This is a genomic window from Pseudomonas sp. FBCC-B545 (assembly GCF_059134095.1).
In genome coordinates this window covers 398,011-454,596 of the sequence record NZ_CP101441.1, presented here as the reverse complement: position 1 = coordinate 454,596, position 56,586 = coordinate 398,011, and the positions used below count along the sequence as shown (strand labels likewise).

General features: G+C 60.9%; 53 protein-coding genes and 1 riboswitch (2 of these 54 cut by a window edge). Of the genes, 20 read left to right on the top strand and 33 right to left on the bottom strand.

The genetic code is table 11. The features are described 5' to 3' along the window. Together NMB39_RS02115 and NMB39_RS02110 are read left to right on the top strand one after the other, a co-directional pair. Positions 1–619, top strand: partial view of a polysaccharide lyase family 7 protein gene (locus tag NMB39_RS02115; protein WP_043046198.1) — the 3' portion only. The gene continues 47 nt to the left of window position 1, outside the view; the window shows 619 of its 666 coding nt (coding positions 48–666); the start codon falls outside the window, past its left edge; the stop codon is at positions 617–619. 430 nt (positions 620–1,049) lie between these two features. After that, positions 1,050–1,397, top strand: a complete 348-nt coding sequence (locus NMB39_RS02110) for a hypothetical protein (RefSeq protein ID WP_124356341.1) — start codon at positions 1,050–1,052, stop codon at positions 1,395–1,397. A 59-nt stretch (positions 1,398–1,456) separates the two neighbouring features. Here NMB39_RS02110 and fba read toward each other — a convergent pair whose 3' ends face one another. The 6 genes from fba to tkt all read right to left on the bottom strand — a co-directional run bounded on the left by fba (position 1,457) and on the right by tkt (position 7,812). After that, a complete protein-coding gene (gene fba / locus NMB39_RS02105; protein ID WP_003177554.1) occupies positions 1,457–2,521 on the bottom strand; it encodes a class II fructose-bisphosphate aldolase in 1,065 nt (354 codons plus the stop codon). A 263-nt stretch (positions 2,522–2,784) separates the two neighbouring features. Continuing rightward, positions 2,785–3,117 (bottom strand): MliC family protein, encoded by a 333-nt coding sequence (locus NMB39_RS02100; RefSeq protein WP_057022876.1) that lies wholly within the window; start codon positions 3,115–3,117, stop codon positions 2,785–2,787. Between the two features lie 63 nt (positions 3,118–3,180). Beyond that, on the bottom strand, positions 3,181–3,408 hold the full coding sequence (locus tag NMB39_RS02095) for a hypothetical protein (protein ID WP_046069886.1): 228 nt from the start codon (positions 3,406–3,408) through the stop codon (positions 3,181–3,183). A 31-nt stretch (positions 3,409–3,439) separates the two neighbouring features. Next, a complete protein-coding gene (locus NMB39_RS02090; RefSeq protein ID WP_043046203.1) occupies positions 3,440–4,603 on the bottom strand; it encodes a phosphoglycerate kinase in 1,164 nt (387 codons plus the stop codon). A 17-nt stretch (positions 4,604–4,620) separates the two neighbouring features. Then, on the bottom strand, positions 4,621–5,676 hold the full coding sequence (epd, locus tag NMB39_RS02085) for an erythrose-4-phosphate dehydrogenase (RefSeq protein WP_057022875.1): 1,056 nt from the start codon (positions 5,674–5,676) through the stop codon (positions 4,621–4,623). 138 nt (positions 5,677–5,814) lie between these two features. Continuing rightward, complete coding sequence (gene tkt / locus NMB39_RS02080; RefSeq protein WP_005792201.1) at positions 5,815–7,812, bottom strand: transketolase; 1,998 nt, start codon at positions 7,810–7,812, stop codon at positions 5,815–5,817. A gap of 259 nt (positions 7,813–8,071) precedes the next feature. Here tkt and NMB39_RS02075 point away from each other — a divergent pair, with 259 nt between their 5' ends. The 4 genes from NMB39_RS02075 to NMB39_RS02060 all read left to right on the top strand — a co-directional run bounded on the left by NMB39_RS02075 (position 8,072) and on the right by NMB39_RS02060 (position 12,487). Continuing rightward, the gene (locus NMB39_RS02075; protein ID WP_367235695.1) at positions 8,072–9,067 is read left to right on the top strand and encodes an ArsR/SmtB family transcription factor; all 996 of its coding nucleotides are present in this window, start codon (positions 8,072–8,074) and stop codon (positions 9,065–9,067) included. 19 nt (positions 9,068–9,086) lie between these two features. Then, a complete protein-coding gene (metK, locus tag NMB39_RS02070) occupies positions 9,087–10,277 on the top strand; it encodes a methionine adenosyltransferase (RefSeq protein ID WP_367235693.1) in 1,191 nt (396 codons plus the stop codon). 110 nt (positions 10,278–10,387) lie between these two features. Then, complete coding sequence (gene ligB, locus NMB39_RS02065) at positions 10,388–12,052, top strand: NAD-dependent DNA ligase LigB (RefSeq protein ID WP_198719213.1); 1,665 nt, start codon at positions 10,388–10,390, stop codon at positions 12,050–12,052. 39 nt (positions 12,053–12,091) lie between these two features. Then, positions 12,092–12,487 carry a DUF1090 domain-containing protein gene (locus NMB39_RS02060; protein WP_057022873.1) on the top strand — a complete coding sequence of 132 codons (396 nt, stop codon included), beginning with the start codon at positions 12,092–12,094 and terminating at the stop codon, positions 12,485–12,487. A 6-nt stretch (positions 12,488–12,493) separates the two neighbouring features. Here NMB39_RS02060 and NMB39_RS02055 read toward each other — a convergent pair whose 3' ends face one another. After that, positions 12,494–12,943, bottom strand: a complete 450-nt coding sequence (locus NMB39_RS02055; RefSeq protein WP_046069891.1) for a c-type cytochrome — start codon at positions 12,941–12,943, stop codon at positions 12,494–12,496. Between the two features lie 129 nt (positions 12,944–13,072). Here NMB39_RS02055 and mltA point away from each other — a divergent pair, with 129 nt between their 5' ends. After that, positions 13,073–14,266, top strand: coding sequence for a murein transglycosylase A (mltA, locus tag NMB39_RS02050; protein WP_198719214.1), 1,194 nt, complete (start codon positions 13,073–13,075; stop codon positions 14,264–14,266). A 63-nt stretch (positions 14,267–14,329) separates the two neighbouring features. On the opposite strand, the gene NMB39_RS02045 is transcribed toward mltA, so the two are convergent. Continuing rightward, positions 14,330–14,716: an MAPEG family protein gene (locus tag NMB39_RS02045; RefSeq protein ID WP_057022871.1), complete on the bottom strand. Its 387-nt coding sequence runs from the start codon at positions 14,714–14,716 to the stop codon at positions 14,330–14,332. A 31-nt stretch (positions 14,717–14,747) separates the two neighbouring features. Then, complete coding sequence (locus NMB39_RS02040; protein ID WP_057022969.1) at positions 14,748–15,581, bottom strand: EamA family transporter; 834 nt, start codon at positions 15,579–15,581, stop codon at positions 14,748–14,750. A gap of 102 nt (positions 15,582–15,683) precedes the next feature. On the opposite strand from NMB39_RS02040, the gene NMB39_RS02035 reads away from it, so the two are divergent. Next, the gene (locus tag NMB39_RS02035) at positions 15,684–16,943 is read left to right on the top strand and encodes a cation:proton antiporter (protein ID WP_367235688.1); all 1,260 of its coding nucleotides are present in this window, start codon (positions 15,684–15,686) and stop codon (positions 16,941–16,943) included. Here NMB39_RS02035 and NMB39_RS02030 read toward each other — a convergent pair. The 3 genes from NMB39_RS02030 to NMB39_RS02020 form a co-directional block, all read right to left on the bottom strand. Beyond that, positions 16,937–17,824, bottom strand: a complete 888-nt coding sequence (locus NMB39_RS02030; protein ID WP_043046222.1) for a formate/nitrite transporter family protein — start codon at positions 17,822–17,824, stop codon at positions 16,937–16,939. The two genes, NMB39_RS02035 and NMB39_RS02030, sit on opposite strands and share 7 nt — an antisense overlap. 71 nt (positions 17,825–17,895) lie before the next feature. After that, positions 17,896–19,815, bottom strand: a complete 1,920-nt coding sequence (locus NMB39_RS02025; protein ID WP_494339656.1) for a patatin-like phospholipase family protein — start codon at positions 19,813–19,815, stop codon at positions 17,896–17,898. A 100-nt stretch (positions 19,816–19,915) separates the two neighbouring features. Continuing rightward, positions 19,916–20,320 carry an acyl-CoA thioesterase gene (locus NMB39_RS02020; RefSeq protein WP_043046224.1) on the bottom strand — a complete coding sequence of 135 codons (405 nt, stop codon included), beginning with the start codon at positions 20,318–20,320 and terminating at the stop codon, positions 19,916–19,918. A gap of 198 nt (positions 20,321–20,518) precedes the next feature. After that, a riboswitch (S-adenosyl-L-homocysteine riboswitch) is annotated at positions 20,519–20,625 on the top strand. 21 nt (positions 20,626–20,646) lie between these two features. On the opposite strand from NMB39_RS02020, the gene ahcY reads away from it, so the two are divergent. From ahcY to rhlE2, 5 genes are all read left to right on the top strand, one after another. Continuing rightward, positions 20,647–22,056, top strand: a complete 1,410-nt coding sequence (gene ahcY, locus NMB39_RS02015; RefSeq protein ID WP_043046226.1) for an adenosylhomocysteinase — start codon at positions 20,647–20,649, stop codon at positions 22,054–22,056. Between the two features lie 179 nt (positions 22,057–22,235). Beyond that, positions 22,236–23,081, top strand: coding sequence for a methylenetetrahydrofolate reductase [NAD(P)H] (gene metF / locus NMB39_RS02010; protein ID WP_198720369.1), 846 nt, complete (start codon positions 22,236–22,238; stop codon positions 23,079–23,081). Between the two features lie 79 nt (positions 23,082–23,160). Continuing rightward, positions 23,161–24,243 (top strand): hypothetical protein, encoded by a 1,083-nt coding sequence (locus NMB39_RS02005; protein WP_057022867.1) that lies wholly within the window; start codon positions 23,161–23,163, stop codon positions 24,241–24,243. Positions 24,244–24,306: 63 nt separating this feature from the next. Continuing rightward, the gene (locus NMB39_RS02000) at positions 24,307–25,110 is read left to right on the top strand and encodes a substrate-binding periplasmic protein (protein ID WP_494339657.1); all 804 of its coding nucleotides are present in this window, start codon (positions 24,307–24,309) and stop codon (positions 25,108–25,110) included. A gap of 222 nt (positions 25,111–25,332) precedes the next feature. Beyond that, positions 25,333–27,222 (top strand): RNA helicase RhlE2, encoded by a 1,890-nt coding sequence (gene rhlE2, locus NMB39_RS01995; protein ID WP_494339658.1) that lies wholly within the window; start codon positions 25,333–25,335, stop codon positions 27,220–27,222. Between the two features lie 146 nt (positions 27,223–27,368). Here rhlE2 and NMB39_RS01990 read toward each other — a convergent pair whose 3' ends face one another. Then, the gene (locus tag NMB39_RS01990) at positions 27,369–27,968 is read right to left on the bottom strand and encodes a YceI family protein (protein WP_057022864.1); all 600 of its coding nucleotides are present in this window, start codon (positions 27,966–27,968) and stop codon (positions 27,369–27,371) included. A 32-nt stretch (positions 27,969–28,000) separates the two neighbouring features. Further along, positions 28,001–28,552, bottom strand: coding sequence for a cytochrome b (locus tag NMB39_RS01985; RefSeq protein WP_057022863.1), 552 nt, complete (start codon positions 28,550–28,552; stop codon positions 28,001–28,003). Positions 28,553–28,824: 272 nt separating this feature from the next. On the opposite strand from NMB39_RS01985, the gene NMB39_RS01980 reads away from it, so the two are divergent. Continuing rightward, positions 28,825–30,231, top strand: a complete 1,407-nt coding sequence (locus tag NMB39_RS01980) for an adenosylmethionine--8-amino-7-oxononanoate transaminase (RefSeq protein WP_057022862.1) — start codon at positions 28,825–28,827, stop codon at positions 30,229–30,231. Between the two features lie 31 nt (positions 30,232–30,262). Next, positions 30,263–30,982 (top strand): 16S rRNA (uracil(1498)-N(3))-methyltransferase, encoded by a 720-nt coding sequence (locus tag NMB39_RS01975; RefSeq protein WP_198720365.1) that lies wholly within the window; start codon positions 30,263–30,265, stop codon positions 30,980–30,982. Positions 30,983–30,997: 15 nt separating this feature from the next. Here NMB39_RS01975 and NMB39_RS01970 read toward each other — a convergent pair whose 3' ends face one another. After that, positions 30,998–31,915, bottom strand: coding sequence for a transporter substrate-binding domain-containing protein (locus NMB39_RS01970; RefSeq protein WP_059396633.1), 918 nt, complete (start codon positions 31,913–31,915; stop codon positions 30,998–31,000). Between the two features lie 93 nt (positions 31,916–32,008). Continuing rightward, positions 32,009–33,250, bottom strand: coding sequence for a D-amino acid dehydrogenase (locus NMB39_RS01965; protein ID WP_198720364.1), 1,242 nt, complete (start codon positions 33,248–33,250; stop codon positions 32,009–32,011). 106 nt (positions 33,251–33,356) lie between these two features. On the opposite strand from NMB39_RS01965, the gene NMB39_RS01960 reads away from it, so the two are divergent. Beyond that, positions 33,357–34,259 (top strand): LysR family transcriptional regulator, encoded by a 903-nt coding sequence (locus NMB39_RS01960; RefSeq protein WP_494339659.1) that lies wholly within the window; start codon positions 33,357–33,359, stop codon positions 34,257–34,259. Positions 34,260–34,274: 15 nt separating this feature from the next. Here the strand turns inward: NMB39_RS01960 and trhA are convergent, their stop codons facing one another. Beyond that, on the bottom strand, positions 34,275–34,892 hold the full coding sequence (gene trhA, locus NMB39_RS01955) for a PAQR family membrane homeostasis protein TrhA (protein WP_046069907.1): 618 nt from the start codon (positions 34,890–34,892) through the stop codon (positions 34,275–34,277). Between the two features lie 146 nt (positions 34,893–35,038). On the opposite strand from trhA, the gene NMB39_RS01950 reads away from it, so the two are divergent. After that, the gene (locus tag NMB39_RS01950; RefSeq protein ID WP_057014145.1) at positions 35,039–35,953 is read left to right on the top strand and encodes a LysR family transcriptional regulator; all 915 of its coding nucleotides are present in this window, start codon (positions 35,039–35,041) and stop codon (positions 35,951–35,953) included. Positions 35,954–36,056: 103 nt separating this feature from the next. On the opposite strand, the gene madM is transcribed toward NMB39_RS01950, so the two are convergent. From madM to pilG, 16 genes are all read right to left on the bottom strand, one after another. Then, positions 36,057–36,821, bottom strand: a complete 765-nt coding sequence (madM, locus tag NMB39_RS01945) for a malonate transporter subunit MadM (protein WP_057022968.1) — start codon at positions 36,819–36,821, stop codon at positions 36,057–36,059. A 5-nt stretch (positions 36,822–36,826) separates the two neighbouring features. Further along, positions 36,827–37,219, bottom strand: coding sequence for a malonate transporter subunit MadL (gene madL, locus NMB39_RS01940; protein WP_198720361.1), 393 nt, complete (start codon positions 37,217–37,219; stop codon positions 36,827–36,829). A gap of 67 nt (positions 37,220–37,286) precedes the next feature. Continuing rightward, positions 37,287–38,186 carry a malonate decarboxylase subunit epsilon gene (gene mdcH, locus NMB39_RS01935; RefSeq protein WP_494339660.1) on the bottom strand — a complete coding sequence of 300 codons (900 nt, stop codon included), beginning with the start codon at positions 38,184–38,186 and terminating at the stop codon, positions 37,287–37,289. Then, positions 38,183–38,779 (bottom strand): malonate decarboxylase holo-ACP synthase, encoded by a 597-nt coding sequence (locus tag NMB39_RS01930; protein ID WP_057022854.1) that lies wholly within the window; start codon positions 38,777–38,779, stop codon positions 38,183–38,185. Before NMB39_RS01930 ends, mdcH begins: the two co-directional genes overlap by 4 nt. After that, positions 38,773–39,543: a biotin-independent malonate decarboxylase subunit gamma gene (gene mdcE / locus NMB39_RS01925; RefSeq protein ID WP_057022853.1), complete on the bottom strand. Its 771-nt coding sequence runs from the start codon at positions 39,541–39,543 to the stop codon at positions 38,773–38,775. Before mdcE ends, NMB39_RS01930 begins: the two co-directional genes overlap by 7 nt. Beyond that, positions 39,540–40,382: a biotin-independent malonate decarboxylase subunit beta gene (locus tag NMB39_RS01920; RefSeq protein ID WP_057022852.1), complete on the bottom strand. Its 843-nt coding sequence runs from the start codon at positions 40,380–40,382 to the stop codon at positions 39,540–39,542. Before NMB39_RS01920 ends, mdcE begins: the two co-directional genes overlap by 4 nt. Further along, on the bottom strand, positions 40,375–40,674 hold the full coding sequence (locus NMB39_RS01915; protein ID WP_057022851.1) for a malonate decarboxylase subunit delta: 300 nt from the start codon (positions 40,672–40,674) through the stop codon (positions 40,375–40,377). The genes NMB39_RS01920 and NMB39_RS01915 overlap by 8 nt, the downstream gene beginning before the upstream one ends. After that, entirely contained in the window at positions 40,674–41,507 is an 834-nt protein-coding gene (locus NMB39_RS01910) for a triphosphoribosyl-dephospho-CoA synthase (protein ID WP_057022850.1), read from the bottom strand. Before NMB39_RS01910 ends, NMB39_RS01915 begins: the two co-directional genes overlap by 1 nt. Next, positions 41,508–43,178, bottom strand: a complete 1,671-nt coding sequence (gene mdcA, locus NMB39_RS01905) for a malonate decarboxylase subunit alpha (RefSeq protein ID WP_124413234.1) — start codon at positions 43,176–43,178, stop codon at positions 41,508–41,510. Positions 43,179–43,430: 252 nt separating this feature from the next. After that, positions 43,431–43,685 (bottom strand): DUF6124 family protein, encoded by a 255-nt coding sequence (locus tag NMB39_RS01900; RefSeq protein WP_494339661.1) that lies wholly within the window; start codon positions 43,683–43,685, stop codon positions 43,431–43,433. Positions 43,686–44,193: 508 nt separating this feature from the next. Then, positions 44,194–44,649, bottom strand: coding sequence for a chemotaxis protein CheW (locus tag NMB39_RS01895; RefSeq protein ID WP_494339662.1), 456 nt, complete (start codon positions 44,647–44,649; stop codon positions 44,194–44,196). Continuing rightward, a complete protein-coding gene (locus NMB39_RS01890) occupies positions 44,642–50,455 on the bottom strand; it encodes a hybrid sensor histidine kinase/response regulator (RefSeq protein WP_494339663.1) in 5,814 nt (1,937 codons plus the stop codon). The genes NMB39_RS01895 and NMB39_RS01890 overlap by 8 nt, the downstream gene beginning before the upstream one ends. Positions 50,456–50,616: 161 nt before the next feature. Further along, positions 50,617–52,668, bottom strand: coding sequence for a methyl-accepting chemotaxis protein (locus tag NMB39_RS01885; protein WP_057022843.1), 2,052 nt, complete (start codon positions 52,666–52,668; stop codon positions 50,617–50,619). Further along, on the bottom strand, positions 52,665–53,189 hold the full coding sequence (locus NMB39_RS01880; protein ID WP_059396642.1) for a chemotaxis protein CheW: 525 nt from the start codon (positions 53,187–53,189) through the stop codon (positions 52,665–52,667). Before NMB39_RS01880 ends, NMB39_RS01885 begins: the two co-directional genes overlap by 4 nt. An 11-nt stretch (positions 53,190–53,200) precedes the next feature. Further along, positions 53,201–53,566: a twitching motility response regulator PilH gene (gene pilH / locus NMB39_RS01875; RefSeq protein ID WP_014720320.1), complete on the bottom strand. Its 366-nt coding sequence runs from the start codon at positions 53,564–53,566 to the stop codon at positions 53,201–53,203. Positions 53,567–53,612: 46 nt separating this feature from the next. Continuing rightward, on the bottom strand, positions 53,613–54,020 hold the full coding sequence (gene pilG / locus NMB39_RS01870) for a twitching motility response regulator PilG (protein WP_046069925.1): 408 nt from the start codon (positions 54,018–54,020) through the stop codon (positions 53,613–53,615). 238 nt (positions 54,021–54,258) lie between these two features. Here pilG and gshB point away from each other — a divergent pair, with 238 nt between their 5' ends. The 3 genes from gshB to NMB39_RS01855 all read left to right on the top strand — a co-directional run. After that, the gene (gene gshB, locus NMB39_RS01865; RefSeq protein WP_046069926.1) at positions 54,259–55,212 is read left to right on the top strand and encodes a glutathione synthase; all 954 of its coding nucleotides are present in this window, start codon (positions 54,259–54,261) and stop codon (positions 55,210–55,212) included. A 77-nt stretch (positions 55,213–55,289) separates the two neighbouring features. Continuing rightward, entirely contained in the window at positions 55,290–56,195 is a 906-nt protein-coding gene (locus NMB39_RS01860) for an energy transducer TonB (RefSeq protein WP_494339664.1), read from the top strand. 50 nt (positions 56,196–56,245) lie between these two features. Then, positions 56,246–56,586, top strand: the 5' portion of a protein-coding gene (locus tag NMB39_RS01855) for a YqgE/AlgH family protein (protein WP_057022840.1). 229 nt of this gene lie beyond the right edge of the window; 341 of the gene's 570 nt are visible here — the first part of the coding sequence; it begins with the start codon at positions 56,246–56,248; the stop codon falls past the right edge of the window.

Here is a 56,586-nt window from a genome sequence, read left to right as displayed (position 1 = left end):
GCCCACGACCATCGACACCCCGAGGCTACTGAGCGGCTTCAACGATCAATACTTCCAGGCCGAAGGCAGCGACGTGCAGTTCTGGACCCCCGTTACCGGCACCCGCACCGAAAACGCCATCTACCCGCGTAGCGAACTGCGCGAAACCTACGCCGACGGCCGCCTGCGCAACTGGACCTACCCCGAGGCCGACAACTTTCTGCGCGCCACCCTGGCGGTCAATCAGGTGCCCTCGTCCGGCAAAATCGTGATCGGCCAGATCCACGCCTATGACAGCCAAAAGCCGCTGATTAAGCTGGAGTACCAGTTCAAGGAAAAAACCCAGACCGGCAATATCGTCGCCAAGGTGCGCATGCGCCCGGATGAAGCCGAAAGCCGGGTGATAATCGTCGCCTCCAATGTGCCGCTGGAGAAGAGCTTCACCTACGTGATCAACCTGAACAAAGCCGGGCTGCTCAGCGTGTATGCCGCCGACAGTGAGTGGAATGAACGCATCGGCGCGGCCTGGGGCGACAAGCCGTTGTACTTCAAGGCGGGGGTGTATGTGCAGGACAACAGTGGGGACAGCCAGGAGGGGGCACGGGTGACGTTTGCGAAGTTGGATATTGATCACGAGTAAATGGATTGGCCTATTTCGAGTAGGCAACGTCCGATAAGCACAAGGATCATTCCAGATCCCCTGTGGGAGAGGGCTTGCCCCCTCCCACACTTGCCCTGTGTGGCCTGAGGGCCTGAGGTTCGTCCTACAGGGCCGTCGCGGCCAGTTAAGCCGGCCACTGGCTGAACAGCGATAGGGTTTCGCAGCCATACAGCGTTAAACCGCACCCTTCAAAACAGTCCCGGTATATTAGAAATAACCTCAGCTTTTAATACCCTTCGGCATTGCTCGCTTGCGACCAATGGTCACTTAGATTACCTAAGTCCTGCTCGCTCAGCGCATCAACTCGAAACGGTATAAAAAACTGTCAACTTTGACAGGTGATCTCTATTGTCGGGCCCGCTAATTTAAACGCTCCCACACTTGAAGTTTCACCATAAGGAGCGCAGCTATGACAATGCCTAATCCAATGGGAACCTATGCAGGAGTTAGAGCCGGCAACGCCAATCAGAATTTTTACTTGACCATTACGGCAGCCAATAGCAGTACTGGCGAAATAAAGGCAGACTATCACGATGGCATCAGAGCCAACCCGCTCATTGGCAAATACAGTTTTGCGAATGCTGAACATGGAGGTCAAGCCAGCTTCGAGTTATCCAGCGCGCCCGGAAGCGCAGCAAATTATGCATTTTCACTGGTTTCAAATGCAGTAACCGTCTCTCAACCGTTCGACACGTTAAGCGGAAACTATTGGCTGAACGGCGGAAGCCATCGCATAGACTTGAAAAAGACTTATTAGAGCACTACCGATAATAAAAAAGCCCGCATCACTGCGGGCTTCTCTTCAACGCCTAAGGCTCAATTCACCTTAGCGTTCAACTCACCTTTCAAATACCGCTGGTACATCGCTTCCAACGAAATCGGCTTGATCTTCGACGCATTACCCGCAGTACCAAACGCTTCGTAGCGAGCAATACACACATCGCGCATCGCCGTCACAGTAGCACCGAAGAATTTACGTGGGTCAAATTCGCTCGGGTTAGTCGCCATCAGGCGGCGCATTGCACCCGTCGAGGCCAGACGCAAGTCAGTATCGATGTTGACCTTACGCACGCCGTACTTGATGCCTTCGACGATTTCTTCAACCGGTACGCCGTAGGTTTCTTTGATGTCGCCGCCGTATTGGTTGATGATCGCCAGCCACTCTTGCGGTACCGAGGAAGAACCGTGCATCACCAGGTGGGTGTTGGGGATGCGCTTATGGATTTCCTTGATGCGGTCGATGGCCAGCACGTCGCCGGTAGGCGGCTTGGTGAACTTGTAGGCGCCGTGGCTGGTGCCGATGGCGATGGCCAGGGCGTCGACCTGGGTCTTCTTGACGAAGTCGGCCGCTTCTTCCGGGTCGGTCAGCATCTGGCTGTGATCCAGCACGCCTTCGGCGCCGATGCCGTCTTCTTCACCGGCCATGCCGGTTTCCAACGAACCCAGGCAACCCAGCTCACCTTCAACCGATACGCCGCAGGCGTGAGCCATGGCGACGGTTTGTTGGGTCACGCGCACGTTGTACTCGTAGTCGGTCGGGGTCTTGCCGTCTTCGCCGAGGGAGCCGTCCATCATCACCGAGCTGAAACCCAGCTGGATGGAGCGCTGGCACACGTCAGGGCTGGTGCCGTGGTCCTGGTGCATGCACACCGGGATATGCGGGAATTCTTCGATGGCGGCGAGGATCAGGTGACGCAGGAACGGGGCGCCGGCATATTTGCGCGCACCGGCCGAAGCCTGGACGATCACTGGGGAGTCGGTCTTGTCAGCGGCTTCCATGATGGCGCGCATCTGCTCAAGGTTGTTGACGTTAAAGGCTGGGACGCCGTAGCCGAACTCGGCTGCGTGGTCCAGCATTTGACGCATGCTGATAAGTGCCATTGTGTTGTCTCTCCCGGTCGAGGGTCGTTAATCGTGCAAGCCTGCCGTAGCGGCGGCTGCTATTCAAGTTATTGCAGATCAAGGGGTTGAACCTTGTGCTGCTGAATCGTTATTGCAGTAACCGGCTCTCACTTTGGAACCGGATTTACTGTGGGAGGGGGCTTGCTCCCGATTGCAGTGTGTCAGCCAGCACATGGGTGTCCGGCAGACCGCTATCGGGGGCAAGCCCCCTCCCACATTTGGATCTCATTACAGTCAAAATTTCACTGAGCTTTGCAACCGCGCCCGATCAAATCATCGGTGGCCACCCAGTAAACCAGGCCTTCCTCACCTTTGGTGTGAAACGCCAACTGGCCGTCGCTGTACAACACGCCCGAGGCGGAAACCTCCTGCTTGAGACGGTAAACCTGGTCCGAACCACCGAGGCGTACATCCACCTCGCTACGGGCCTGGTTGGCAAAGCGCCAGTTGACCTCGGCCTTGCTGTCGCAGGTCCAGGTGGTCCACTTATCGGCAGGCTCTGCCTTGTTAAACATGTTCATGCTGCTGCAGCCAGCCAACAGGGCCAGGGCTGCCAGGGCGAAAACGCCTTTCATTGCCAATCCTCGAACGGCGACCCCGGAAGGCCGCCTTTGCTGTCGGTTAGTGGATCAGACCCGTCATGGGCAACCCTGTTCCTGACCGTTGGGCGCGGAATCGTATTTCTCCAGCCGTTCGTTGCCGATGCGCTTGTTGATCACCGGCATGGTCTCGGCTTGCCAGTCAGCCTGGTAACAGCTTTTTTTCAGCGGCGCCTTGGCGTTATCCGCCTCGGGCGCCGCACTTGGCGTGCTGCCGCAGCCGGCCAGCAGGCCTGCTGCGATTACCAGTGCCAACGACTTGATCATGGGAACACTCCTTTTCCTGATCACGCGAGCCTTAGCCCTTGGCTCGGGTTTCCAGCACTTCCACGGCTGGCAGCACCTTGCCCTCGACGAACTCGAGGAACGCGCCGCCACCGGTAGAAATGTAGGAGATCTGATCAGCAACGCCGTATTTATCGATGGCCGCCAGAGTGTCACCACCGCCGGCAATGGAGAAAGCCGAGCTTTCAGCGATCGCCTTGGCCAGTACCTTTGTGCCGTTGCCGAACTGGTCGAACTCGAACACGCCCACCGGACCATTCCACAGGATAGTCTGGGATGCCTTGAGCAGTTCGGCGAAGTTGGCCGCAGTTTGCGGGCCGATATCCAGGATCATGTCGTCAGCGGCCACGTCAGCGATGAGCTTGACGGTGGCTTCGGCGCTTTCAGCGAACTCTTTGGCTACGACCACGTCCACCGGCAATGGCACGCTGACTTTGGCGGCGATGGCGCGGGCGGTATCCAACAGATCCGGCTCGTACAGGGACTTGCCCACCGGATGGCCGGCTGCGGCCAGGAAGGTGTTGGCGATGCCGCCGCCGACGATCAACTGGTTGCAGATCTGGCTGAGGCTATTGAGTACATCCAGCTTGGTGGAGACCTTGGAGCCGGCGACGATGGCGGCCATCGGCTGGGCCGGAGCGCCCAAGGCCTTGCCCAATGCATCCAGTTCAGCGGCCAGCAGCGGGCCGGCAGCGGCAACCTTGGCGAACTTGGCCACGCCGTGGGTCGAACCTTCGGCGCGGTGTGCAGTGCCGAAAGCGTCCATCACAAACACGTCACACAGCGCCGCGTATTGCTGGGCCAGTTCGTCGCTGTTCTTCTTCTCGCCCTTGTTGAAGCGCACGTTTTCGAACAGCACGATATCGCCAGGCTTAACATCAACACCACCCAGGTAGTCAGCCACCAACGGCACGTCACGGCCCAGGGCCTTGCTCAGGTATTCAGCTACCGGCTTGAGGCTGTTTTCGGCAGAAAACTCACCTTCGGTCGGGCGACCCAAGTGGGAGCAGACCATCACCGCTGCGCCTTTTTCCAGGGCCAGCTTGATGGTCGGCAGCGAGGCCAGGATTCGCGCATCGCTGGTGACAACACCGTCCTTGACTGGGACGTTGAGGTCTTCGCGGATCAGTACGCGTTTACCTTGCAGATCGAGGTCGGTCATCTTCAACACGGTCATGGGTCGCAGTTCCTGAATTACTGTTGAGGTTGTTTAGAGGCGATGTGCAGATAATGTTCCGCAACATCCAGCATTCGGTTGGCAAAGCCCCATTCGTTGTCGAACCAGGCCAGGATGTTCACCAGCCTCGGGCCGGAAACGCGAGTCTGGCTGGCATCGACAATCGCCGAATGCGGGTCATGGTTGAAATCGCAACTGGCGTGGGGCAACTCGGTGTAGGCCAGCAGGCCTTTGAGCGGGCCGCTGGTGGCGGCCTCGCGCAGGATCCGGTTGACCTCCGTCGCATCGGTGTCGCTGACGGTTTGCATGGTGATATCCAGGCAAGACACATTCACCGTCGGCACCCGTACGGCTTTGGCCTGGATTCGCCCGGCAAGTTCCGGCAACAGTCGCTCGATGCCGCGAGCTAAACCTGTGGACACCGGAATCACCGACTGGAACGCCGAACGCGTACGGCGCAGGTCTTCGTGGTGATAAGCGTCAATCACCGGCTGGTCGTTCATTGCCGAGTGAATCGTGGTGATCGACACGTAATCCACACCGATCGCCTGATCCAGCAAGCGCAACAGCGGCACGCTGCAGTTGGTGGTACACGAAGCGTTGGACACCAGCAGCTCATCGCCAGTCAGGCAATCCTGGTTGATGCCGTAGACGATGGTGGCGTCCACATCCGCCTCGCTGGCCATCGGCTGGGAAAACAGCACACGCGGCGCACCGGCATCGAGAAAACGCTGGCCATCGGCACGGGTGTGATAGGCACCGGAGCATTCCAACACCAGGTCGACGCCCAGCGCCGCCCAGTCGATGCCCTCGGGGGTGGCACTGCGCAACACTTTCACGCAGTCGCCATTGATATGCAGACAATCGCCGTCGACCCGCACTTCGCCGGGAAAGCGGCCGTGGGTGGAGTCAAAGCGTGTCAGGTATTCGATGCTGGCCATATCGGCCAGATCGTTGATCGCGACAATTTCAAACCCGGCCGCCGTCCCTCGCTCGAACAGCGCACGCAAGACGCAACGACCAATGCGGCCGTAGCCGTTGAGTGCAACTTTGTAAGGACGCGGTTGGGGCATGGGGTTCTCGATCAAGGTTAGTTCGGTGCCGAATGCACTATCGCTATCGCGGGCAAGCCCGCTCCCACATTAGATCGCGATCCAAATGTGGGAGCGGGCTTGCCCGCGATAGCGCCAGTGCAGACAACGCAGACTGACTTAGTCTTCCAGCAGCTCTTCAGCCTGACCCAGGATATTTTCCAGGGTGAAACCAAACTCTTCGAACAACGCTGGTGCCGGCGCCGACTCACCGTAGGTGGTCATGCCGATCACGCGGCCTTCCAGGCCCACGTACTTGTACCAGTAGTCGGCGTGGGCCGCTTCGATGGCGATACGCGCGCTGACCTGCAAAGGCAACACCGACTGCTTGTAGCCGGCGTCCTGGGCTTCGAACACGCTGGTGCACGGCATGGACACGACGCGTACGTTGCGGCCCTGGGCGGTCAGCTTGTCGTAGGCCTGGACGGTCAGGCCCACTTCCGAACCGGTGGAGATCAGGATCAGCTCCGGCTCGCCGATGCAGTCCTTGAGCACATAACCACCACGGCTGATGTCGGCGATCTGCGCGTCGGTACGTACCTGGTGTTGCAGGTTCTGGCGCGAGAAGATCAGCGCCGAAGGGCCGTCCTTGCGCTCGATGGCGTGCTTCCAGGCCACGGCCGATTCAACCGCGTCGGCTGGGCGCCAGCAATCCAGGTTCGGCGTGGTACGCAGGCTGGTCAGTTGCTCGACCGGCTGGTGCGTCGGGCCATCTTCGCCCAGGCCGATGGAGTCGTGGGTGTACACATGGATCACGCGCTTCTTCATCAGTGCGGCCATGCGCACGGCGTTACGGGCGTATTCCATGAACATCAGGAAGGTCGCGCCGTATGGCACCAGGCCGCCGTGCAGGGACACGCCGTTCATGATGGCGCTCATGCCGAACTCGCGCACGCCGTAGTACATGTAGTTGCCGCTGGCATCTTCTGCCGAGACACCTTTGCAGCCTTTCCACAGGGTCAGGTTGGAACCGGCCAGGTCGGCCGAGCCGCCGAGAATCTCAGGCAGCAGCGGGCCAAACGCGTTCAGGGTGTTCTGGCTGGCTTTACGGCTGGCGATGGTCTCGCCCTTGGCCGCGACTTCGGCGATGTAGGCCGAGGCTTTTGCCGAGAAGTCGGCAGGCAGGTCACCGGCCAGACGGCGTACCAGCTCGTTAGCCAGTTCCGGGAATTCGGCGGAGTAGGCAGCGAAACGCTGGTCCCATTCGGCTTCGGTGGCCAGGCCTTTTTCCTTGGCATCCCATTCGGCGTAGATGTCGGCCGGGATTTCAAACGGGCCGTGGTTCCACTTCAGCGCTTCGCGGGTCAGGGCGATTTCCGCGTCACCCAGTGGGGCGCCGTGGCAGTCTTCTTTACCTTGCTTGTTCGGCGAGCCGAAGCCGATAGTGGTCTTGCAGCAGATCAGGGTCGGCTGTGCGCTCTTGCGCGCGGTGTCGATGGCGATCTTGATTTCTTCAGGATCGTGGCCGTCGACGTTGCGAATCACCTGCCAGTTGTAGGCTTCGAAACGCTTGGGGGTGTCGTCGGTGAACCAGCCTTCGACCTCACCGTCGATGGAGATGCCGTTGTCATCGTAGAAGGCGATCAGCTTGCCCAGGCCGAGAGTGCCAGCCAGGGACGCGACTTCATGGGAAATGCCTTCCATCATGCAGCCATCACCCAGGAACACGTAGGTGTGGTGGTCGACGATGTCGTGGCCAGGGCGGTTGAACTGCGCGCCCAGGACTTTTTCCGCCAGCGCAAAGCCTACGGCGTTGGCCAGGCCTTGGCCCAGGGGACCGGTGGTGGTCTCAACGCCTGGGGTGTAGCCGAATTCCGGGTGGCCCGGGGTGCGGCTGTGCAGCTGGCGGAAGCTCTTGAGGTCGTCGATGGTGACGTCGTAGCCAGTCAGGTGCAGCAGCGAGTAGATCAGCATCGAGCCGTGGCCGTTGGACAGCACGAAGCGGTCACGGTCGGCGAACGACGGGTTGCTCGGGTTGTGTTTCAGGTAGTCACGCCAAAGTACCTCGGCGATATCCGCCATGCCCATCGGGGCACCGGGATGGCCGCTGTTGGCTTTTTGCACGGCATCCATGCTGAGGGCACGAATGGCGTTGGCACGCTCACGACGGCTGGGCATCGCTGATCTCCTGGAGTTTGCTTAAAAGAAACGGAAAAAAGGACCGGCATTTTCCCTCAGCCACCGCCTGCGGGCAATGACAGATAGTCACTTGAAGAGCTTTTTCCCGAGGTTTCTACAGTTATCCCTTGCAGAACCCTGCCACAGGTTCGTCTAAGGGTTATAGCGGTGGCTTATAACCGCCACTTATCGATCAATATCAAAACTTTTTGATATTGGCCTTGCGGGGATCCCAACCCGTCACTAGACTGCTGGCCTTATGAACCTACCCGTGCCCTCCCTGCGTCCTGACGATGGCGATGAGCTTGCAACCTTGTGCAAGGCCGCTGGCGATCCGTTGCGCTTGAACGTATTGCGTGCACTGGCCAACGATTCTTTCGGGGTATTGGAACTGGCGCAGATCTTCGCCATCGGCCAGTCCGGCATGAGCCACCATTTGAAGGTGCTGGCCCAGGCCGACCTGGTGGCCACCCGCCGCGAAGGCAATGCGATCTTTTACCGCCGCGCCCTGCCCCATACCGAACAGCTGGGCGGCAAATTGCATGCGGCGCTGCTTGAGGAAGTGGACAACCTGGGCCTGCCAAGCGATGTGCAATCGCGGATCGGCCAGGTGCACGGGCAACGCGCCGCCGCCAGCCAGGATTTTTTTTCCCGGGTTGCCGACAAGTTTCGCGCCCAGCAGGACCTGATCGCCGGGCTGGCCCAGTACCGCGAAAGCGTGCTGGCGCTATTGGACAAGCTGAGCTTCAGTGATAAGGCCACGGCCCTGGAAGTCGGCCCTGGCGACGGCGGTTTCCTGCCGGAACTGGCGCGCCGCTTTGTGCAGGTCACGGCGCTGGACAACAGCCCGGCGATGCTGGAGCTGGCGCGCCAGCTCTGTGAGCGCGAAGCCTTGGGCAATGTGCGCCTGCAGTTGGCCGACGCCCTGGGTGACACCGGCCTGCGGGCCGATTGCGTGGTGCTGAACATGGTCTTGCACCATTTCGCCGCACCGGCCGATGCCCTCAAGCAAATGGCCGGGTTGCTGCACCCCGGTGGTAGCCTGCTGGTGACGGATTTATGCAGCCACAACCAGAATTGGGCCAAGGAGGCCTGCGGTGATCTCTGGCTGGGTTTTGAACAGGACGATCTGGCCCGTTGGGCCACCGCTGCGGGACTCGTTCCCGGGGAAAGCCTCTATGTAGGTTTACGTAATGGTTTCCAGATTCAGGTCCGCCATTTTCAGCGGCCGGCTGGCGACACTCACCATCGGTAAATATCAGGAAAACATCGAGATGAGCGAATACTCCCTTTTCACCTCCGAGTCCGTGTCTGAAGGGCATCCGGACAAAATCGCCGACCAGATCTCTGACGCGGTGCTGGACGCTATCATCGCTGAAGACAAGTTCGCCCGCGTGGCGTGCGAGACGCTGGTGAAAACGGGCGTGGCGATCATCGCCGGTGAAGTCACCACCACGGCCTGGGTCGACCTCGAGCAGATCGTTCGTGATGTGATCACCGATATTGGCTACAACAGCTCCGACGTCGGCTTCGATGGCGCGACCTGCGGCGTGATGAACATCATCGGCAAGCAGTCGCCCGACATCAACCAGGGCGTTGACCGGGCCAAGCCTGAAGACCAGGGCGCCGGCGACCAGGGCCTGATGTTCGGCTACGCCAGCAACGAGACCGACGTACTGATGCCTGCGCCGATCACCTTCTCCCACCAGTTGGTGCAACGTCAGGCCGAGGCACGTAAATCCGGATTGTTGCCATGGCTGCGCCCGGACGCCAAGTCCCAGGTGACCTGCCGCTACGAAGGCGGCAAGGTCGTAGGGATCGACGCCGTTGTACTATCGACCCAGCACAACCCGGACGTGTCCTACACCGACCTGCGTGAAGGCGTGATGGAGCTGATCGTCAAGCACGTGTTGCCTGCCGAGTTGCTGACCAAGGACACCCAGTTCCACATTAACCCGACCGGCCAGTTCATCATCGGCGGCCCGGTGGGCGACTGCGGCCTGACCGGGCGCAAGATCATCGTCGACAGCTACGGCGGCATGGCCCGTCACGGCGGCGGTGCGTTCTCCGGCAAGGATCCCTCTAAGGTTGACCGTTCGGCGGCTTACGCCGGTCGTTATGTGGCCAAGAACATCGTGGCTGCCGGCCTGGCCGAGCGCTGCGAAATCCAGGTTTCCTATGCCATTGGCGTGGCCCAGCCGACGTCGATCTCGCTGAATACCTTCGGCACCGGCAAGATCAGCGATGACAAGATCGTCAAGCTGGTGCGTGAGATCTTCGACCTGCGCCCCTACGCGATCACCACCATGCTTGACCTGCTGCATCCGATGTACCAGGAAACCGCAGCCTACGGTCACTTCGGTCGTACCCCCGCGCAGAAGACTGTTGGCGACGACACCTTCAGCACCTTCACCTGGGAAAAAACCGACCGCGCCAACGACCTGCGCACTGCCGCCGGCCTGTAAGCGTTCGCGCTACAGACAGAAACACCCGGTAAAAAGCCCCGTGCAATCGGGGCTTTTTTGTGGGCGCTTGAATGACTTAGGCTGGGCACCCTTTTCGAGCAAGGATGCTCATGATGCATAGGTTCATGGCTTTTTTTCTCAGTGTTCTTTCCAGCTGGGCGTGGGCAGAAACGTGCCCCGATGACGTTCGCACGCAACTCGATACCCTGGCCAGGCAGGTCAGCCAGTGGGACGACAGTTACCACCGCCAGGGCCAATCCTCCATCAGTGACGAACTCTACGACCAGGCCCGCCAGCGCCTGGCGCATTGGCGCGAATGCACCCTCCAGCCTACGCCGGAAGCTGATAACCCGCTGGCCAGTTCACGCGGCACATTACCTCATCCGGTCGCGCACACCGGCCTGGACAAGCTGCTGGACGAGTCGGCAGTCAGTGACTGGCTCAGCACCCGTCACGATGTATGGGTCCAGCCCAAGGTCGACGGCGTCGCGGTGACGCTGGTGTATCGACAGGGTCGCTTGCACCAGCTCATCAGCCGGGGCGATGGCCTGCTGGGGCACGACTGGTCGGCCTCCGGGCGCAGGATCCCGGGCATCGTGCAACAGCTGCCAGACGCGGTGGATGTGGTGTTGCAAGGCGAACTTTACTGGCGCCTGAGCCACCACGTGCAATCGATGAAAGGTGGGCTCAGTGCACGCAGCAAAGTGGCTGGCCTGATGAACCGTCGACAGTTGAGCGATGCCGAGGCAGCAGGGATCGGCTTATTCGTCTGGGCCTGGCCCGATGGGCCGAGCGATTTCAACGAACGCCTGGCCACCTTGGCGCACTGGGGCTTTACCGACAGCCAGCGTTACAGCCACCCTATCGAGAACATCAGCAAAGCTGCGCATTGGCGCACGCATTGGTACAACGCGCCACTGCCCTTCGCCAGCGATGGGGTGGTACTGCACCAGGCCGTGCGGGCGCCCGCCGAACGCTGGCAGGCCAGCGCCCCCTATTGGGCGGTGGCCTGGAAGTATCCGGCCGTGAAAGCCCTGGCGCTGGTGCGCAACGTCGAGTTTCGGGTCGGTCGTACCGGGCGCATTACCCCCATCCTCGAGCTGGAACCCGTGCGCCTGGATGATCGACAGATCAGCCGGGTCAGCGCCAGCTCATTGAAACGCTGGAAAACCCTGGACATCCGTCCCGGCGACCAAGTGTCCATCAGCCTGGCGGGCCAGGTGATTCCCCGACTGGATGAGGTGGTCCTGCGCAACGCCACAAGGGTGGATGTGCAGGTCCCCGATACCCGGGCCTTTCATGCCCTGAGCTGCTGGCAACTGGCCCCCGGCTGCGAGGATCAATTGCTCGCCCGCCTGACCTGGTTGAGCGGCAAACAGGGCCTGGCCTTGCCACATATGGGCCGTGAAACCTGGAACATATTGATCCAGGCGGGTCTAATCGCAGGCTTTCTCGATTGGTTAACCCTGGATGCGGCCCAGCTTGCTACCATTGAGGGCTTCGGTGATCGCACCCGTGCGCGGGTGCTCGACAATATTCAAAGCGCCCGGCAACGCCCTTTTTCAGACTGGCTCAAGGCCTTGGGCGTACCGCCTGCGGCGCGCAACAACCTGGAAGGCGACTGGCAGACACTGGTCGCCAAAGACACCCAAGCCTGGCTGGCCTCAGACGGCATCGGCCCGGGACGTGCGGCGCAACTCAGCGCTTTTTTTCGCGACCCGCAGGTACAAGCCTTGGCTGAAACACTACGCGGGGCCGGGATAGATGGGTTTTGAACGCCGCCCGGCCACCTGATTGCGACCTTGGAGCTTTATATGAAATTTCTCGCCCCCCTTGCCTTGCTGACCCTCGCAAGTTTCACAGCCACGCCACTACTGGCCGCCGAAGACGCGCAGCCGCTTACCGGCTGCGCCGCCAAGCGCCAGGCCATCAGCACCCAGATAGATCAGGCCAAGGCCCATGGCAACAGCGCCCAGCAAGCCGGCCTGGAAAAAGCCCTGGCCGAAGTCACCGCCCACTGCACTGATGCGTCCTTGCGTAAAGAGCGTGAAAACAAGGTGCTGGACGCCAAGCATGAAGTCAGCCGCCGTCAGGCCGACCTCGACAAGGCCATGAAAAAAGGCGATCCGGACAAGATCGACAAGCGTAAGGACAAGCTGGCCGAGTCGCGCAAAGAGTTGCAGGACGCGGTGGAAGAACTCGACCAATAAACCCGGTCAGTGGTCGCGGAACTGCTTATGACAGGCGCTGCAGGCATCTTCGACTTTCTGCACCGCAGGCTGGAGGTTGCTGGCCTTGTAGGGCTGCAATTGGCTGGCGATCACCAATTCACCGGTGGCCGCCTCAAGGTCGCGGGCCAATTGCTGAAATTGCGCCTGTTTTTGCCAGACATCGTCCTTGGCGCTGGTGTGGTCTTCTTCGCGCACACTCGGGAAATGCTTCCACGGTTCATGGGACAAGGCATCCAGCTTGACCGCTCCCTCGGCGAACCTGGCGCCGTCGAACGGGATACGTCCACGCAACATGCCGCCCAGGTCTTCGCCGGTCTTGAGCATCTGCTTGAAGATCGCCTTGCGCTGGCCCAGAGGGGAATTGGGGTCGACACCGCCACAGGCGGACAAGGCCAGGCAGGCCAGCAGTACAACGGTCAGTTTTTTTAACATCATGATGGCTTCAAGGTCACGGAAAACGGCGGCCAGTATCCTCGCACCGCCCACAAAGACCAATAGCCCTATTAATAATAAGGGTTGCCCGCCTGCAGCGACGCACGGGCAATCGTTTCAGGAATTGCCTAGATGAATGTCACCTTGAAACCCTGGAGCCGCCGCCTGGCGTGGGCTCTGCCGATGATCGCGCTGCTGGCCGGCTGCGATGCAGGTAAAGACACCGACAAAGAAGTCGCCAAAGAAGAAGCCAAGCCTCACGCCGTCGCCACCTATGTGAGTGCGCCTTGGGAAGCCTTGCCGGTTGTCGCCGACAGCGACTTGCTGGCCGGGTTTGAATCCTGGCGCAGTGCCTGCCAGCGCCTCAAGGCCGACCCGGTGTGGGGCACGACCTGCGCAGCCGCGACCAGCGTACCGGGCGATGCCGTGGCGGTCCGTGGCTTCCTCAAAGAGCACCTGGATGTATTCGGCCTGCGTTCGGCTGACAACACCCCACATGGCTTGATCACCGGCTATTACGAGCCGGTCTACCCTGGCAGCCTGACAAAAACCGCCAGCGCCCACGTGCCGGTATACGGTGTGCCGGATGACCTGATCATCGTCAACCTCGAAAGTATCTACCCTGAGCTCAAGGGCAAGCGTCTGCGCGGGCGCCTGGAAGGCCGCGTACTCAAGCCCTACGACGACGCCAGCACCCTCAACAGCCAAGGTTCGACCGCCAAGCCGATTGCCTGGCTGACTGACCCGATGGACCTGCAATTCCTGCAGATCCAGGGTTCGGGGCGTATTCAACTGGCGGGCGGGCGCCAACTGCGTGTCGGTTATGGCGACCAGAACGGCTACCCCTATCGCCCTATCGGCCGTTGGCTGGTAGAGCAAGGCGAGCTGAAAAAAGAAGAGGTGACCATGGGCGCCATCAGTGCCTGGGCCAAGGCACACCCGCAGCGTATTCCAGAGCTGCTGGCGAGCAACCCCAGCTACGTTTTCTTCAGCGCCCGCCCCGACAGCAACGAAGGCCCGCGCGGTTCGCTGAACGTGCCATTGACCGCCGGCTATAGCGTGGCGGTGGATCGCAAGGTGATCCCGCTGGGTAGCCTGCTGTGGCTGTCGACCACCAAACCCGACGGTTCACCGATCATCCGGCCCGTTGCAGCCCAAGACACCGGCGGCGCAATCACCGGCGAAGTGCGGGCAGACCTGTTCTGGGGCACGGGTGATGCGGCAGGCGAGCTGGCAGGGAATATGAAGCAACAGGGGCAGATCTGGATGTTGTGGCCAAAGGGTGCGCCATTGCCTCAGGTACCAGAGGCGCCAGCTGGTACCTGACAAACGCTGAAGATCAAATGTGGTGGGGGCTTGCCCCCTCCCACAAGGTTTCTGCATCAGGCTCTAGATCGAGACGAAGAAGAAACTCGCGATCAACGCCATCCCCACGAACCACACCAGCGATCGCAAAATGGCCCAATCCGCCAAGTAGCAGATGATGTACAACAGGCGACTGGTGATAAACAACACCGCCAGTACATTGATCGTCACCAGCTCTGCCGTGCCGGCCAGGTGCGCAATGATCACTGCTGCGGCAAACGCGGGGGTTACTTCAAAACTGTTGAGCTGGGCACTATGGGCGCGTTTGGCGAAGCCTTCGAGGGTATCGAGGAACGCACGCGGGTCGTGATTGTGCCGCAGCCCGAACTTGCCGCCACTGAACTTGGCCACGCCAATGCACAAGTAAGGCAGAAAAAATGCAATCAACACACACCAGAAAGCCACTGTCATCACTCATTCCTTTTTTGGATTTATCCGACGGTTAGAATTTCATCACGAACATGCCGATCAACACCAACCCACAGGCTATGAGCCGTGGCCGGCCGAAAGGTTCTTTCAAATAACGCATGCCGAACAGCACCACCAGAATCACGCTGACTTCCCGCAGCGCGGCGGCCTCGGCAATTGAGCCCAACTGCATGGCCCAAAGCACCAAAGCGTAGCTCAACAACACACATAACCCCACGCTCAGCCCCAACCGCCATTGGGTGCGCCAGAACAGGCCGAACGCTGCGCGTTTTCGCACCAATGCCAGCAACGGAAACGGCCAGGCGCTGAGCAGCGTCAGCCACACCAGGTAATCCAAGGGGTGCGCCCAGCGCCGCAGTGCCTGCCCATCCAGAAAGGTGTAACAGCCGATACACAGGCCGATCAGCAACACCACCGGCAGCATCGACCACGGCAACCGGTCGCCGCCCCCGCCCTGCCACAACAGGCACAACATGCCGAACGGGATCAGCAAAATGCCCAGGATCTGCTGGGTACTCAGCACCTCGCCGGCAAACACCAGGGTCAGCATCAGCACGACCAAAGGCGATAAGCCGCGCATCAGCGGATACACCAGGCCCAGGTCACCGACCCGATAGGCCTGGATCAACAAATAGCGGTAGAGCAATTCAAACAGTGCAGAGGCAATGATCCACGGCCAGATGCCCAGCGGCGGCAAGGACACAAACCCTACCGCGAACACCACGAACAGCAGCGCCACACTGTCCATGCAGGCGATGACCAACAAACGTTCGCCACTGAATTTGATCAAGGTGTTCCACGTCGCATGCAACAGCGCCGCTACCAGCACCAGAGCTGTCGCTACCACCAGGACCTCCGCAATTGATTCTTCATGTAACTGCACATGTTTATACTAAACCCTGCTTCGGCGCACCTCGTGTGCCTACACTTCCCGTTCCAAGGACCCCGGATGCTTGAACTTGTTGCCGCCTTCATTTGCCTTACCACCCTGCTCACCTATGTGAACTTCCGTTTCATCGGCCTGCCACCGACCATCGGCGTGATGGTCACCGCGCTGATCTTTTCGCTGATCCTGCAAGGCCTGAGCGTGCTCGGCTACCCGGGCCTGGAGGAACGCGTCCAGCAACTGATCGGCCAGATCGATTTCGGCGATCTGCTGATGAACTGGATGCTCTCGTTCCTGCTGTTCGCCGGCGCCTTGCACGTCAACTTGAACGACTTGCGCAGCTACCGCTGGCCCATCGGCTTGCTGGCAACCTTTGGCGTGCTGATCGCCACCGTCGTGATCGGCAGCCTGGCGTACTACATTTTCGCCCTGTTTGGCTGGCACGTTAGCTTCCTCTACTGCCTGCTGTTCGGCGCCTTGATTTCCCCCACCGACCCGATTGCGGTGCTTGGCGTACTGCGTACCGCCAAAGCATCGAAACCTTTGAAAACCACCATCGTCGGCGAGTCGCTGTTCAACGACGGCACCGCGGTAGTGGTGTTTACCGTGTTACTGGGCATCGCGCAGTTGGGCCAGACGCCCACCGTGAGCGCCACTGCGATGCTGTTTGCCCACGAGGCCATTGGCGGCGTGGCCTTTGGCGGGCTGATCGGCTACCTCGTGTACCTGATGATCAAGAGCATCGAACAGCATCAGATCGAAGTCATGCTGACCCTCGCCCTGGTGATCGGCGGCTCGGCCATGGCTTCGGAACTGCACGTCTCGGCGCCGATTGCGATGGTCGTCGCGGGACTGATCATCGGTAACCTGGGGCGCAAGCTGGCGATGAACGACATGACCCGTCGTTACCTGGATGGCTTCTGGGAACTGCTTGACGACATGCTCAACGCCCTGCTGTTTGCGCTGATCGGCATGGAGCTGCTGCTATTGCCGTTCAACTGGCTGCACGTGTTCGCGGCCAGTTTGCTGGCCGTGGCGATATTGCTCTCGCGCCTGTTGACGGTGGCCCCGGCAATCCTGCTCCTGCGGCGCTGGCGCACGGTGCCACGTGGCACTATCCGCATCCTGACCTGGGGTGGCTTGCGTGGTGGCGTCTCGGTCGCCCTGGCCCTGGCCCTGCCGCTCGGCCCGGAGCGTGACTTGCTGCTGAGCATCACCTACATCGTGGTGCTGTCATCAATCCTGTTGCAGGGCTTGAGCATCGGCAAGCTGGTCAAGCACGTGACCCAGGACGAGCCCCAGGTCACGCCTGAACCTCACTGATCCTTGTTGATCTGCTGCGGATGCCTTGGATCCGCAGCCGCTTTGCCCGGCAGGCTGCTTTCACTGCGGATCTGCGCGTGACTGATCAGTGCGAAGATGAAGCTGCCGCCGATGATATTGCCGGCCAGCGTCGGCCCGGCGAAAATCAGCCAGAAGTCCTTCCATGGCAACTCGCCGGCAAACACCAGATACGACACTTCCGCCGAGCCGACGACGATATGGGTGAAGTCCCCCAGCGCCATCAGGTAAGTGATCAGGATGATGATCCACATCTTCGCGCTTTCCATCGATGGGATCATCCAGACCATGGTGGCGATCATCCAGCCGGAGACAATGCCCTTGGCAAACATCTGACCGGGATCGTTTTCCATGATCTTGCGCCCGATGTCGAGGAAGGCCAGGTCGGTCTTGGTGTCAAAAATCGGCAAGTGCAGCATCACGTAAGCCACCAGCAAGGTGCCGCACAGGTTGCCCACCAGCACCACTGACCATAGCCGCAACAGACGACCGGCATTGCCCAGGGTAGGCTTGCTCATCACCGGCAGCACCGCAGTCAGGGTGTTTTCGGTAAACAGTTGCTGGCGTGCCAGGATCACTGCGAGAAACCCCGCGCAATAGCCGAAGCTGGCAATCACCTTGAAGCCTTCACCGTCCGGCAGGCGTGAATTGAGCAAACCCATGGCCATCAACGACAGCCCCATGGTGAGTCCCGCCGCCAGTGCCGACCACCACAAGGCGGCGACGCTGCGCTCCAGTTCCTGATCGCCCTGGGTGCGGATGATTTCGTGCAGAACCGCCGCGCGCGGCGGCTGGTTCTTGTCGACGTCCTGTTGCTCTTCCTGCGACAGGTTGGGGGTCTTGCCGTCTGCTTGAGTGGCCATGATGTACCAGAGTCCGAGAGGTGCTTGAAACTACGACCTGCCGCAACGATGGCTGTTCAATGGCTCGACAACTAAACGGGAATGCGCCAGGCCTTTGCCTGTTCTACGGTGGTAGAACTGAACGGGACGCTCCAGGGCTTATTACGCGCTTGATAGTACTTAATGATGCCGTTGAGCACATTGTTGAACTCTTGCGGTGTCGTCGCCTCCCCTAGGTCACGCGCCGCACGCTGTAACAGTTCAACGTTGGATGCCGGCTGGCCAGGACGGTATAGCGATGGGTAGATGACCTCCCGCGTAAAGTTCTCGGCCTTTACCCGCATATCCCGTCGTTTCATTTCACCGACAGCACTGTTCAACACTTTGGACATGTCTCGGGCGTTACCCGCTGCCAGCCTGGCACCCACCTGCAAAAGCTGCTGGAAATTACGATGGCCCGGTGCATTCAAGCGCTTGCCCAGCCACTCGATGTGCTCGGGCCTGCTGGCCAGAGCATCCAGGTTGCGTAGCGCCGAAGCCAGCTTCGGCGTAATCACCAGCGATGTGCTTGACTGATTGGCTTCGCTGATCGCAGCGTCCAACGCTTGCAACGCCTGTTGTGCCTCCTGGCGAAACCGCAGCGCATCTGCGCCGGCTGGATCCTTTTGCAGTTCATCCTGCACGCCGGCAAGCATTTGATCATCCATCGCCATCACAGCATCGTCCAAGGACGCGAACTCATGGCGCTCACGCACCAGTTCGCGCTTTTCCAGATGCCCCGACACCGCTTGGTGAGCCTTGGCTTGCAGATGCAGCTTCTGCTCAGGGGTCATGGTGAAGTTGACAGTGCCGTTGAGCAGGCCGCTGAAATCACCCTTTTCCGATTTCAGCGGCAAGGTTACCGTCTGCTCCGCAAACGCTTTGAGCCGTTCATCCTGGTAGGCCTCGGCGGCGGTGTGCGGGGTTGCCGTAAAGGTATCGCCCAGAAAGCTGAAAAAACCGCCACTTTTGGGCGGTTCGGAAGTCTTTTCAGACTCGAATTTTACGATCAGCGTTTCGTCCTTGCTCAGGGGACTTTCCGGGAAAGAACGTTCGATAACACCGGGAGCCGGCGTATTGAGCAACAGGCCGCCGTCCTGGAACGCCGTGACTTCTGCCTGCGCCTGGAACGCATGACCTTGTTCGGTTGGGCTCTTGAACAGGCCCGGCAGTGCACCCGAAATATGCGCAGCACGGGCGATATCCATATCCGGCGTCAAGCTGGCATTGAACACCACCAATTGCGGGCGGCCATCGAACATGCCCGTACCGGTGATGTTGAGCTGCTTGATTGCCGGGATATGGCGGCTCAACACCTCCAGGTCGCGAAAGGTGGGCCCTGCTCCCGCACTGAGCCGGTCGGCGATCTCCGTGACTTCGGTCGGTCGCTTGGCTGCGGGCACGTTCGCGATATGAGCAAGTGCCGATTGACGCGACTGGTCGCGGATCAATTCCTCCAGTGGCTGTGCCTCGGTTTGCAGGCGAGGCAACATGGTCAGCAACAGTTGAGAAATATTACCCGCCGGGCCAGGCAGCTTGCCGGCGAGCTTGCCAAGCTGGGAACTGACATTCTGCAACCAGGCCAGGACCGGGTCTTTGCTGTTGAGCAAGCTGGGCAGATCGAGGTTGTTCGACAACTCTGTGAAGGCCTTGGCGTCCATGCCGCTGGCGAGCAGCACTGCAGAGATCGCACCGGCAGATGAGCCGGAAACCACCTTGATGTCTTTCAGTTTGTCGGCCTCTTCAAGGGCCTGCACCATCCCCGCAAAAGCGATGCCCTTGGCGCCACCACCACTGAGCACCAAGTGAGCCGGGGGCGGCGGTGACAGCGCCACTTCCACACGCCCATCGCCGTGGCGAAAAACACTCACCTTGCTTTCGCCCACGCCTTTGACCAACGGCGTCCTCATCTCTTGATCGAGGTTTAGAGGTAATAGTGGCTGATTTTGTACGGCGGAATTGGAGACATTCATACACGAGGCTCTCTCTACAGGGTGTAGGCCTGAGTGATGAGAGAGCCTCGGAAAGATCCATGCGGTAGAATCTGGTAACGCAAATCATGCCGTGCAGTTGTTACTCAGAGAGACCGTCATCCTTGAACTGATCCTTCACGTACTTGATTTCGGTACGGCCGTGGGGTGCCGGCAAGCCGTCTTCGCCAAGGTTGACGAAGACCATTTTTTCCACGGTCAGGATGCTCTTGCGGGTGATTTTGTTGCGCACTTCGCAGGTCAGGGTGATCGAGGTGCGACCAAACTCGGTGGCGGTGATGCCCAGTTCGATGATGTCACCCTGGCGCGAGGCGCTGACAAAGTTGATTTCAGAGATGTACTTGGTCACCACGCGCTGGTTGCCGAGCTGGACAATCGCGTAGATGGCCGCTTCTTCGTCGATCCAGCGCAGCAGGCTGCCGCCGAACAGGGTGCCGTTGGGGTTGAGGTCTTCGGGTTTTACCCATTTGCGGGTGTGGAAGTTCATGGTCACTCCAAAGCGTCTTGCCGAATGATAGGCAACATCATGGCAGAGCCCGCGGCCAAGCTCTACGCGCCATTGCCTATCGAGCCCATGGGCGATGTGCATGCCGCCGACGGAAAGGCTTGGGAAGTGCCGCTTACGCGGCTATAATCGCCTCCGTTTCAAAACGGTCATCTTCAGTTGATACCGTTCTCCCGCCACCTGTCCGAGGGGCGCTGCAGCAGGTTCAACCTGTCAGGCTCGGATGGGGCGTTGTCCGGCCTGGTTGCCCTGGCCTGATACTAAACGCACAACGGCGCCCATTCGCACATTACGAATGGAGGCTCTTCATGAGCGCTGTCATCACGCCTGCAGATTTCACCGACTACAAAGTCGCCGATATGTCCCTCGCTGCCTGGGGCCGTCGCGAAACCTTTATCGCCGAATCCGAAATGCCTGCCCTGATGGGCCTGCGTCGCAAGTACGCCGCGGAGCAACCGCTCAAGGGCGCGAAGATCCTCGGCTGCATCCACATGACCATCCAGACCGCCGTACTGATCGAGACCCTGGTTGCCCTGGGTGCCGAAGTGCGTTGGTCGTCCTGCAACATCTTCTCGACTCAGGACCAGGCCGCTGCCGCTATCGCTGCCGCCGGTATCCCGGTATTTGCCTGGAAGGGCGAGACCGAAGAAGAGTACGAGTGGTGCCTGGAGCAAACCATCCTCAAGGATGGCGCGCCATGGGATGCCAACATGATCCTCGACGACGGCGGTGACTTGACCGAGCTGCTGCACAAGAAGTACCCGCAGATCCTCGACCGCGTCCACGGCGTGACCGAAGAAACCACCACAGGCGTACACCGTCTGCTGGACATGCTGGCCAAGGGCGAGCTGAAAATCCCGGCCATCAACGTCAACGACTCGGTAACCAAGAGCAAGAACGACAACAAGTATGGCTGCCGTCACAGCCTGAACGACGCGATCAAGCGCGGTACCGACCACCTGCTGTCGGGCAAGCAAGCCCTGGTGATCGGCTACGGTGACGTGGGCAAGGGTTCGTCCCAGTCCCTGCGCCAGGAAGGCATGATCGTCAAGGTTTCCGAAGTCGACCCGATCTGCGCCATGCAAGCCTGCATGGACGGTTTCGAAGTGGTTTCACCGTTCATCGACGGCATCAACGACGGCACCGAAGCAAGCATCGACAAAGCCCTGCTGGGCAAGATCGACCTGATCGTCACCACCACCGGTAACGTGAACGTGTGCGATGCGAACATGCTCAAGGCCCTGAAAAAGCGCGCCGTGGTGTGCAACATCGGCCACTTCGACAACGAGATCGATACCGCCTTCATGCGCAAGAACTGGGCATGGGAAGAAGTGAAGCCGCAGGTCCACAAGGTTCACCGTACCGGTGCCGGCCAGTTCGACCCGCAGAACGATGACTACCTGATCCTGCTGGCCGAAGGCCGCCTGGTTAACCTGGGCAACGCCACTGGCCACCCAAGCCGGATCATGGATGGCTCGTTCGCCAACCAGGTACTGGCGCAGATCTTCCTGTTCCAACAGAAGTACGCCGACCTGTCGCCAGCCCAGAAAGCCGAGCGCCTGACCGTGGAAGTACTGCCGAAGAAACTCGACGAAGAAGTGGCCCTGGAAATGGTCCGCGGCTTCGGCGGCGTGGTGACTCAATTGACCAAGACCCAGGCCGACTACATCGGCGTGACGGTTGAAGGTCCGTTCAAGCCGCACGCTTACCGCTACTGATACACCTGCTGCCCACTCTCCCTGTGGGGGAGTGGGCTTTAATGTGGGAGGGGGCTTGCTCCCGATGGCGGTGGGTCAGTCAATATATTTATTAACTGACACTCCGCCATCGGGAGCAAGCCCCCTCCCACATCGACGGTGTACACACTCCGCAATTCTGGGTTTCAAAGGGTATGACCATGTCCCAAGACCGTCGCTACAGCTTCGAGTTCTTCCCGACCAAGACCGATGCTGGGCATGAAAAACTGATGGCGACTGCCAAGCAGTTGGCCAGCTACCACCCTGACTTCTTCTCTTGCACCTACGGTGCCGGTGGTTCGACCCGCGACCGCACCATCAACACCGTGCTGCAGCTGGAAAGCCAAGTCAAAATTCCCGCCGCTCCGCACTTGTCGTGCGTGGGCGACAGCAAGGACGACCTGCGCGGCCTGCTGACCCATTACCAGCAAGCCGGCATCCAGCGTATCGTCGCCCTGCGTGGCGACCTACCCTCCGGCATGGGCATGGCCAGCGGCGAGCTGCGCTACGCCAACGAGCTGGTGAGCTTCATCCGCGAAGAAAGCGGCGATCACTTCCATATCGAAGTGGCCGCCTACCCGGAAATGCACCCCCAGGCGCGCAATTTCGAGGACGATTTGCAGAATTTCGTGCGCAAGGCCAATGCTGGCGCCAACAGTGCGATTACCCAGTACTTCTTCAACGCCGACAGCTACTTCTACTTCGTCGAGCGTGTACGGGCGATGGGTGTGAACATCCCGATCGTGCCGGGCATCATGCCAATCACCAATTACAGCAAGCTGGCGCGCTTTTCCGACGCCTGCGGCGCCGAGATCCCACGCTGGGTGCGCAAACAACTGGAAGCCTATGGCGACGATGTCAAAAGCATCCAGGCGTTCGGCGAGCAGGTCATTACCGAGATGTGTGAGCAATTGTTGCAAGGTGGCGCGCCAGGGTTGCATTTCTATACCCTGAACCAGGCTGAACCCAGCCTCGCCATTTGGAACAACCTCAAGCTGCCACGCTAAGGCTTGTCCGGTTGTGCCAAGGCCCTCGTCCAGACGAGGGCCTTTGTCGTTTTACGTTACCCACGGAACCCCGTAGTCCATGAATACAGTGTCCTCGCCTTCCCGCCCGCAGCTGGTCTACCTGGTCTTCGGTGCCGAGACCTACCACCAGGAGGCGGTATTCAGCATCGCCAGCGCACTTGCGTTCCTGCAGGAGACTGCGGACGCAAACGTAGACATTCAGGTATTCAGCGACAATCCCGAACCTTATCGCCTGCTGCCGGTGCGCGTGCGCCCTCTCGACGAGGCCACTCGCAAACGCTGGAGCGAGCCCCACGGCTATCACTTCCGCACCAAACACGTGGTGCTGCGCCAGGTGTTGCAAGAGTCCCCGGTGGCGCTGCTGATCGACACCGACACCTTCTTCCACCATTCGCCCATGGCTCTGTTCGAACGCGTCCAGCCCGGCACCCTGCTGTGCAATGCCTTCTACACCAAGTACGGCGATAATCACGAAAGCGTCCTCTACACTGCTCTGCGCCAGCGCCTGCTGGATATGGGCGTGGCCGACGATGAAATGATGACCCTCAATTCCGGCGTCATGGGCCTGACCCAGCAGGATGCGCACATCCTCGATCGCTCCATCGAATTGATGGATGAGCTGTTCCCCCATGCCCAGGGCGCGTACACCCTGGAAGAGTTCTGCCTGTCCATCGCCGCCTATCGCACCGTCAACGTGCGCGAGTGCCCGGACCTGATCCATCATTACTGGAGCCGCAAGCAGTTGTTCCGGGCCAAGGTCAAGGCGTGGATCGCCAAGCACGCCAGCGCCCCTACCAGTGCCCAAGCCCTGGCCGACACGCGGCAGGTTTCCTCGCACCTGCCGCGCCCGCCACGCTTGCAGCGCTTGATGTACAAGCTCATTACCCTGCTGCTGCCCAAGCATCAGCAACAGTTTATTCGCGAAATTCTTTACGGCTGCTACGAACACGAAAACGAATTCGACCAGGCCTGCGGCCCGGTGTGGTGGGATAAGGCCCGACAAAACCAGGAGGAGCGCCAGAAGCGCCCGCTCGATGCCCACCAGTTGGAACACTGGTTCGCCAACCCCGTGGTGCGCCTGATTCTGGGTGAGCGCCGCGCCGCGATCCACGAACACCTGCTGGACGTTCCGGCGAAATAGGACCGTCCGCCAATGCGCATGCCAGAGCTTCTCTTTCGCCCATGAGCGTCGTAACCTGAGGGCATGCCCGTCATTTTCAAGCTGTTGATCGCTGCGCTTTTTGCTTGCCTGAGCCTGGCCGCTAATGGCGAGAAATTGCGCATTGTTACCGAGCCCTGGGCCCCCTACGTCTACGACGACCACGGCCGCATGGCTGGCCTGGACTATGAAACCACCGTGATCGTGTTCCAGCGCCTGGGCGTCGAGGTGCAATGGCAGTTCCTGCCCTGGAAGCGCTGCCTGGCGATGCTCGATCAGGGCCACGCCGACGGCGCGCTGGATATTTTCCACAGCCGCGACCGTGACGCCCTGCTGCTCTACCCCGGCGAGCCATTGTCGGACGTTGAATTCGTACTGTTCTACGCCAACGAACGCCCGCATCCCGCCGAAACCCTCGATGACCTGCGCGGCCTGACCGTCGGTGTTTCCCCCGGCTACCTCTATGGCGATGCATTCAGCGAGTCCAGCGCCTTTGAGCGTGAGCCCGCACCCAGCCATGAAGCCAATTTCGGCAAGCTCATGCTCGGGCGCATCGATATGGTGGTTACTGACCGACGGGTGGGACAACACGTGATCAAGGCGCTGGGCCTTGAGGGCAAGGTCAGCCAGGCGTCGGTGGTGGTCAGCCGCCAGCCGCAATTTCTCGCGGTGCGGCGCGGCGCGGGCATGGACCTGCTGGTACAACGCTTTGCCGCCGAGCTCAAGCGCTTCAAGCAAGAGCCGGCCTATGCCGCCTTGAGCGCCAAATATGGTGGAATGCACACACAAACGGCGCCTATATCAGCGTCAGGACGTGCCGTTGAGCAGCAGGAAAGCAGCGCGCAGTGATTGCTCTGTTATACTCCGGCCTTTCCGCCAGGCTTACGCCCGGCCGCTCGGGTCTTGAAAAAGGCACCCAACCCAGCTACTGCGCAGCTTTGCAGCCCGCGCGAGCCGGTGGCGTGCCCGCCAGACGCAGCAGGACCGGACGGGATTGCGCTCCCCTAAGCGCCATTCACGCCCGGCAAGATTATCCCTTTGGGCCAAGCCCTAACTAAAACAGGATTACTCATGTCCTTTGCTTCCCTCGGTCTCTCCGAGGCTTTAGTCCGCGCCATCGAGGCGGCGGGCTATACCGAGCCTACTCCGGTGCAACAGCGGGCCATTCCCGCCGTGTTGCAAGGTCGCGACCTGATGGTCGCGGCTCAGACAGGTACTGGTAAAACCGGCGGTTTCGCCCTCCCGATCCTGGAGCGGTTGTTTCCCAACGGTCACCCGGACAAATCCCAGCGTCATGGCCCGCGCCAACCGCGCGTACTGGTCCTGACCCCAACCCGCGAACTCGCAGCCCAGGTGCATGACAGCTTCAAGCTGTATGCCCGCGACTTGAAGTTCGTCAGCGCCTGCATCTTCGGCGGCGTCGGTATGAACCCACAGGTTCAGGCCATGTCCCGTGGCGTCGATGTGCTGGTGGCTTGCCCCGGCCGTTTGCTCGACCTGTGCGGCCAGGGCAGCGTCGATTTGTCCCACGTGGAAATCCTCGTGCTGGACGAAGCCGACCGCATGCTCGACATGGGCTTTGTCCATGACGTGAAGAAGGTCCTCGCCCGCCTGCCAGCCAAACGTCAAAACCTGCTGTTCTCGGCGACGTTCTCCCAGGACATCACCGCCCTGGCCGGCAAGCTGCTGCATAACCCGGAACGCATCGAGGTCACGCCGCCGAACACCACGGTCGAGCGTATCGAGCAACGCGTATTCCGCCTGGCCGCCAGCCACAAGCGCTCGCTGTTGGCACACCTGATCACCCACGGCGCTTGGGAACAGGTGCTGGTGTTCACCCGCACCAAGCACGGCGCCAACCGCCTGGCCGAGTACCTGGACAAACACGGGCTCACTGCCGTAGCCATCCACGGTAACAAGAGCCAGAACGCACGCACCAAGGCCCTGGCAGATTTCAAGGCCGGCTCAGTACGTATCCTGGTCGCCACCGATATCGCCGCCCGCGGCCTGGATATCGACCAGTTGCCACACGTGGTCAACTTCGAGTTGCCCAACGTCGATGAAGACTATGTGCACCGTATCGGCCGTACTGGCCGCGCCGGTCGTTCGGGCGAGGCCATTTCCCTGGTCGCGCCGGACGAAGAAAAACTGCTTAAAAGCATCGAGCGCATGACCAAGCAGAAGATCGCCGACGGCGACCTGATGGGCTTCGATGCCAGCGCCGTAGAGGCCGAGAAGCCTGAAGCGCGCGAGCGTCCGGACGTGCGCAACCCACGCAACCCACGCGGTCCGAAGGGCGATGGCCCGAACGGTGGCGGTGGTGGCGGTGGTCGTCGCGACAAGGGCAAGGACAAGGGCAAGGAAAAGTCCGCAAGCAGCAGCCGTGGCGAACGCCCGGCCCGCGAGCAGAAGCCACGTGAAGGCACCCCGGCCCGCGAACAGCGCCAGCCGAGCCAGCCGCCACGCGCCGCCGCTGACCGTGCCCCGGACGAGTTCCTCGACGACGATGTGGATAACTTTGGTAACCGCGTCGACTACGTGCCGCAGGCCAAGCCGGCCCAGGGCCGTGGCCGTCGTCCAGGTGCCCCGGCACAAGGCGCCGGTGCGGGTGCTCCCCGTGGCGGCCAGCCTCAGGGCGGTCGCCAGAACGGCCCGCGCAACAGCAGCGGCGGCAGCACCGGTACTCCGCCTGCCAAGCGCAGCGGCCCGCGTAATGGTGCACCGCGTGACGGCCAGGCGCGTCGCGAAGATTCGCGCAGCAACAACCGCCGCCCGGCCCGTGACGACCAGCCACGCCTGTCTGAGCCCGCGGTGCAAAACCCGCGTGGTGGCCCGGCGCCGAAGATCATCCATAAGGAGTCGAAAGCTGATCGCTTCCCGACACCCGAGCAGTTGGACCAACTGCCCGGCCGTCCTCGTGGTGAAAAACCGGCACTGCTGACTCGCAACCGCGAGGCATAAAAAAAACCCGTATCGCGAGATACGGGTTTTTTTTGCCTATAGGAACGTGCTTGCTCGCGAAGGTCGTCAACGATAAAGCTGGCAGCCTGAAAAAACGCGGTGTCTCTACGTTTTTCGCGAGCAAGCTCGCTCCTACATACGGAGCATTACTTCGCTTTCACACCTTCAAAGGTGATGTACAGCTGAACCACGTCGGACTGTGGACCTACGTCCATGCCCTTCGGAACGAACTCTTTACGGCTGATCGAGGTGGTGCCTTCAAAGCCTGCACGGTAGCCGCCCCATGGATCCTTGCCTTCGCCCAGGAACGTAGCCTTGACCACGATAGGCTTGGTTACGCCATGGAAGGTCAGGTCGCCAGTGACATCAGCAGTCTGCTTGCCATCAGCGTTCTTCCCGGTTGGCTTGACGCTGGTGGAGACGAACTTGGCGTCAGGGAATTTGCCCGATTCCAGGAAGTCTGCGCTATTGACGTGCTTGTCGCGCTCGGCGTGGTTGGAGAACACGCTGGCGGTACGGACATTCATTTCAATCTTGGCGTCTTCTGGCTTGGCAGCGTCAAAGCTGAACTTGCCGTCCAGGTCCTTGAAGGTACCGGTGATGTAGCTGTAGCCCAGGTGGCTGATCTTGAAATCGACGAAGGCATGCTGGCCTTCCTTGTCGATCACGTAGTCAGCGGCCATCGCCGAACCAGCGGACAGCAGGGCAGAACCGATTGCCAGAGCAGCGAGTGTTTTTTTCAACATGCTTTCTATTCCTTGTGAGTCGAGGTTGAACATCAGGCTTTGCGCCCCAGCATTCGTGTCAGGGTCGCATCACGATCGATAAAGTGGTGTTTCAACGCAGCCACGCCATGCAACCCGGCGAAGACCACCAACACCCAGGCCAGGTATAGATGCACCCAACCGGCGGTATCTGCCTGGTCCGGTAGACCGGAAACCAGGGCAGGAATTTCAAACAGGCCAAACACCGGGATACCGACACCGTCGGCGGTGGAAATCAGGTAACCGGCAATCATCACGGCAAACAGCCCCAGATACAGGAACGCGTGCCCAAATGCAGCACCGATCCGCGTCATACGGCTATAGCTGGCCAGCGGCGGTGGCGGCGGGCTGATCAGGCGCCAGACGATACGTACCAGCATGATGGCGAATAGCGTGATGCCAATGCTCTTGTGCAAGTCAGGTGCATCTTTGCGCCAGGCGCTGTAGTAGTCGAGGCCGACCATCCACAGGCCCAATGCGAATAAACCAAACACCACCAGGGCAACGCCCCAGTGTAGAACCATGCTGACCCAGCCATAGCGGGCGGGCGAATTGCGTAGCTGCATGTACTTAATCCCGTAAGAACTGTGCCCAAGACTAGCGTTTTACCTATCGAATTAAAGCGGAAAATTTCGCTTTGAAATATCGAGAAATACGATGAAGAGGCTAGGTATCATAAATTAACAAGGGATTAAGACTATTCCCAAGAAACGTGACAGACCGTCCTGCATTTACCGTCAATTGCCCCACAATGGCTTGTGACAGGCGCCACCATTGCATAGGCTTGCGCGATTGTTTCGCCTGCGCCAGCCGCAGGACCGCTTCGAGGAGATAACCGATGGGCTTGAATAACCAGTGGATGCAACGCGACCTCGCGGTGCTGTGGCATCCCTGCACCCAGATGAAAGACCACCAGCAACTGCCGCTGATCCCGATCAAGCGCGGTGAAGGCGTATGGCTGGAAGATTTCGAAGGCAAGCGCTACCTCGATGCCGTCAGTTCCTGGTGGGTCAATGTGTTTGGCCACGCCAACCCACGCATCAACCAACGCATCAAGGACCAGGTCGATCAGCTGGAGCACGTGATCCTCGCCGGTTTCAGCCACCAGCCGGTGATCGAGCTGTCCGAGCGCCTGGTGCAGATGACGCCTGAGGGCCTGACCCGCTGCTTCTATGCTGATAACGGCTCATCCTGCATCGAAGTCGCATTGAAGATGAGCTTCCACTACTGGCTCAACCGTGGCCTGCCAAACAAGAAACGCTTCGTCACCCTGACCAACAGCTACCATGGCGAAACCATCGCCGCGATGTCGGTGGGCGACGTGCCGCTGTTTACCGAAACCTACAAGGCGCTGCTGCTCGACACCATCAAGGTGCCGAGCCCGGACTGCTACCTGCGCCCCGACGGCATGAGCTGGGAAGAACATTCGCGCAACATGTTCCTGGCCATGGAACAGACCCTGGCCGACCACCACGAGACCGTCGCCGCCGTGATCGTCGAGCCGTTGATCCAGGGTGCAGGCGGCATGCGCATGTACCACCCGGTGTACCTCAAGCTGTTACGCGAAGCCTGCGACCGCTACGGCGTGCACCTGATCCACGACGAAATCGCCGTGGGCTTCGGTCGCACAGGCAGCATGTTCGCCTGTGAACAGGCCGGCATCCGCCCTGACTTCCTGTGCCTGTCCAAAGCCCTCACCGGCGGTTACCTGCCACTGGCCGCCGTGGTCACCACCGACGATGTCTACGACGCGTTCTACGACGACTACCCGACCCTGCGCGCCTTCCTGCACTCCCACAGTTACACCGGCAATCCGTTGGCGTGCGCGGCGGCCTTGGCGACGCTGGATATCTTTGAAGAAGACAACGTCATCGAAAACAACAAGGCCCTGGCCCAGCGCATGGCGACCGCCACCGCGCACCTGGTCGACCATCCCCATGTCGCGGAAGTCCGCCAGACCGGCATGGTGCTGGCCATCGAGATGGTGCAGGACAAAGCCACCAAGACTGCCTACCCATGGCAGGAACGCCGTGGCCTGAAGGTTTTCGAGCATGCCCTGGAACGCGGCGCGCTGTTGCGGCCGTTGGGCAGCGTGGTGTACTTCCTGCCGCCCTATGTGATTACACCTGAGCAGATCGACTTCCTGGCCGAGGTGGCCAGCGAGGGGATTGATATCGCCACTAACAGCAAAGTCAGTGTGGCAGTGCCGAAAGATTTTCACCCAGGCTTCCGTGATCCGGGTTGATTGCCTACATACACCTTTTCAGAGAACAGAAATGAGACTGTCCCGCTTTTTCACCGACGCCCCGCTGAGCCTCGGCGACCATGAACTGCCCGAAGCCCAGGCGCATTACATCAGCCGTGTGTTGCGCATGGGTGAAGCCGATGCCGTGCAATTGTTCGACGGTTCTGGCCAGGAGTTCCGGGGCACCTTGCTGGAAGTCGGTAAAAAGCGCGTTACCGTACAACTGACGGAGTGCTTTGCCGGTCAGGCCGAATCACCGCTGCACGTCCACCTCGGCCAGGGCCTGTCCCGGGGCGAGCGTATGGATTGGGCGATCCAGAAAGCCACTGAACTGGGCGTCAACGCGATCACGCCGATCTTCACCGAGCGCTGCGAAGTGCGCCTCAAGGACGAGCGCGCCGACAAGCGTCTGCTGCACTGGCGCCAAGTGGCAATCAGCGCCTGCGAGCAATGTGGGCGTTCGACGGTGCCGGTGATTCATGCGCCGTTGCTGCTGGCAGACTGGCTCAAGCAGGTCGAGGCCGACCTGAAGCTGGTGCTGCACCCGGTGGCCGAGCCGATGATCAGCCATGCCAAGCCATCGCGGCTGGCGTTCCTGATCGGGCCGGAAGGTGGCTTGACGGATGGAGAAGTCGAAACCGCCCAGGGCGCTGGCTTCCATGCCGCGCGATTGGGGCCGCGAGTATTACGTACCGAAACCGCGCCGGTGGTGGCGCTGGCCGTTGCGCAGCAGCTCTGGGGCGACTTCTAAAGGTGGATGAGGTGATCACTCCACCGGGTCGCTGACCGGGCTGGCAATGATCGCCTTCAACTCACTGGTCATCGGAAACTCCAGGTTCAAGCCGTTCGGTGGAATCGGCTGCTCGAACCAGCGCTGGTAAATCCCGTTGATCGCCCCCGAGCGGTAAAGGTCGCCCAGGGCCTGGTTAACCACCGCGAGAAACTGTGGGTCATCCTTGCGCACCATGCAGCTGTAGATCTCCCGCGATTGCTCCTTGCCCACGACCACCCAATGGTGTGGGTCCCTGGCCTTGGCGCGTTCGCCGTAGAGCAGCGCATCGTCCATATAGAACGCCACCGCACGGCCGGTCTCCAGCATCTTGAACGCTTCGCCGTGGTCCTTGGCGCTGATGACGAACATATTGCTCTGATGCTCGGCGTTGTAGCGTTTGAGGAAGCGTTCGTTGGTGGTGCCGGCGGTGGTCACCACGTTCTTGCCCTTGAGGTCGGAGAGTCCGTGGATGCCGCTGGTCCTGGCCGTCAGTAACTGCCCCTTCACATAGATAAACCCATAGGAAAATGCCACCTGCTTCTGCCGTTCGGCGGTCACTCCGGTGGAGCCACACTCCAGGTCAACGGTGCCGTTCTGTACCAATGGGATCCGGGTCTGGGACGTCACCAGGCGATAATTCACACGCAAGTTTTTCAGGCCGGCCTGTTCCCGGACGCGCTCGACGATCCTGTGGGTGAGGTCCACCGAATACCCCATCGGCTTGCCGCTCTGATCGCCTATATACGAGAACGGCACTGACGCATCACGATAGCCAACGGAAATTTGCTGGCTGGCAGTGATTTTTTTCAAGGTTGCGCTGGATTCGCTCGCTGACGCCAGGGGTAGTCCCAGCGTCAGCGAAGCGAAAATGCAGACCTTGAAAATGCAACGGTTTACCGCTGTTTTTTGCATAGGGTAGTCCCGCTGGCTATAGCTATAGTTCGAGTCGGCAGCCAGCCGATCCAGGCATCGTTATTCATCTCTTTACACTCCAACAACCAAAGGTCAGGCCGCCTTGGGAAGAAACACATGTGCGTCAATCGAAGTCGACCGCTCTGCAATCATTTCGGCCAGCAACTGGCCGCTGGCGCACGCGAGCGTGAAGCCAAGAGCGCCATGCCCCAGGTTGAGCCACAGATTGCGATAGGAACTGGCACCAATCAGAGGCAGGCCGGTGGGCGTCGCTGGCCGCATCCCTGCCCATTCAACCGCAGCGTCATAGTTGCCGCCCATCGGAAACGTCTGGCGGGCCAAGCGTTTTATCACCGCCAGGCGCTTGGGCTCCGGGGCGCTGTTGAAACCCACCATGTCGACCATGGCGGCGACACGTAACTGATCGCCGATCCGGGCATACACAGCCCTGCGGTCGTAATCGGTCACATTGACCGTTGGCGCACTGTGCTGCTCGCCGATGGGCACGCTGAGGCTGTAGCCCTTGAGGGGGTAAAGCGGTAGACGCATACCTGGCAGACCCAGGCTCGAACTGTTGTGACCGGCTGCCAGGATCAGGTTCTCCACAGGGATGACTTCGTCCTCAAGCTCCACGGCTACAGCTGTATTAAACGCCTCATGGACACGCAATACTTTGCGCCCGTAGACAATGCGGCAGCGTCCCGATGCCTCCAAATGCCCGCCAAGCTGCTGGCAAAATGCATGGCAATCGGCAACCTCTTCATTAGGGTTGTAAATACCGCCGACAAAGGTCCCCTCCATCAGGGACGGTTCAAGCTTGCGGCAGTCTTCGGCCGATAGCACTTGTTGCTGGAGGGGGTCAGTCAATTTGCGCCGCCCCTGCGCGAAGCTGTCAGCGGAACGGAAGGTCACCAGTTTTCCATTGCGCTTCCAGTTGAACCCCTCCAGATGGTCCTCTACCCGCCAGCGGTTCAGGACGTCCTGGCTCATCGCTGCCAGGCGAAGCAAATGTGCGGAGTTTGTACGGTTTACCGAGGAGCGGCAGGCGCCGAGGAAAGAGGCGAGCCAGCGCCATTGTGAAAGGTCCAGCCGGGGCCTGAGCTTCAGGGGAGACTCCGAGCGCAGCAGAAAGCCAAGCGCCTTGAGTGGTACACCAGCATCGGCAAGGGGGGTGACATAGCGGTAGGACAGTTGGCCACCATTCGCAAAACTGGTGACATTACCCAGTTTTTTTTGCGCTTCGACCAAGGTGACTTCCATGCCTGCACGCACACATGCATAGGCACTCGCCAACCCGATGACACCGCCACCGATGATACATACTCGCCTTGCCATATTGACACCTCACATGGATTGAAACGAATTCCAGAGTAGGTTCAAGTGACAAAAGTTGAACAATGAATAAAGGTAAGCCACCTATAAGCTAAGGTTATGAAAACCCATGCGTCTGCGACATATCGAAATCTTCCAGGCCATCCGCCAGACCGGCTCCGTCAGCGCCGCCGCGCAGTTGCTGCACGTCTCGCAACCAGCGGTGACCAAGGTGCTTCAGCACGCCGAATTGCAGCTCGGCTTTCCGTTGTTTCTAAGGGTGCGTGGCAAGTTACAGCCCACACCGGAAGCCCTGGCCTTGGAAAGCGAAGTCGAGAAAGTCACAACGAGTCTGCAAGGGGTGCAACGGCTGGCCAAGAGCTTGCGCCATACGCCTGAACAAAGCGTGCGCATCGGCGCCATCCCGGCGCTGGCACAGTCGCTGCTGCCACCGTCAATCCTTGAGTGGAAGCGCAGCTACCCGGACATGGTCTGTGAGCTGTCCAGCGACCATAGCCGCGAGCTGGTGCAGCAGTTGTTGATGCGCGAAATCGACCTGGCACTGACCCTCAATTTCTCCGGCCACCCGGGGCTCACCAGCCAGATACTGGCGAACGGGGCGCTGGTAGCGTTGGCCTCCAAGGCTTACTGGCCTGAGGCTGAATCAAGCCAGCCATTGCCTTTGGCCGAACTGGCGAATACGTCGCTGATTGGTCTTTCCAGCGCTGATCCGTTGGCGGCAAAGCTCGACAGTTACCTGGAAAATATTGACCCACCGCCACAAATAAGCATTTCCGTACAAACCTATTCCCTGGCCCGGGCCATGGTTGAATCCGGTGCGGGAATAACGGTGATTGATCCCTTCACAGCCCTCGGTGCGTCCATGACGACGATGTGCATTCGCACGCTTGTCCCGCAGTTGCCGATCACCCTGTACGCCCTGACCCGCGCCAACGAACCGCCTCCGCATATGTTGGCCGACCTGTTGCATATCTTCGGCAACCGGGCACGTGCGTTGCTCGAGCGCCTTTAAGAATGTCCCCTTCATTCAGAGCACGTAATGCATGATCGCCACGAAATGCAGCAGGCTGCCGCCGATGACAAACAGATGCCAGATCCCATGGGAATGGCGCAGGCGGTCCTCCAGGGCAAAAAAGATAATACCGACGGTATACAACACCCCGCCCGACGCCAACCAGATGAACCCCGCCGTACCCAGCGCCGCCATCAGCGGCTTGACTGCCACGAGTACGATCCAGCCCATCACGGCATAAATCACAATGGACAGAATCCGCGCCTCCGAGCGCGGCTTGATCTCTTGCAGGATGCCGATCACCGCCAGCCCCCACACAATCCCGAACAGCGTCCAGCCCCACGGCCCGCGCAGGGTCACCAGGCAAAAAGGCGTGTAGCTGCCGGCGATCAGCAGGTAGATGGAAAAATGATCGACCTTCTGCATGATCGCTTTTCGCCGCCCCTGCACGCTGTGGTACACCGTCGACGCGCTGTACAGCACCATCAGGGTAAAGCCGTAGATCGCCACGCTGACGATCTTCCAGGGGCTGCCGTCCAGGCTTGCCACCACCAACATCCACACGGCGCCAATACACGCCGCGACTGCACCGAGCAAATGGCTCCAGGCGTTGAATCGTTCCCCGTGGTACATCTGTCACCGACCTCCCCATAACCTTCAAGAACAGGCTGGCAAGCGTCCAGCCTTGCGCATAAGAGTGCAAGCGGCTTGTGACGTTCCGAGGACGGCGCACGCGTTTGCGGGCACAATTATAGGTAATCGAACAAGAGCCCACGGCCATGCTGATCGACGAAGAGTTTACCCTCAAGAAGCTGGAAATCTTCCTGGCGTTCATGCGCACCGGCAACCTGGCCCGCGCCGCCGCCGAGTTGCAAACCAGCAACGTCAGCGTTCATCGCGCCATCCACTCCCTGGAAAATGCCCTGCGCTGCCCGCTGTTCAAACACGAAGGTCGCAACCTCACCCCGCTGGAAAGCGCCTATGTGCTTGAAGAACGCGCACAGAAACTGGTGGCCGATGTGGTCGACAGCGTACGCCTGACCCGCGAAGCCGCCGGCTTCTCCGCCGAGCGTTTCAAACTCGGCTCGCTGTATTCGCTGACGGTAAAAACCGTACCGCAACTGATCATGGGCCTGAAGATCCGCCGCAGCGAACTCAATATCGATCTGATCCTCGGCTCCAATTTCGACCTGCTCTACAAACTCAAGAACATGGAAGTCGACGCGATCCTCATCTCCCTCGACGAACACGCCAACGACCCCGACTGTGAGCAGATCGCCCTGTTCAGCGATGACATTTTCCTGGCCACTCCGGCCGATTCCCCACTGGACCGCAACCAGGAAATCGACCTGGCCGATGTACGCGACGCTACCTTCATCACCCTCACCCAGGGCTTCGCCACGCACCAGGACGGCAACCGGGTGTTCAAGCAAGCGGGGTTCGAGCCGAAGGTGGCGATGCAGGTGAACGATATCTTCACCTTGCTGAGCATGGTCAGTTCAGGGGTGGGTTATGCGCTGCTGCCGGGGCGGATTGCAGCGGTGTATGAGAACCGCGTGAAGCTGATACCGCTGCAACCCAGGTATCGGTTGCAGCAGCATATCGGCGTAGTGTTCCTGAAGGCCAAGGAACGCGACCCGAACCTGCTGGCGCTGCTGGCGGAATGTCGGATGTATGCCAATCGGCAAGTTTGAGACCGCTATCGGGGGCAAGCCCCCTCCCACATTGGACTGCATTTCAAATGTGGGAGGGGGCTTGCCCCCGATAGCGCCAGTCCAGACACTGAAAATCCTCAGGTCAGCCCACCAACCCCCTCATCACCAGAAACAACAACGACGGCCCCAGCAGACACCCCAGCGCCGTATAGAACGCCGCCGTCAGGCAGCCATACGGCACCAGCTTCGGATCAGTCGCCGCCAACCCGCCCGCCACACCGCTGGAAGTGCCCATCAAACCACCGAAGATCACCGCACTGCGCGGGTTGTTCAGCCCGATCAGCGGCGCCACGAACGGCGTCATCACCATCACCAGAATCGCCTTGATCAACCCGGCGGCAATGGACAGCGCCATCACCTCGGAACTGGCCCCGATCGCCGCGCCGGTCACCGGGCCGACGATATAGGTCACGGCCCCGGCGCCGATGGTGGTGAGGCTCACCGCATCGGTATAACCGAACGCCATCGCCACTCCGACCCCGGCAATAAACGACGAACCCACGCCGACAAACAACGCCAGTACGCCAACATACCCAGCGCGCTTGAGCTCATCGACACTCACGCCAAACGCCGTGGCGACAATGGCAAAGTCCCGCAGCATGGCACCGCCCAACAGGCCGATACCTGACAACAGCGGAATATCCACCACCCCTTTCGAGCCGCCGGTAAAGGCCCCGCCCACATACGACAGCACCAAGCCCAGCAGGATGGCGATGGCCGAGCCATGCAGGCGGCCTTTGGTAAAGGTGTCTGACATCCAGTAGGAGACCCACATGGTCAGGCCGATCACGGCAAAACCACTGATCAAGCCGTAGCCGGTGATCACTTTCATCATCGATTCGTACATGGCGATCACCCGGCTTCTTTGGTGGGAACAACCGCAGCAGGCTCACGGTTGCCGATGCGTACCAACACCGGCACCAGGGCAAAGCCCAGCACCACTGCGATGGTTCCGGCCAGAATTGCCATGGGCCCGCCGCTGATGGCGCCATATACGTTTTGCTGGGCCGCCATCGCCACCACAATCGGGATATAGATCGCGGCCCAAAAGCTCACGCCCTGCTCCGACTTGCCGGTAAACAAGCCGCGCTTACCGAGGTAACTGCCCAGGCCGATCAACAGCAACATGGCGATACCCACCCCGCCGACGTTGGCCGGGATACCCATCCATTTGCCCAGCAGCTCACCGATAAACAGGCCAGCCAATGTACACAGCGCCAGAAACGCCACACCGTAGATAATCATTATTGTTGTCCTCAAAGTGCTCGTTCGAAATTGTTGTTTTTGTGCTTCGAAAGCCTTGGGTGCTGCTTTATCGGTGGCGGCGTTCCTCCTCTTGCAGCAGGGCCTGCAAGGTATCCAGGCGTGCGCCTTCGCAGGCGATCACCGTGCCTTGGTCGAAGACCCGCCGTGACAGACCGGTGAGCACCGCGCCCGGGGGCAGTTCGATCTGCAGGCGTACGCCACGCTCGTAGGCGCTTTGCACGGTGCCGCGCCAGTCGACGACACGGCACATGTTGAAGGCCAGGTCGTCGCGCAGTTGCTCGGGGTTGTGGATGGGTCGTGCGCGGGTGCTGCTCAGGTAGGTGATGCGCGGCGCCTTGAGCGGCACGAAGGCTTGGGCCAGGACCTGAGCCGGCTGTTCCAGCAACGCGCAGTGGGACGGCACGCTGACGGCCAGGCGCTTGGCGATGCCGTTGCCTTTGATACGTTCAGCAACGCGCTTCATGGCTTCATCACTACCGGCAATGACGGTCTGGTTGTCGGCGTTGATATTGGCCAGGTACACCGGGGTCAGTGGACTGTGGATATCCGCCAGCAGCGCCTCGACGCTGGATAATTCAGGGCCAATCAGGGCGGTCATGCCGTAGCCCTGTGGATAAGCCTGCTGCATCAGCTCGCCACGCAGGCTCACCAGCTTTACCGCGTCAGCGAAGTCCAGGGCACCGGCGATGACGGCGGCTGGGTAAGCACCGATGGACAGGCCCGCCACGTAATCAGGCGTATGTTGCAACTGGCGGGCATGGGCGACGCCGACGATCAGCAGGCACAGTTGCACCGCACGCGTGCTCGCCAAGGCTTGCGCCGAATCGAGCTGACGCACATCTTCACCCAAGGCATCACTGGCTTCTTCCAGAACCTCGGCCGATAGCGCCTGGAGCATACCCGCCCGCTGGGCGCCCTGCCCCGGAAACACCAGGAGGCTGCTCATGCCACAGCCTGCCAAGGGTCGAGCACAAGGTGTGCGCCGTTGCTGGTTTTGAGCAGGACACGACGAGATATGCCCGCCCATTCGCGCAAGGCAACGGCACCAAACGGGGTTTGCAGTTGCAGGTCCACGGCGCACAGCGCGGTGTCCAGTTTTGCCAGCAACGCCCGCGCCTCAAAGCGATCAAGCGGTTCGGGGGTGCGCAAAATCAAATCCAGATCGCTCATGGCATGCAACGCTTCGATGCCGCTCGCCAATTCAAATCCGGCACTGCCGCTGACGCCCCAGTCCAGCTGCGCCAGCACTGGCCGCAGTTGAGCGAGCGCCCGCAGCGCGGGTAAATCCCGGGATGAGGTCACCTGGCGCAAGTCTTCAGGCGCCACGCGCCGTTGCACAGCGGTTATGGGCATCACCGCCGCAAACCGCTGCTCACGCAAGCGCCCACGCACGCCAACCGCCACTTGGCCCGGATCGGTGACGGCGCGACGCACTACCACCGGATGACCGGCGTCGATCGCTTCCAGCACCCAGGTCGGAGCATCCGCAGGCAGGTGCGCCGGGGTCATGCCCCAGAGCAAGTCATGGGCGTTCACCATTGTTCCCGCAGCAGTTGGCGTACGTGGCTTGAGGCGGCGCGATTAGTCGCACCGGAACGTCCTTTCAAATCGGGTTGCACGACATCTTTGATCGCCTGCACCAGGCAATCGCTGACCCGCGCCACATCGTCCGATGTCGGCTGTTCAATCTGGCTCACCGACAAGGTCTCCCAGAGCAAACCCAGGCTGGCATAACTGTCGATGTCATAGGCCATAGGCGGCACACTGGCGGCCAAGGCTTCCAGCTCTTCAACACTGCGCAAGGTCACCCGCGCCGCCGAGGCCTTGCCCATGGCATGCACCATTACCCCAGGGTCGCGCAGGGCGATCAAGCGGTTGGCCTGGTAACCATGGGCCAGAAACGCACCGGACATGGCCTTGCCCACCAGCAATGCGATGACCGGGTGGCCGGCCAGGCGTGCGCGGGCGTAGCTGTCGGCAGCGGCGGCCAGGGCCTGGTGGATGCCGAGGGCTTCTTCACGACGGCCATAGGCTTGGCTGGGCACGTCGACGATGGCGATGATGGGGCGTTTATCGCCCGCCGCGATGGCCTCATCCACGGCCTTGGCGAGCCCCCAACCTTCCAGCAACCCGACCTCGCCATTGCGCGCACGCGGGAAGCGGTTATTCGGGTCGGTGACCACCGCGATAAAGCGCACCGCCTGCTCACCCAATACGCCGTCTGCGACTTTCAACGAATCCGGCAAGCCCTCTACGGGTGTTGCGCCAGCGCTCAATGCATTGAACCACTGTAACCCTCTCATGGGCGTTCTCCCTGATACAGAGCGCGAACCGTCGCGGGCTCGATTTGCGCCGCTGTGTCGAGTTCGGCCAGGCGCGCCAGGTAGAAATCAGCGCGGCGGCTACGTGGTTGTTCGGGCGCGCCTTGTTGCAACAGCGCACTCACGGTCTGCTGGATCTGCGCCACATCGTCCGCCACGTAACGGTCGGCCAAACCACTGTTAAAACGTTGTTCGCCGCCCGTAAGGCTCCAGATGAAAGGCCGGTCGCGGGAGTCGTATTCTTCCAGGCCGGCCTCCTGCTCGATCACTTGCGGACCATTCAAACCCAGGCGCGCTTCGCGGGTGACCACCAGGTAACTGCACAGTCCGGCCGCGATGGACATACCACCAAAACAACCGACACTGCCCGCCACCACACCGACCACCGGCTGGTACTGGCGCAGGTCGACAATCGCAGCATGGATATCAGCAATCGCGGCCAGGCCCAGGTTGGCTTCCTGCAAGCGCACCCCACCGGTTTCCAGCAGCAGCACGGCGCGGGTCGGTATGGCGTTGCGGTTGTCTTCGGCGGCCAGTTCCAGTGCCCCCGCGATTTTTGCGCCACCGACTTCACCGAGGCTGCCACCTTGGAAATTACCCTCGATAGCGGCGACCACCACCGGCAAGCCGGCGATGTTGCCCTTGGCAATCACCACGCCGTCATCGGCCTGGGGCACCACGCCTTGGCGGCTGAGCCACGGCGACATGACCCGTTGGAACGGGTCGATCAGTTCACGGTAAGTGCCGGCATCCAGCAACGCCTTGGCGCGCTGCCGTGCACCGAGTTCGACAAAACTGTGCTGGTTGAGCAAGTCATTCATGGCCGATCTCCTCGAAGCCCTGCTCCAGGCGCAAACGCACCACGCCGGGGGTAGCGCCGAAATCGTGGATATCGATGTTCAATGCAGGCGGCGTCTGCTCTTGGAAGATACGTTCGAACAGATGCTGCCAGCGTTGCTCGGCGCCGTTGACCGAGGTCTGCACCTGGATCGTCAGCATGCCGGCCGTACCCGGTTCCAGCAGCACTTCAAGGTCGCCCGAGCCAACGCAACCCACCAACGCACGACCTTTTGGCGGCTTCCCGGCGGGAAATTCAAAAGATAAGGTTTCCATCACAACGCTCCGTCGAGGCGGTCGATAAACAGGCAGGCGGCCAACAGGTCGGCGGCGCCGCCAGGGGAGGCATTCAAGGCCAGGAGCTGGGTGTCCAGTTCGTGCAATTGGCGGCGGCCGGCGAGGGTTGCGCTACCACCCGCATCCAGCACAGCCTGGGCGCCTTGCTGCATGGCTTGAAGGCCTTCAGTGCCGGCGCGGTAGAGCACGCAGGTATCGGCCAGCTCGGTCATGATCGCGAGCAAAGCGTCCAGGCGGGCATTCTGTTCACCGGCGTTTTGCTGGCGGCTTCTGTGCAGTTGCGGCAGACCGCGTTGCATCACAGCGGGAAAGCCCAACTGCGCTTCTTCGCGGGCACCGCGTGCGCCGTAGCGCTGGGCAACCTGGGCGCCATGGCTCATGGGTTGTGGGGCATGGCGGTCATTGAGCAAGGCCAGCTTGGCTGCATTCAGTACGACGCCACGTGGTTCCAGGGCCGCTGCGGCGGTGAGCAAACCGAGGGCCCAGATTGCACCGCGATGGGTGTTCACGCCGTTGGTAGTGGCGAGCATCGCTTGTTCACCTTCGCGACCAATACGCCCCAGGGCTTCACGCAGGGGCAAACCGACTTCACCGAATTCAAACGCGGCCTCGGCCATTTCCTTGAACATCGGCCACAGCGACAGCGCCGACGCGTGCATCAGGCCCAGGTGCAAATCGCTGTGGGCACCGTTGCCGCGCCGGTCCACCAGGGCGGGTTTGGGCGATAAATCCGCTTCATCGATCAGCGCATCGACGGCCATATCCGCCAGGCGATCGGCAAGGCTGAGTTCATGCAGTTTGAGGGCGCGCATTTACCAGCTCCTGAACTTGGCGGGCGGGTTGTACAAGCCACCGGACCATTCCACCAGGTCGGCTACGCTCTTGGCGGCCAGCAACTCGCGAGTGGCGTCGGTGCGGCGGATACCCAGGTCTTCGGGCAGGGCGATCAAGCCTTCGCGGCGCATACGGACGGTGTCCTTGGGGTTATGGCGCATACCGATGGCCGTCACCCCGGCGACGGCAGCGATCATTGCCTGGCGTTCTTCCAGGGAGCGCGCCTTGTAGAGGTAAGCGATGCCCTCTTCGGTGAGCAAGTGGGTAACGTCGTCGCCGTAGATCATGATCGGCGCCAGGGGCATGCCGCTTTTGCGGGCCACTTCTACTGCGTCGAGGGTGTCGACAAAGGTCGGTTTGCCGCCTTCCTGGAAGGTTTCGACCATCTGCACCACGAGTTTTTTCCCGCGTTCCAGCAGGGCTTCGGGCGCATCGTCGTGGCGCATATCCAGCCAGGCGGGTGTGCCATGACGGCGACCGCGTGGGTCGTGCCCCATGTTCGGCGCTCCACCGAAACCGGCGAGGCGGCCACGGGTGACGGTGCTGGAATGGCCGTCGCCATCGACTTGCAGGGTTGCGCCGATAAACAGGTCCACCGCGTACTGGCCGGCCAATTGGCAGAACATGCGGTTGGAGCGCATCGAGCCATCGCGACCGGTGAAGAACACATCCGGGCGGGCGGCGATGTAATTCTCCATGCCCAGTTCGGTGCCGAAGCAGTGCACGCTCTCGACCCAACCGCTTTCGATGGCGGGTATCAGCGTGGGGTGCGGGTTGAGTGTCCAGTTACGGCAGATCTTGCCCTTGAGCCCCAGGGATTCGCCGTAGGTGGGCAGGATCAACTCGATGGCAGCGGTGTTGAAACCGATGCCATGGTTGAGCGACTGCACATTGTGCTTTTCGTAGATGCCACGGATCGCCATCATCGCCATCAGCACATGCACCGGCTTGATATGGCGCGGGTCGCGGGTGAACAGCGGTTCGATGTAGAACGGCTTGTCGGCCACCACCACGAAATCGACCCAGCTTGCGGGGATGTCCACGCGGGGCAAGTCGGTGACGTCGTCCACCAACTGATTGACCTGCACAATGACGATGCCATCGCTGAACGCCGCGGGTTCGATCAGCGCCGGGGTGTCTTCGGTGCTGGCGCCGGTGTAGATATTGCCGGCGCGGTCGGCCATGAAACCGGCGGAAAGCACCACGTTGGGGATCAGGTCCACCACCAGACGCGCATAGAGTTCGATGTAGGTATGGATCGCGCCGATTTCCAGCAGGCCATCTTCCAGCAGCTGGCTGATGCGCAGGGATTGAGTGCCGGCGAAGGAAAAGTCGAGCTTGCGGGCGATGCCCTTTTCAAACAGGTCCAGGTGCTCGGCGCGCCCGACACTGGGCATGATCATGTGCAAATCGTGGAGCTTGGCCGGGTCGGCCTTGGCCAGGGAGCGCGAGAGGAAGTCGGCCTGCTTCTGGTTGTTGCCTTCCAGTACCACGCGGTCGCCGGGGAGGATCAGCGCTTCAAGCGCCTCGACGATCTTGTCACTGGGCAGCACCGCCCCGTCTGCAATTTTTTTGACCAGCCCGAGCCGCCGCTGCTTCTCGTCGCGCCGCCGCGTCCAGCGCGAGTCGGGGGTGATGGTTGTTGTCATGGTCGCTCCACGGGGTTTGCTGTCGTGGGGCTGTACCTTAGGAGTGAATTCGGGGGCCATCAATCAAGCTCAGCGACAGACCGTTACGCCTGGAGTAACGAAGCTAAAAATGTGGGAGGGGGCTTGCTCCCGATTGCGGTGAGTCAGCAATAAGTTTGTCAACTGACACACCGCTATCGGGAGCAAGCCCCCTCCCACATTTGCTCAGTGTTGCTTGTTAGATATCGGTCCCAAACAAGGACCGATCAGTCCCTATTTGGGACCGTTTGAAAATTTCGGCGAAGGGCTGATTTGCTCAAGTGCCCTATCGACCAACAACTGACCAAACTCTGCCATTTGCTGAATCCCGAGCATGATGGCGCGCTGGGAAGTGTCCAGGTCGAAAGCCAGGTTGTAGGTGAGTGCGTTGAGGGAGGACAGGGTTTCGCTGGCGTTGACCAGCAGGGTTTCGGTGTTTTGGTGGGGGTTTACGGTGAAGAGGGGTGGATTGGGGGTAGGTTTGATCATGATGAAACTCCTAAACAGTCAGTAAGGAGCGCCACCGTTCGCTTGCACGCGAATGAGGGTGGCGACCGTGCGCAGGTGTGCAAGACCGGGCCTGTTTAGGACACCCAGCAGGTCCGAAGACCTCCTGCGCGCAGCCGCCATAAAGCAGCGAGCACAAAAAACGCCCGTGGTTGGCTGGGCGTTCGTACGCCTAAACAGTTTCGTCGGACTTGCACGTCCGTGTCACCGTTTTTTGCGATGACGGGACGAAGACTAGGCGTGCGGACCTCTCACCACAAGTTCATGCGCGGCCCAAAATCTTGCAGGAAAAATCCGAAGCCTTTTATGTCGAAGGGCGTGCAGGAAGTTTCATACAGCGTTTTGGATTGATTGAGATCTTGGGCCATCACAATTCAGTGTGGGAGCTGGCTTGCCTGCGATAGCGGTGGGTCAGTTGTTGATGCAGTGACTGACAAGCCGCCATCGCAGGCAAGCCAGCTCCCACATTGGAATTTCACAAGGCTTATGTTCAGGCCAGGCCGGACTCAACCAGCAGCGCCTCCAACCCCATCAAATCCGGCACCTTCGCCACCTGCTCCCCTACCTGCACCGCCGCCAGTTCCAACGGGCACAGCGGCACGTCCACATAGCTCAATTCGCTATCGAGCTTGTACGAACGCGGGATGCCTTGAATCACCAGTGCAATGAATTTCAACGTGGGCCTGCCACCCAACGCATTCAACACCACGATCCGCGAGCGTTCGCCGGTCACGCTGGCGTCACCGCACACGGCTTCAAAGCTGATCAAGGGGATTTGCCGATCGCGCCAGGTCACCTGGCGCAGATACCACGGCGGTGCATCGCTGGCCGGTTCGCCGCGCTGGAAGTCGATCAGCTCGGCGATGGCGACGTTGGGCAGCACCAAGTGGCGGTCGGCCAGGGGCAGTAGCAGGCCGGTGAGTTGGCTGGCGCGGTGGTCAAGCATGGGACTTGCTCCAGTAGGCGATGCTTTCCAGCAGCACCGACTCCTGGTACGGCTTGCCGAGGTAGTCGTTGACGCCGATGGCCATGGCGCGGTCGCGATGTTTCTGGCCGGTGCGCGAGGTGATCATGATGATCGGCAGGCGCATCAGGCGGGGGTCGTTGCGCACCTGGATGGCCACCTCGAAGCCGTCCATGCGCGGCATTTCGATGTCGAGCAGCATCAGGTCCGGGGTGTGTTCTTCGAGCACGGCGATGGCGTCGATGCCGTCCTTGGCGGTGAGCACGTTCATGCCGTTGCGCTCCAGCAGGCGGCTGGTGACTTTGCGCACGGTGACTGAGTCGTCCACCACCAACACTAGCAGCGGGCGCTTTTTCAGCGGGTCGTTGAGGATCAGCGGCGCATCCACCGCCTGGGCCGGCATGGCCGGTTGGCGGGCGCGGATATGCGCGAGCAGGTCGATGATCAACACCACGCGGCCATCGCCCAGAATGGTCGCGCCGGACAAACCTTGCACTGCGGCGAACTGCGGGCCCAGACCCTTGACCACGATCTCCCGAGTTCCGGCCATGGCGTCCACATGCACCGCCACGCGCCGTTCATTGCAGTGCACCAGCAGCACCGGCACCGGCTGGTACTGGCCGAGCAGTTTCGGGCGGCTGACGGTGTGCAGCAGGTCGCCCAGGTAGAACAACTCGTAGCGCTGGCCGGCATATTCATAGTGCGGCGGATCTTGCTGGTAGTGCCCCGCCAGCTCGTGGGGCAGCACGCGCACCAAACCTTCGATGGTGTTGAGGGGAATCGCGTATTGGTCGTCTGCGCATTGCACCATCAGCGCCCGATTGACCGACACGGTAAACGGCAAGCGAATGCGAAAATGCACGCCCGCCCCCGGCGTCGAATCGATCACCATCGAACCGCCGAGCTGGCGCACTTCTTCATGCACCACGTCCATGCCGACGCCGCGCCCGGAAATCTGCGTGATTTTTTCCGCGGTGGAGAAGCCAGGCTGCAGGATGAATTGCAGCACGTCGCGATCACTGATCTCTTGATCAGGGCCAAGCAGGCCGCGCTTTATCGCCTTGCGCCGCACGGCTTCAAGGGGCACGCCGGCACCGTCGTCGCGCATGTCGAAGACGATATCGCCGCCTTCGTGAGTCAGGTCCAGGGTGATACGGCCCTTCTCCGGCTTGCCCGCCTGCAACCGTATCTCGCGGGATTCCAGGCCGTGGTCCACAGCGTTGCGCAGCATATGTTCCAATGGCGCCGCCATGCGTTCGAGTACGTTGCGGTCCATCTCGCCTTCGGCATTGCCGACGATGAACTCCACGTCCTTGCCCAGCTCCTGCGCCACTTGGCGCACGATACGCTTGAGGCGCGGCAGCATGCGTTCGAAAGGCACCATGCGCGTGCGCATCAGGCCCTCCTGCAACTCGGTGTTGATGCGCGCTTGTTGCTGCAACAGGTCGTGGGCATCCTGGTTGCGGCGCTCGAGGGTGTCCTTGAGATCGAGCAGGTCGGAGGCCGATTCAGACAGCGCACGGGCCAACTGCTGCAGTTGCGAATGGCGGTCCATTTCCAGCGGGTCGAATTCTTCATAGCCCAGACGCTCGGCCTCGGCCTGCTGGCGACTGAGCAGGCGGCTTTGGGTTTCGCTGTCGAGTCGGCGCAATTGGTCGCGCATGCGCTCGATAGTCGTTTGCACCTCATTCAATGCGATGCGCGCATCGTTGACTTGCTGCTCGATACGGCCACGGAAGATCGAGGTTTCGCCCGCCAGGTTGACCAGGTCGTCGAGCAGGTCGGCAGAAATTTTCACCATGTCGGCAGCAGGATCGATCACCGCCTCACCCTTGCCTGCCGGCAACGCCACCGGCATGACTGGCTCATCACTGGGGTGCACCAGGCTCTTGATGCGTTCGATCAGTTTGTCCACCGAGCCGACGGGCAATCCATCCGCTACGGCGTCGATCATCTGCGCCAGGCGGTCATGGCAACCTTGCAGCAGCGCAAACAGCTCAGGGGTCGGCGCGAGCAAGCCGGCGGACAAGCCTTCGTAGAGAAATTCGAGCTCATGGGCCAAATCGCCAATCGGCCCGATCTCGACCATGCGTGCGCCGCCCTTGAGGGTATGCAGGTCACGCAGCAGGGTTTCGACTTCCTGGCGATTGCCCGGCTCGGCCTGCCAGCGCACCAGCGCGCTGCCTGAGCTGTCGAGGATATCGGCGGCTTCTTCGAGGAAGATATCCAGCAGCTCAGGGTCGGCACCCGAGGCCGGCTCCGCCGCAACCGGAGTTGTTGGTGTGCTGCTCTGGCGCAGCTCCCGCAGTTTGGCGACCAGCTCGGCGCCATCGCTCAAGGGCTGCCGGTGTTGCAGCTCTTCGAGTTGCAAGGCCAACCGTTCGTGGCTGGCCATCAATACCAGGGACAGCTCGGTAGAGTAACTGTAGCGGCGGTCCACCAGGCCCTCATACAGGCACTCCAGCTCATGGGCCAGGTCGCTCACCGGGTCGATTTCGGCCATGCGCGCACCGCCCTTGAGGGTGTGCAGGTCGCGTTGCAACGAGGACAACGGCGTCGCATTGTCGGGCTCCAGCAGCCAGCGCTTGAGGGACTGCCCGGCGCTGTCGAGGATATCCACGGCTTCTTCGAGAAAGATATCGACAATCTCGTCGTCCATCGCCGTCTGCTGGCCCAGCTGCGCAGTGGCGGCGCCCAGCTCGGAAATACTCAGCGCACGGCTGCCGTCGCTTTTGACCAGGCCGGTAGCCGAAGGGTCCAGCGCGTCATCCAGTAGCTCGCGCAGGGCTTGCACCCGCGCCGGCGCCGGGCTGATTTCCTGGCCGGCGGCCAACTGGTCGAGCATGTTGATCAAGGCTTCATGGGCCTGCTCGGCTTCCAGGAAAAACCGCTCGCTGACCGCCAGGCTGCTTTCTTCTACGGCGCCATACAGGTCGAGCAAGGCTTCGCACAGCGCATCGATGGGGTGCAGGTCGGCGATGTGCGCGCCCTCCCCCAAGGTCGTCAGTTCATCCAGCAGTGCGGTGAGCTCCTGGCGCTCGCCGGGGTGTTGCTGCCAGCGACGCAGCAGGCTTTCGGCATCGAGCAGGATGTCCATGCCCTGGGCCAGGAAATTGGTGATCAGTTGCGGGTCGCGCTTGATACGCAGGCCTGTGCCTGGGCCGTCGAGCAGTGCTGCAAGCTGCTGGTCCAGCAGGCTTTGGGTACGGCTGATCAGATCTGCCGCCCCTTTGATCGGTGCCAGGGGATCGCTGCCCAGGTCGCGCAACCCGCGCTGAAAAAGCCCTTGGGCCTCAAGCAGCAGCTCCACTTCATCCAGGTCCAGCGGCAGGCGGTGGGCCTTGTATTCGCGGGTCAGGCGATCGAGCGGCCGCGCCAGTTCGGCGATGGGTAGCACGCCGGCCATGTAGGCACTGCCCTTGAGGGTGTGCAGGGCGCGTTGCAGTTCATCACTGACCTGCAGCGGCACATGCTCTGCAGCCTGTTGCAGGAAGTGGTCAAGGCTGTCCAGGTGGCTCTGGGCTTCGTTGCGGAAGATCTCCAGCAGCATCGGGTCATGGGGTTCGGCAGTCGACACGGGTGCGCTGCTGGCCAAGGCGTGTGCACGGGCGGCCAGGGCGTCGACTTCGTCGCGCTGACGCTGGGCATCGGTAGCAAAATCGGCGATCAATTCCGGCAGCAGGGCCACCGTTTCATCCAGCACCTGCTGCACCTCGGGGCCAAGGGTGACGCTGCGTTCCAGTACACGATTGAGCAGGTTTTCCACAGCCCAGGCCAACTCGGCCAGCACCAGGGCGCGCACCATGCGGCCGCTGCCTTTGAGGGTGTGGAAGGCCCGGCGCATTTCACCCTGGGCGAATTTGTCCGTGGTGTTGGGCAGGTTGCGATGCAGCACCTCAAGGACTTCTTCGGTTTCCTCAAGGAAGACTTCGCGCAACTCATCGTCAATCGGCGCTTCATCAGCCGGCGGCGGTAACAGGCTGCCCGGACGCCGCAAGGCTGGAGGATTGAGGCGGGAAGTGGGGCTGGCCAACGCATCGAATTGGGACTGGCTCGGTGCGGTCTCGGTGGACAATGCGCCGTCGGGCGCGGCCAGGGCCTGGCGCCAGGGTTTTTCGGTTGGCAGGTAACCCAGTGCGCTCAAGCCCTGAGTCGCCAGTTCCAGCACTTTTTCGCCGGCCGCGTCAGGATCTTGGAGCATGCGTTCGAGGTAATACTCCAGGCTGCTGATCACCTCGGCGAAATGCGCCAGTTGCGCCTCGCAAGGCGCAGCGTCACTGACCATCAACTGCTCATCGACGTAGTCGGTGCAACCGCGCATCAGGCTCGCCGCCCGCGGCAGGGGAATCATCGCCAGGGCGCCGCGCACTTGGCTCAAGAGCTCCGGCAGGGATTCCAGGCGCTGGCGGTCCCAGTGGGCCTCGATGCAGTCGATCACCAGCTCCTTGGCCTGCTTCAAGCACTGGCAGGACTCACGAATCACCAATTGATGAATCTGAGTCAGGTCGGTGGTGGGCAGGCGATTCTCTTCGCGGCTTTCCGGCTCGACGGTGCCGATCATCCCGGCCAACGTCGCTTCGACGTAGAGCAAGGCACCGGCCACATCCATCAACACCGCATCACTGGGTTCACGCTGGCCCTGGACCAGGCTCAACACCACGGCGAGTTGGTCAATGATCACTTTGCGCGGCTGGCCAAACCCCAGTACGGCAAGGGTATCGGCGATCTGCCGCAGCGGCGCCAGCAGCGCGTCGAGGTCGTTGGTGTGTTGGCGGTCACTGCGTACGAACAGGTCGAGGCGCTCCTTGACCCGCACCAGTTCCTCGCACAAGGCGCCAAGCACCGAGCCCATGGCATTGCGATCCGGCCCGGCCAGCCGCGCACGCTCGGCATCCACCACGGCACTGTCGGGCAAGGCTTCGTCCAGGCCATAGCGTTCTTTCAGGCTTTGCATGCGCGGCGTCGGACGGGTGACTTTGGCGACGTAGAACAACAGGCTCTTGAGCAATTCATCCGGCGCCGGCTGGTTGATACCGCCGATGCCCTGGGCCAGCAGGCGCTTGAGTTGTTTGTCACTGGCCTTGAGCAGGCTGCGCAGCGCCGGGCTGTTGGCGATCACGCCAGTGAGCATGCCTTCGACCAGCGCCGAGGCGACCTGCCACAACGGCAACAACGGCGCGCCCTGGCACAGCGCTTCAAGGCGCGCGAACACCCGCGCCATGTCTTCCAGGTTGCTCGGGCCGTGGTCTTCGCGCAGCAACCCGGCGAGGGCTTGTTGCAGCAGTTGGTGCCACTGGCGCAATTGTTCATGCAAATCCGGTGTCGCACGCAGGGCCAGTGCTTCATCAGGCAGCGGCGTGATCGACAGCAGTTGCGGGCTGAACAGGCTGGTTTCCGACAACAGGCTTTCACCCCGGGCGCTGCGCAGGTCGTTGAGCAACGGCAGCACCACCAGTGGCAAGTCGCGGCGGGCGCTGTGTACGCGGTCGAGGTACAGCGGCAATTGGCCGAGGGCTTGTTGCAGCAGGCGGATGCTTTCATCGCGCTGGCCGACACGACCGGCCTGGAGGGCCAGGGCCAGCGCCTCGATCTCTTCGGCCAGCAACGCCGCGCCATAGAACTCGACCATTTGCAGCGCGCCATGTACCTGGTGAACACCGGCCAGGCACTCGTCGATGGCGTCGCCGGTTTCAACGTACAGATCCAGCGCCGAACGGGCCTGCTTCAGGGTTTCGGCAATGTCGCCCTTGACCCATTCGAGGGCCACATAGTCGTGCCGATCAACCATAACTGCTCCGCTTTGAATTCGTGGGTTGCTGGTGTTCTTGAAACCAATGGAGATCAAATGTGGGAGGGGGCTTGCCCCCGATAGCGGTGTATCAGCCAGCAGGTGTATTTACTGACCCGCCGCAATCGGGGGCAAGCCCCCTCCCATATATGGAGCGCATTTCAATCATCAGTCTGCTTGGGCGGCGGGAGCGTGAAACCCGACACCGACCTGCGCAACTGACTGGCCATCTTCGCCAGGTTACCAATGCTCTCGGCGGTGGCGGTGGAACCCGACGACGTCTGGGTGGTGATCTGCTGGATCACGTTCATGGTCAGGGAAATCTGCCCCGCCGACGAGGTCTGCTGCTGCGCCGCATTGGAGATACTCTGGATCAGCGCCGCCAGGGTTTTCGACACGCCTTCGATCTCTTCCAGCGCCACCCCCGCGTCCTGGGCAAGACGGGCGCCACGCACCACTTCGGTGGTGGTCTGCTCCATGGAAATCACCGCTTCGTTGGTGTCGGCCTGGATCGCCCGCACCAGGGTCTCGATCTGCCGCGTGGCCGCCGACGAGCGCTCGGCCAACCGTTGCACTTCATCGGCCACCACAGCAAAACCGCGTCCGGCGTCCCCGGCCATGCTCGCCTGGATCGCCGCGTTAAGGGCGAGGATATTGGTCTGGTCGGCGATGTCGTCGATCAGGCTGACGATGTCACCGATTTCCTGGGAGGACTCGCCCAGGCGCTTGATGCGCTTGGCGGTGTCCTGGATCTGTTCGCGAATGTTGTCCATGCCGTGGATGGTGTTGTGCACCACCTCGTTGCCTTTGTTGGCGATCTCCACTGAACGCTCTGCCACCGCCGAGGATTCGGCGGCGTTGGCCGATACCTGGTCGATGGACTGGGCCATCTGCTCAATCGCCGTCGAAGCCTCGGCAATCTGCTGGGCCTGATGCTCCGACGCCTGGGCCAGGTGCATGGCGGTGGCCTGGGTGTCCTGCACCGCCCCGGCGACTTGCCCGGCGGTGAGGTTGATGGTGGCAACCAGGTCGCGCAGCTGGTCTACGGAGTAGTTGATGGAGTCAGCGATGGTGCCGGTGAAATCTTCGGTGACCGAGGCCGTGACGGTGAGGTCGCCGTCGGCCAGGTCTTCGATTTCATCCAGCAGGCGCATGATCGCGTTCTGGTTGCGCTCGTTCTTCTCAGCGGTTTCATGCAATTGGCGGTTGGTCTCGCGCACCATGACCAGGCCGATCAGGATGATCGAGGCCAGCGCCAGCAGGCCCAGTACGTAACCACCGATGGTGTCGAAACTGCGCCCACTGGCAAGGTTTTCAAAACCGGTGGCCAGGTGCGAGGCTTCATCGAGCAGGGTTTGCGACAGATTGAAAATATGGCTCGCCGATGCCCGCACCTGGAACAGTTGCGGCGAAGTCTCGAGAATTTCATCCACGGAGCCGGAGACGAACTCGAACAGCTCGGCGATTTCCGTCAGTCGCGCACGGGCGTCCTGGTCTTCGACCTGGGTGATGCGCAGCCCCGGGTTGCCGTTGAGCATACCGTTGAGCACCACGCCGAAACGGTTGGCATCGCGGCCAAAGGCATCAGCGGCCTGCACCGCGGTTTCGTCCCCTGCGAGCACAGTGTTGACCGCCCCCAGGATACGTTCGGCCAGCAGTGATTGGCGCTGGGCCAAAGCCACCTGACTGGCCGGGGCGCCGCGTTGCAGGAGGATATCGACGACTTTTTCCGACTCCATCTGCAATTGCGGGACGGTTTCGGCCAGGGTCGCGGCCACTTGATGCAGGGACAGTACAGTCTGCTCGCTGGCAAGGATCGCGTCGGTGTTTTTCAGCAACGCCTCCCAATCGGTCTGCACCGCACGCATTTCGGCGCGTACCGCACTGGGCGCAGCCGGCAAGCCGGTTTGCGGGTCGCCTTTTTTCAGATAGCCCCAGCGCTGGGCAAAATCATTGCGCGCATCGCCCAGCAGTTTGAACGCGGCGGCCTTGCCGGCGGCCGCTTCGGTAGCGTTCTTGGCGATGCGCTGGGACAGCACGCGCAGCTCACCGGCGTGGCCGATGTACTGTTTATCGTAGGTGGACTGGGTGTTGAGGTACGCGAAGTTGGCGAACAACAGCATGATGAACACGATCAAGGCGATAAACAGCACGATGATCTGTGAACGGCTGCGCGAAGCGGCTTGGGGTTTGGGCGAGGTAGCGGTGCTCATGCGGCGACATCCATGAAGCCTGGGGCCTGGGCCAGGGCGAAGGGACTGATGACTTGCCACTGCGTGTCGCCGTCGAAGTGGCCCTGGATAAACGGCGCGCCGGAGGCGGTGCTGGCCATCCAGGCATCCAATGGGAAATGCTGCATACCCGCCACCTCGTCTACCAGCAGCCCGACAAACAGGTCGTTGAACTCCACCACCAATACGCGCCGTTGCTTGCGCGCCTTGGACAACTCAAGACCAAGGAAACCACCCAGGTCCATTACCGGCAACAAGCGCCCGCGCAGGTTGGCCACGCCCTTGACCCAGGGCTTTACCCCGGGTATCAGGGTGCAACGCGGCTCATGCAACACTTCGGCGACTTCGCCCATGGGCGCCACGTACCCGTTTGCCCCTACACGGAAAGCAATTCCGCTCCAGCGTTGCAGGCGGGTTTCCTGGGACGGCAGGTCGGCGGCCAGCAGGCGGCAGCGGCGGTCGATGTCCAGCAGCAGTTCGAAGGCGGTTTGCGACTCGGTCATGATCGCGAGCCTTAGCCGGCCAGTACCTTGTTCAGGGTGGCGATCAGGGTTTCTTCGTCCACCGGTTTGGTCAGGTAGTCCTTGGCGCCCTGGCGTGCGCCCCAGATCTTGTCGGTTTCCTGATCCTTGGTGGTGATGATGATGATCGGGATGCCGTTGGTTTCCGGCTCCTTGGACAATTGGCGCGTGGCCTGGAAGCCGTTGAGACCCGGCATCACGATGTCCATCAGCACCGCGTCGGGTTTTTCCTGGCGGGCCAGGGCCACGCCGTCCGCGCCGTTTTCGGCTTTCAGGACCTGGTGGCCGTGCTTTTCCAGCATGCCGGTAAGTTTGTACATTTCGGTCGGCGAATCGTCGACGATCAGAACACGTGCCATGGTTTTCCCCACTACATTGGTCGGCGCCGGCCCTTGTGGGGTGGCGTCAGTGTGCTTGTTCTACTGCGGCGAAGGCAGGCACATAGGCCTTTATCACGCCCAGCAGTTCTTCCTTGCTGAAAGGCTTGGTCAAAAACTGATCGACACCCACGATGCGCCCCTTGGCCTTGTCGAACAGGCCATCCTTGGAGGACAGCATGATTACCGGGATCGCCTTGAACGCCGGGTTGTTCTTCACCAGGGCGCAGGTCTGGTAGCCATCCAGGCGCGGCATCATGATGTCGACAAAGATAATGTGCGGGTGATGATCCACAATCCGCGCCAGGGCATCGAAACCGTCGATGGCCGTGATGACCTCGCACCCCATGTTCTTCAACAGGGTCTCGGCGGTGCGGCGGATCGTTTTCGAATCGTCGATCACCATCACCCTCAAGGCGTTGGAATGCTGTTCCATATCTGCTCTACCATCGCCACAGCGAATCGGTTTTCGGTGTGTACTGCCTGATGTTGCACAGGATGAACGCCGCAAGCCTTGGAATTCAAGGGCTGCTGCGCCGTGGCAGTCTTTTTAGCACAGTCTCGGGGAGCAATCTATCGAGGCACCCGCCCAGTGGTTTTTCCTTGACCCACAACAGCCGCAGCGCCACTCTGACGCCACTTTTATGCGCCCTAATTTGCTAGAGGAAATCCCCATGAGCGTTCGCGTCGGCATTGTCATGGACCCTATCGCCAGCATCTCCTATAAAAAGGACAGTTCGCTGGCCATGCTCCTGGCCGCCCAGGCCCGCGGCTGGACGTTGTTCTATATGGAACAGCGCGATCTTTACCAGGGTGACGGCCAGGCCCGCGCGCGCATGCGGCCGTTGCAGGTGTTCGCCAACCCTGAGAAGTGGTTCGAGCTTTCAGACGAAATCGACAGCCCCCTGAGCGACCTCGACGTGATCCTGATGCGCAAGGACCCGCCGTTCGACATGGAATTCGTATATTCCACCTACCTGCTGGAGCAGGCCGAACGGGCCGGCGTGTTGATCGTCAACAAGCCGCAGAGCCTGCGCGACTGCAATGAAAAGCTGTTCGCCACCCTGTTCCCGCAGTGCACGCCACCGACCGTGGTCAGCCGCCGCGCCGATGTACTGCGTGAATTCGCCGCCAAGCATGGCGATGTGATTCTCAAACCACTGGACGGCATGGGCGGCACCTCGATCTTCCGCCACCGCGCCGGCGACCCGAACCTGTCGGTGATCCTCGAGACCCTGACTGTACTGGGCACCCAGCAGATCATGGGCCAGGCCTACCTGCCGGCGATCAAGGACGGCGACAAGCGCATCCTGATGATCGACGGCGAGCCGGTGGATTACTGCCTGGCGCGTATCCCGGCAGCAGGCGAGACCCGTGGCAACCTGGCGGCCGGTGGTCGCGGTGAAGCGCGACCGTTGTCGGACAAGGACCGCTGGATCGCCGCCCAAGTCGGCCCGACCCTGCGGGAAAAAGGTCTGCTGTTTGTGGGACTCGACGTAATTGGTGAGCACCTGACTGAAATCAACGTCACCAGCCCTACCTGTATTCGCGAGATCGACAATGCATTTGGCACGAACATCGGCGAAATGCTGATGGCCGCCATTGAGCGCAAGCTACAAGCCAAGTGACATAGAACAGCCGGACACACACCAACATTGCGTTATCATGCGCCACCTGTGAAACGCGCGATGTTGGTTTTCTTGTCATGACACTCCCGTCCGATCTGCCCCCAGAACTCACCCACAGAGGCGTGCGCCCGGCTGATCGGCTCGGATTTACCTTGTTTCTCGCCGCATTGATTCACCTCGCCTTGCTGCTGGGCGTGGGCTTCACCATGGTCGAGCCCAAGCAGATCACCAAGACCCTGGAAATCACCCTCGCCACGTTCAAGAGCGAAAAGAAGCCCGAAAAAGCCGATTTTCTCGCCCAGGACAACCAGCAAGGCAGCGGCACCCTCGACAAGAAAGCGGTGCCCAAGACCACCGAAGTCGCGCCCTTCCACGACAACAAAGTCAATAAGGTCACCCCGCCGCCGGTCCCCAAACCCGAGGTCAAGCAGGCTGCGCCCAACGCGGCCGTGACTACCGTCGCGCCCAAGCCGCAAAAAGCCCCGACCCAGCGCGAAAAGACCAAGACCGAACCCAAGCCCGAACCGGTGAAACCCGCGCCAACCTTCGACAGCTCGACGCTGTCCGACGAAATTTCCAGCCTGGAAGCCGAACTGGCCCATGAACAACAGCTGTACGCCAAGCGCCCGCGCATCTATCGCCTGAACGCCGCCTCGACCATGCGCGACAAAGGCGCCTGGTATAAGGACGAGTGGCGCAAGAAGGTCGAGCGCATCGGCAACCTCAACTACCCGGAAGAAGCCCGGCGCCAACAGATCTATGGCAATTTACGCTTGCTGGTGTCGATCAACCGTGACGGTTCGCTCTATGAAGTGCAGGTGCTGGAATCCTCCGGCCAACCGTTGCTGGACCAGGCCGCCCAGCGCATCGTGCGCCTGGCCGCGCCCTTTGCGCCGTTCAGCGGCGACTTGAACGACGTGGACCGCCTGGAAATCATCCGCACCTGGAAGTTTGCCAAGGGCGACCGACTATCCAGTAACTGACGCCGCTCCTGCACTTGTCAGTTCGCCCCTCCAACGCCACACTAGCGGACATGAAAAACGTCAGCCCGACCTACCTCAAGCACCAATTCCTGATCGCCATGCCCCATATGGCCGACCCGAACTTTGCGCAGACCTTGACCTATATCGTCGAGCACACGGCCAATGGTGCCATGGGGCTGGTGGTCAACCGCCCGCAGGAGCTGAACCTGGCCGATATCCTCGAGCAATTGCGCCCGGAGATCGATCCTCCGGCCCGTTGCCAGAGCGTGCCGATCTACATCGGCGGGCCGGTGCAGACTGACCGCGGCTTTGTGCTGCACCCCACCGGGCCGAAGTTCCAGGCCACGGTCGACCTTGAAGGCGTGTCACTGTCCACTTCCCAGGATGTGCT

Bases quoted from the DNA above. Each gene is read 5' to 3' on its own strand.
- pilG (WP_046069925.1), bottom strand. From the start codon at position 54,020: ATGGAACAGCATTCCAACGCCTTGAGGGTGATGGTGATCGACGATTCG.
- NMB39_RS01950 (WP_057014145.1), top strand. From the start codon at position 35,039: ATGCTGATCGACGAAGAGTTTACCCTCAAGAAGCTGGAAATCTTCCTG.
- ahcY (WP_043046226.1), top strand. From the start codon at position 20,647: ATGAGCGCTGTCATCACGCCTGCAGATTTCACCGACTACAAAGTCGCC.
- NMB39_RS02035 (WP_367235688.1), top strand. From the start codon at position 15,684: ATGCTTGAACTTGTTGCCGCCTTCATTTGCCTTACCACCCTGCTCACC.
- NMB39_RS01890 (WP_494339663.1), bottom strand. From the start codon at position 50,455: ATGGTTGATCGGCACGACTATGTGGCCCTCGAATGGGTCAAGGGCGAC.
- mdcA (WP_124413234.1), bottom strand. From the start codon at position 43,178: ATGACAACAACCATCACCCCCGACTCGCGCTGGACGCGGCGGCGCGAC.
- pilH (WP_014720320.1), bottom strand. From the start codon at position 53,566: ATGGCACGTGTTCTGATCGTCGACGATTCGCCGACCGAAATGTACAAA.
- NMB39_RS02000 (WP_494339657.1), top strand. From the start codon at position 24,307: ATGCCCGTCATTTTCAAGCTGTTGATCGCTGCGCTTTTTGCTTGCCTG.
- NMB39_RS01910 (WP_057022850.1), bottom strand. From the start codon at position 41,507: ATGCGCGCCCTCAAACTGCATGAACTCAGCCTTGCCGATCGCCTGGCG.
- fba (WP_003177554.1), bottom strand. From the start codon at position 2,521: ATGGCACTTATCAGCATGCGTCAAATGCTGGACCACGCAGCCGAGTTC.
- NMB39_RS01915 (WP_057022851.1), bottom strand. From the start codon at position 40,674: ATGGAAACCTTATCTTTTGAATTTCCCGCCGGGAAGCCGCCAAAAGGT.
- NMB39_RS01895 (WP_494339662.1), bottom strand. From the start codon at position 44,649: ATGCTTGACCACCGCGCCAGCCAACTCACCGGCCTGCTACTGCCCCTG.
- NMB39_RS02030 (WP_043046222.1), bottom strand. From the start codon at position 17,824: ATGGCCACTCAAGCAGACGGCAAGACCCCCAACCTGTCGCAGGAAGAG.
- epd (WP_057022875.1), bottom strand. From the start codon at position 5,676: ATGCCCCAACCGCGTCCTTACAAAGTTGCACTCAACGGCTACGGCCGC.
- NMB39_RS01990 (WP_057022864.1), bottom strand. From the start codon at position 27,968: ATGTTGAAAAAAACACTCGCTGCTCTGGCAATCGGTTCTGCCCTGCTG.
- NMB39_RS01930 (WP_057022854.1), bottom strand. From the start codon at position 38,779: ATGGTGAACGCCCATGACTTGCTCTGGGGCATGACCCCGGCGCACCTG.
- NMB39_RS01960 (WP_494339659.1), top strand. From the start codon at position 33,357: ATGCGTCTGCGACATATCGAAATCTTCCAGGCCATCCGCCAGACCGGC.
- ligB (WP_198719213.1), top strand. From the start codon at position 10,388: ATGATGCATAGGTTCATGGCTTTTTTTCTCAGTGTTCTTTCCAGCTGG.
- NMB39_RS01975 (WP_198720365.1), top strand. From the start codon at position 30,263: ATGAGACTGTCCCGCTTTTTCACCGACGCCCCGCTGAGCCTCGGCGAC.
- NMB39_RS02090 (WP_043046203.1), bottom strand. From the start codon at position 4,603: ATGACCGTGTTGAAGATGACCGACCTCGATCTGCAAGGTAAACGCGTA.
- metF (WP_198720369.1), top strand. From the start codon at position 22,236: ATGTCCCAAGACCGTCGCTACAGCTTCGAGTTCTTCCCGACCAAGACC.
- NMB39_RS02055 (WP_046069891.1), bottom strand. From the start codon at position 12,943: ATGATGTTAAAAAAACTGACCGTTGTACTGCTGGCCTGCCTGGCCTTG.
- mdcH (WP_494339660.1), bottom strand. From the start codon at position 38,186: ATGAGCAGCCTCCTGGTGTTTCCGGGGCAGGGCGCCCAGCGGGCGGGT.
- NMB39_RS01920 (WP_057022852.1), bottom strand. From the start codon at position 40,382: ATGAATGACTTGCTCAACCAGCACAGTTTTGTCGAACTCGGTGCACGG.
- NMB39_RS02020 (WP_043046224.1), bottom strand. From the start codon at position 20,320: ATGAACTTCCACACCCGCAAATGGGTAAAACCCGAAGACCTCAACCCC.
- metK (WP_367235693.1), top strand. From the start codon at position 9,087: ATGAGCGAATACTCCCTTTTCACCTCCGAGTCCGTGTCTGAAGGGCAT.
- NMB39_RS01985 (WP_057022863.1), bottom strand. From the start codon at position 28,552: ATGCAGCTACGCAATTCGCCCGCCCGCTATGGCTGGGTCAGCATGGTT.
- mdcE (WP_057022853.1), bottom strand. From the start codon at position 39,543: ATGAGAGGGTTACAGTGGTTCAATGCATTGAGCGCTGGCGCAACACCC.
- NMB39_RS02100 (WP_057022876.1), bottom strand. From the start codon at position 3,117: ATGAAAGGCGTTTTCGCCCTGGCAGCCCTGGCCCTGTTGGCTGGCTGC.
- NMB39_RS01900 (WP_494339661.1), bottom strand. From the start codon at position 43,685: ATGATCAAACCTACCCCCAATCCACCCCTCTTCACCGTAAACCCCCAC.
- NMB39_RS01980 (WP_057022862.1), top strand. From the start codon at position 28,825: ATGGGCTTGAATAACCAGTGGATGCAACGCGACCTCGCGGTGCTGTGG.
- NMB39_RS01970 (WP_059396633.1), bottom strand. From the start codon at position 31,915: ATGCAAAAAACAGCGGTAAACCGTTGCATTTTCAAGGTCTGCATTTTC.
- rhlE2 (WP_494339658.1), top strand. From the start codon at position 25,333: ATGTCCTTTGCTTCCCTCGGTCTCTCCGAGGCTTTAGTCCGCGCCATC.
- mltA (WP_198719214.1), top strand. From the start codon at position 13,073: ATGAATGTCACCTTGAAACCCTGGAGCCGCCGCCTGGCGTGGGCTCTG.
- tkt (WP_005792201.1), bottom strand. From the start codon at position 7,812: ATGCCCAGCCGTCGTGAGCGTGCCAACGCCATTCGTGCCCTCAGCATG.
- NMB39_RS02095 (WP_046069886.1), bottom strand. From the start codon at position 3,408: ATGATCAAGTCGTTGGCACTGGTAATCGCAGCAGGCCTGCTGGCCGGC.
- NMB39_RS02110 (WP_124356341.1), top strand. From the start codon at position 1,050: ATGACAATGCCTAATCCAATGGGAACCTATGCAGGAGTTAGAGCCGGC.
- gshB (WP_046069926.1), top strand. From the start codon at position 54,259: ATGAGCGTTCGCGTCGGCATTGTCATGGACCCTATCGCCAGCATCTCC.
- NMB39_RS01885 (WP_057022843.1), bottom strand. From the start codon at position 52,668: ATGAGCACCGCTACCTCGCCCAAACCCCAAGCCGCTTCGCGCAGCCGT.
- NMB39_RS02025 (WP_494339656.1), bottom strand. From the start codon at position 19,815: ATGAATGTCTCCAATTCCGCCGTACAAAATCAGCCACTATTACCTCTA.
- NMB39_RS02075 (WP_367235695.1), top strand. From the start codon at position 8,072: ATGAACCTACCCGTGCCCTCCCTGCGTCCTGACGATGGCGATGAGCTT.
- trhA (WP_046069907.1), bottom strand. From the start codon at position 34,892: ATGTACCACGGGGAACGATTCAACGCCTGGAGCCATTTGCTCGGTGCA.
- NMB39_RS01965 (WP_198720364.1), bottom strand. From the start codon at position 33,250: ATGGCAAGGCGAGTATGTATCATCGGTGGCGGTGTCATCGGGTTGGCG.
- NMB39_RS02045 (WP_057022871.1), bottom strand. From the start codon at position 14,716: ATGACAGTGGCTTTCTGGTGTGTGTTGATTGCATTTTTTCTGCCTTAC.
- madL (WP_198720361.1), bottom strand. From the start codon at position 37,219: ATGATTATCTACGGTGTGGCGTTTCTGGCGCTGTGTACATTGGCTGGC.
- NMB39_RS02060 (WP_057022873.1), top strand. From the start codon at position 12,092: ATGAAATTTCTCGCCCCCCTTGCCTTGCTGACCCTCGCAAGTTTCACA.
- NMB39_RS01880 (WP_059396642.1), bottom strand. From the start codon at position 53,189: ATGACCGAGTCGCAAACCGCCTTCGAACTGCTGCTGGACATCGACCGC.
- NMB39_RS01860 (WP_494339664.1), top strand. From the start codon at position 55,290: ATGACACTCCCGTCCGATCTGCCCCCAGAACTCACCCACAGAGGCGTG.
- NMB39_RS02005 (WP_057022867.1), top strand. From the start codon at position 23,161: ATGAATACAGTGTCCTCGCCTTCCCGCCCGCAGCTGGTCTACCTGGTC.
- madM (WP_057022968.1), bottom strand. From the start codon at position 36,821: ATGTACGAATCGATGATGAAAGTGATCACCGGCTACGGCTTGATCAGT.